This window comes from Lysinibacillus sp. BSL11, from assembly GCF_052928325.1.
The window spans coordinates 173015-229664 of sequence record NZ_JAVGCX010000002.1 but is presented as its reverse complement, the minus strand read 5'-3'; the positions used below and the strand labels follow the sequence as shown (position 1 = coordinate 229664).

The 56650-nt window shown below is 36.7% G+C and carries 63 protein-coding genes and 1 riboswitch (1 of these 64 only partly in view); of the genes, 32 read left to right on the top strand and 31 right to left on the bottom strand.

Translation table 11 applies throughout. The annotated features are described in order from the left end of the window. The first annotated feature begins 29 nt into the window (after positions 1–29). The 3 genes from RCJ95_RS03815 to RCJ95_RS03805 all read left to right on the top strand — a co-directional run bounded on the left by RCJ95_RS03815 (position 30) and on the right by RCJ95_RS03805 (position 2342). Positions 30–224 (top strand): hypothetical protein, encoded by a 195-nt coding sequence (locus RCJ95_RS03815; protein ID WP_257521374.1) that lies wholly within the window; start codon positions 30–32, stop codon positions 222–224. A gap of 583 nt (positions 225–807) precedes the next feature. Continuing rightward, complete coding sequence (locus tag RCJ95_RS03810; protein WP_221680485.1) at positions 808–1671, top strand: AraC family transcriptional regulator; 864 nt, start codon at positions 808–810, stop codon at positions 1669–1671. A gap of 167 nt (positions 1672–1838) precedes the next feature. Then, positions 1839–2342, top strand: a complete 504-nt coding sequence (locus RCJ95_RS03805) for a pyridoxamine 5'-phosphate oxidase family protein (RefSeq protein ID WP_320939713.1) — start codon at positions 1839–1841, stop codon at positions 2340–2342. A gap of 50 nt (positions 2343–2392) precedes the next feature. Here RCJ95_RS03805 and RCJ95_RS03800 read toward each other — a convergent pair whose 3' ends face one another. Then, positions 2393–2899, bottom strand: a complete 507-nt coding sequence (locus RCJ95_RS03800; protein ID WP_446721912.1) for a GNAT family N-acetyltransferase — start codon at positions 2897–2899, stop codon at positions 2393–2395. A gap of 132 nt (positions 2900–3031) precedes the next feature. Here RCJ95_RS03800 and RCJ95_RS03795 point away from each other — a divergent pair, with 132 nt between their 5' ends. Further along, a complete protein-coding gene (locus RCJ95_RS03795; RefSeq protein WP_446721911.1) occupies positions 3032–3802 on the top strand; it encodes a GNAT family N-acetyltransferase in 771 nt (256 codons plus the stop codon). 40 nt (positions 3803–3842) lie between these two features. Here the strand turns inward: RCJ95_RS03795 and RCJ95_RS03790 are convergent, their stop codons facing one another. Beyond that, entirely contained in the window at positions 3843–4106 is a 264-nt protein-coding gene (locus tag RCJ95_RS03790; protein ID WP_446721910.1) for a phospholipase A2 family protein, read from the bottom strand. Between the two features lie 182 nt (positions 4107–4288). On the opposite strand from RCJ95_RS03790, the gene RCJ95_RS03785 reads away from it, so the two are divergent. The 3 genes from RCJ95_RS03785 to RCJ95_RS03775 all read left to right on the top strand — a co-directional run bounded on the left by RCJ95_RS03785 (position 4289) and on the right by RCJ95_RS03775 (position 7393). Next, positions 4289–5338 carry a DUF418 domain-containing protein gene (locus tag RCJ95_RS03785; protein ID WP_446721909.1) on the top strand — a complete coding sequence of 350 codons (1050 nt, stop codon included), beginning with the start codon at positions 4289–4291 and terminating at the stop codon, positions 5336–5338. A gap of 136 nt (positions 5339–5474) precedes the next feature. Then, entirely contained in the window at positions 5475–6116 is a 642-nt protein-coding gene (locus tag RCJ95_RS03780) for a hypothetical protein (RefSeq protein WP_446721908.1), read from the top strand. Positions 6117–6139: 23 nt separating this feature from the next. After that, entirely contained in the window at positions 6140–7393 is a 1254-nt protein-coding gene (locus tag RCJ95_RS03775; RefSeq protein ID WP_221680490.1) for a glutathionylspermidine synthase family protein, read from the top strand. Positions 7394–7986: 593 nt separating this feature from the next. Here the strand turns inward: RCJ95_RS03775 and RCJ95_RS03770 are convergent. Beyond that, complete coding sequence (locus tag RCJ95_RS03770; RefSeq protein WP_221680491.1) at positions 7987–8460, bottom strand: YbaK/EbsC family protein; 474 nt, start codon at positions 8458–8460, stop codon at positions 7987–7989. 251 nt (positions 8461–8711) lie between these two features. Between RCJ95_RS03770 and RCJ95_RS03765 the strand changes: the two genes are divergently transcribed. The 3 genes from RCJ95_RS03765 (at position 8712) to RCJ95_RS03755 (ending at position 10763) form a co-directional block, all read left to right on the top strand. After that, positions 8712–9854: a PstS family phosphate ABC transporter substrate-binding protein gene (locus tag RCJ95_RS03765; RefSeq protein WP_446721907.1), complete on the top strand. Its 1143-nt coding sequence runs from the start codon at positions 8712–8714 to the stop codon at positions 9852–9854. Positions 9855–9884: 30 nt separating this feature from the next. Continuing rightward, positions 9885–9981, top strand: a riboswitch (guanidine-I (ykkC/yxkD leader). A 126-nt stretch (positions 9982–10107) separates the two neighbouring features. Next, positions 10108–10449, top strand: a complete 342-nt coding sequence (locus RCJ95_RS03760) for a DMT family transporter (protein WP_221680493.1) — start codon at positions 10108–10110, stop codon at positions 10447–10449. Then, the gene (locus RCJ95_RS03755; protein WP_221680494.1) at positions 10449–10763 is read left to right on the top strand and encodes a DMT family transporter; all 315 of its coding nucleotides are present in this window, start codon (positions 10449–10451) and stop codon (positions 10761–10763) included. Before RCJ95_RS03760 ends, RCJ95_RS03755 begins: the two co-directional genes overlap by 1 nt. A 42-nt stretch (positions 10764–10805) precedes the next feature. Here the strand turns inward: RCJ95_RS03755 and RCJ95_RS03750 are convergent, their stop codons facing one another. From RCJ95_RS03750 to RCJ95_RS03735, 4 genes are all read right to left on the bottom strand, one after another. After that, on the bottom strand, positions 10806–11690 hold the full coding sequence (locus tag RCJ95_RS03750; RefSeq protein ID WP_048391254.1) for a glycine betaine ABC transporter substrate-binding protein: 885 nt from the start codon (positions 11688–11690) through the stop codon (positions 10806–10808). Positions 11691–11773: 83 nt separating this feature from the next. Further along, entirely contained in the window at positions 11774–12628 is an 855-nt protein-coding gene (locus tag RCJ95_RS03745) for an ABC transporter permease (protein WP_016991840.1), read from the bottom strand. Next, on the bottom strand, positions 12621–13820 hold the full coding sequence (locus tag RCJ95_RS03740; protein ID WP_221680496.1) for a quaternary amine ABC transporter ATP-binding protein: 1200 nt from the start codon (positions 13818–13820) through the stop codon (positions 12621–12623). The genes RCJ95_RS03745 and RCJ95_RS03740 overlap by 8 nt, the downstream gene beginning before the upstream one ends. Before the next feature lie 158 nt (positions 13821–13978). After that, complete coding sequence (locus RCJ95_RS03735) at positions 13979–14614, bottom strand: TrkA C-terminal domain-containing protein (protein WP_004232302.1); 636 nt, start codon at positions 14612–14614, stop codon at positions 13979–13981. Positions 14615–14883: 269 nt separating this feature from the next. Here RCJ95_RS03735 and RCJ95_RS03730 point away from each other — a divergent pair, with 269 nt between their 5' ends. Genes RCJ95_RS03730 through RCJ95_RS03715 form a run of 4 tightly spaced genes read left to right on the top strand, consistent with a single transcriptional unit; the run spans position 14884 to position 18405 of the window. Next, positions 14884–15615 carry a GTP cyclohydrolase II gene (locus RCJ95_RS03730; protein WP_221680497.1) on the top strand — a complete coding sequence of 244 codons (732 nt, stop codon included), beginning with the start codon at positions 14884–14886 and terminating at the stop codon, positions 15613–15615. A gap of 15 nt (positions 15616–15630) precedes the next feature. Further along, on the top strand, positions 15631–16743 hold the full coding sequence (ribD, locus tag RCJ95_RS03725; protein WP_221680873.1) for a bifunctional diaminohydroxyphosphoribosylaminopyrimidine deaminase/5-amino-6-(5-phosphoribosylamino)uracil reductase RibD: 1113 nt from the start codon (positions 15631–15633) through the stop codon (positions 16741–16743). Continuing rightward, complete coding sequence (locus RCJ95_RS03720; protein WP_221680498.1) at positions 16740–17825, top strand: FAD-dependent monooxygenase; 1086 nt, start codon at positions 16740–16742, stop codon at positions 17823–17825. The genes ribD and RCJ95_RS03720 overlap by 4 nt, the downstream gene beginning before the upstream one ends. Before the next feature lie 16 nt (positions 17826–17841). Continuing rightward, positions 17842–18405 carry a 5' nucleotidase, NT5C type gene (locus RCJ95_RS03715; protein WP_312128584.1) on the top strand — a complete coding sequence of 188 codons (564 nt, stop codon included), beginning with the start codon at positions 17842–17844 and terminating at the stop codon, positions 18403–18405. A gap of 42 nt (positions 18406–18447) precedes the next feature. Here RCJ95_RS03715 and solA read toward each other — a convergent pair whose 3' ends face one another. The 4 genes from solA to RCJ95_RS03695 all read right to left on the bottom strand — a co-directional run bounded on the left by solA (position 18448) and on the right by RCJ95_RS03695 (position 23545). Further along, on the bottom strand, positions 18448–19563 hold the full coding sequence (gene solA, locus RCJ95_RS03710) for an N-methyl-L-tryptophan oxidase (RefSeq protein ID WP_446721906.1): 1116 nt from the start codon (positions 19561–19563) through the stop codon (positions 18448–18450). 127 nt (positions 19564–19690) lie between these two features. Beyond that, positions 19691–21040: a uracil-xanthine permease family protein gene (locus tag RCJ95_RS03705; RefSeq protein ID WP_221680501.1), complete on the bottom strand. Its 1350-nt coding sequence runs from the start codon at positions 21038–21040 to the stop codon at positions 19691–19693. A gap of 51 nt (positions 21041–21091) precedes the next feature. Next, entirely contained in the window at positions 21092–22459 is a 1368-nt protein-coding gene (gene guaD / locus RCJ95_RS03700; RefSeq protein ID WP_221680502.1) for a guanine deaminase, read from the bottom strand. 195 nt (positions 22460–22654) lie between these two features. Further along, on the bottom strand, positions 22655–23545 hold the full coding sequence (locus RCJ95_RS03695) for a LysR family transcriptional regulator (protein WP_221680503.1): 891 nt from the start codon (positions 23543–23545) through the stop codon (positions 22655–22657). A gap of 117 nt (positions 23546–23662) precedes the next feature. Here RCJ95_RS03695 and RCJ95_RS03690 point away from each other — a divergent pair, with 117 nt between their 5' ends. The 3 genes from RCJ95_RS03690 (at position 23663) to RCJ95_RS03680 (ending at position 26302) form a co-directional block, all read left to right on the top strand. Continuing rightward, positions 23663–24847 carry a YbfB/YjiJ family MFS transporter gene (locus tag RCJ95_RS03690; RefSeq protein ID WP_221680504.1) on the top strand — a complete coding sequence of 395 codons (1185 nt, stop codon included), beginning with the start codon at positions 23663–23665 and terminating at the stop codon, positions 24845–24847. 185 nt (positions 24848–25032) lie between these two features. After that, positions 25033–25773, top strand: a complete 741-nt coding sequence (locus RCJ95_RS03685) for a class I SAM-dependent methyltransferase (RefSeq protein ID WP_446721905.1) — start codon at positions 25033–25035, stop codon at positions 25771–25773. Positions 25774–25786: 13 nt separating this feature from the next. Further along, on the top strand, positions 25787–26302 hold the full coding sequence (locus tag RCJ95_RS03680; RefSeq protein WP_221680506.1) for a DUF6886 family protein: 516 nt from the start codon (positions 25787–25789) through the stop codon (positions 26300–26302). 48 nt (positions 26303–26350) lie between these two features. On the opposite strand, the gene RCJ95_RS03675 is transcribed toward RCJ95_RS03680, so the two are convergent. Together RCJ95_RS03675 and RCJ95_RS03670 are read right to left on the bottom strand one after the other, a co-directional pair. Next, a complete protein-coding gene (locus RCJ95_RS03675) occupies positions 26351–26836 on the bottom strand; it encodes an NUDIX hydrolase (RefSeq protein ID WP_313149930.1) in 486 nt (161 codons plus the stop codon). A gap of 16 nt (positions 26837–26852) precedes the next feature. Beyond that, the gene (locus tag RCJ95_RS03670; protein ID WP_221680508.1) at positions 26853–27398 is read right to left on the bottom strand and encodes a GrpB family protein; all 546 of its coding nucleotides are present in this window, start codon (positions 27396–27398) and stop codon (positions 26853–26855) included. An 84-nt stretch (positions 27399–27482) separates the two neighbouring features. Between RCJ95_RS03670 and RCJ95_RS03665 the strand changes: the two genes are divergently transcribed. Continuing rightward, the gene (locus tag RCJ95_RS03665; protein ID WP_274772169.1) at positions 27483–27932 is read left to right on the top strand and encodes a DUF523 domain-containing protein; all 450 of its coding nucleotides are present in this window, start codon (positions 27483–27485) and stop codon (positions 27930–27932) included. 39 nt (positions 27933–27971) lie between these two features. Here RCJ95_RS03665 and RCJ95_RS03660 read toward each other — a convergent pair whose 3' ends face one another. Next, positions 27972–30356 (bottom strand): ABC transporter permease, encoded by a 2385-nt coding sequence (locus RCJ95_RS03660; protein ID WP_274772170.1) that lies wholly within the window; start codon positions 30354–30356, stop codon positions 27972–27974. A gap of 3 nt (positions 30357–30359) precedes the next feature. After that, on the bottom strand, positions 30360–31118 hold the full coding sequence (locus RCJ95_RS03655; RefSeq protein WP_221680511.1) for an ABC transporter ATP-binding protein: 759 nt from the start codon (positions 31116–31118) through the stop codon (positions 30360–30362). Between the two features lie 158 nt (positions 31119–31276). Between RCJ95_RS03655 and RCJ95_RS03650 the strand changes: the two genes are divergently transcribed. Beyond that, positions 31277–32035, top strand: coding sequence for a DUF4184 family protein (locus RCJ95_RS03650; protein WP_274772172.1), 759 nt, complete (start codon positions 31277–31279; stop codon positions 32033–32035). Between the two features lie 13 nt (positions 32036–32048). On the opposite strand, the gene RCJ95_RS03645 is transcribed toward RCJ95_RS03650, so the two are convergent. The 6 genes from RCJ95_RS03645 to RCJ95_RS03620 all read right to left on the bottom strand — a co-directional run bounded on the left by RCJ95_RS03645 (position 32049) and on the right by RCJ95_RS03620 (position 37740). Further along, complete coding sequence (locus RCJ95_RS03645; protein WP_274772174.1) at positions 32049–33488, bottom strand: sensor histidine kinase; 1440 nt, start codon at positions 33486–33488, stop codon at positions 32049–32051. A 9-nt stretch (positions 33489–33497) separates the two neighbouring features. Then, positions 33498–34217: a response regulator transcription factor gene (locus RCJ95_RS03640; protein ID WP_257521396.1), complete on the bottom strand. Its 720-nt coding sequence runs from the start codon at positions 34215–34217 to the stop codon at positions 33498–33500. Positions 34218–34249: 32 nt separating this feature from the next. Continuing rightward, positions 34250–34948, bottom strand: coding sequence for an ABC transporter permease (locus tag RCJ95_RS03635; protein WP_221680515.1), 699 nt, complete (start codon positions 34946–34948; stop codon positions 34250–34252). An 18-nt stretch (positions 34949–34966) separates the two neighbouring features. Continuing rightward, positions 34967–35839: an ABC transporter ATP-binding protein gene (locus tag RCJ95_RS03630; protein WP_221680516.1), complete on the bottom strand. Its 873-nt coding sequence runs from the start codon at positions 35837–35839 to the stop codon at positions 34967–34969. Between the two features lie 159 nt (positions 35840–35998). Further along, a complete protein-coding gene (locus RCJ95_RS03625) occupies positions 35999–37015 on the bottom strand; it encodes an ABC transporter permease (protein ID WP_221680517.1) in 1017 nt (338 codons plus the stop codon). After that, positions 37012–37740 carry an ABC transporter ATP-binding protein gene (locus RCJ95_RS03620; RefSeq protein ID WP_221680518.1) on the bottom strand — a complete coding sequence of 243 codons (729 nt, stop codon included), beginning with the start codon at positions 37738–37740 and terminating at the stop codon, positions 37012–37014. The genes RCJ95_RS03625 and RCJ95_RS03620 overlap by 4 nt, the downstream gene beginning before the upstream one ends. 116 nt (positions 37741–37856) lie before the next feature. Between RCJ95_RS03620 and RCJ95_RS03615 the strand changes: the two genes are divergently transcribed. Further along, positions 37857–38453, top strand: coding sequence for a TetR/AcrR family transcriptional regulator (locus RCJ95_RS03615; protein ID WP_221680519.1), 597 nt, complete (start codon positions 37857–37859; stop codon positions 38451–38453). A 40-nt stretch (positions 38454–38493) separates the two neighbouring features. Here the strand turns inward: RCJ95_RS03615 and RCJ95_RS03610 are convergent, their stop codons facing one another. The 5 genes from RCJ95_RS03610 to RCJ95_RS03590 all read right to left on the bottom strand — a co-directional run bounded on the left by RCJ95_RS03610 (position 38494) and on the right by RCJ95_RS03590 (position 41868). Then, on the bottom strand, positions 38494–39291 hold the full coding sequence (locus RCJ95_RS03610; RefSeq protein ID WP_221680520.1) for an ABC transporter permease subunit: 798 nt from the start codon (positions 39289–39291) through the stop codon (positions 38494–38496). Continuing rightward, the gene (locus RCJ95_RS03605) at positions 39288–39794 is read right to left on the bottom strand and encodes an AAA family ATPase (protein ID WP_446721904.1); all 507 of its coding nucleotides are present in this window, start codon (positions 39792–39794) and stop codon (positions 39288–39290) included. Before RCJ95_RS03605 ends, RCJ95_RS03610 begins: the two co-directional genes overlap by 4 nt. Next, on the bottom strand, positions 39779–40174 hold the full coding sequence (locus RCJ95_RS03600) for an ATP-binding cassette domain-containing protein (RefSeq protein WP_446721939.1): 396 nt from the start codon (positions 40172–40174) through the stop codon (positions 39779–39781). The genes RCJ95_RS03605 and RCJ95_RS03600 overlap by 16 nt, the downstream gene beginning before the upstream one ends. 21 nt (positions 40175–40195) lie before the next feature. Further along, a complete protein-coding gene (locus tag RCJ95_RS03595) occupies positions 40196–40831 on the bottom strand; it encodes a TetR/AcrR family transcriptional regulator (RefSeq protein ID WP_221680522.1) in 636 nt (211 codons plus the stop codon). Between the two features lie 137 nt (positions 40832–40968). Beyond that, positions 40969–41868: a hypothetical protein gene (locus tag RCJ95_RS03590; RefSeq protein WP_257521399.1), complete on the bottom strand. Its 900-nt coding sequence runs from the start codon at positions 41866–41868 to the stop codon at positions 40969–40971. Between the two features lie 284 nt (positions 41869–42152). On the opposite strand from RCJ95_RS03590, the gene RCJ95_RS03585 reads away from it, so the two are divergent. From RCJ95_RS03585 to RCJ95_RS03565, 5 genes are all read left to right on the top strand, one after another. Continuing rightward, entirely contained in the window at positions 42153–42530 is a 378-nt protein-coding gene (locus RCJ95_RS03585; protein ID WP_255600962.1) for a hypothetical protein, read from the top strand. A 510-nt stretch (positions 42531–43040) separates the two neighbouring features. Next, positions 43041–43613: a class I SAM-dependent methyltransferase gene (locus RCJ95_RS03580; protein WP_221680524.1), complete on the top strand. Its 573-nt coding sequence runs from the start codon at positions 43041–43043 to the stop codon at positions 43611–43613. After that, on the top strand, positions 43613–44200 hold the full coding sequence (locus tag RCJ95_RS03575) for a DedA family protein (RefSeq protein ID WP_221680525.1): 588 nt from the start codon (positions 43613–43615) through the stop codon (positions 44198–44200). The genes RCJ95_RS03580 and RCJ95_RS03575 overlap by 1 nt, the downstream gene beginning before the upstream one ends. 53 nt (positions 44201–44253) lie before the next feature. Beyond that, entirely contained in the window at positions 44254–44955 is a 702-nt protein-coding gene (locus tag RCJ95_RS03570; RefSeq protein ID WP_221680526.1) for a response regulator transcription factor, read from the top strand. Then, positions 44939–46450: a HAMP domain-containing sensor histidine kinase gene (locus tag RCJ95_RS03565; RefSeq protein WP_221680527.1), complete on the top strand. Its 1512-nt coding sequence runs from the start codon at positions 44939–44941 to the stop codon at positions 46448–46450. Before RCJ95_RS03570 ends, RCJ95_RS03565 begins: the two co-directional genes overlap by 17 nt. A 4-nt stretch (positions 46451–46454) precedes the next feature. Here RCJ95_RS03565 and RCJ95_RS03560 read toward each other — a convergent pair whose 3' ends face one another. Continuing rightward, positions 46455–46760, bottom strand: coding sequence for a hypothetical protein (locus RCJ95_RS03560; protein ID WP_221680528.1), 306 nt, complete (start codon positions 46758–46760; stop codon positions 46455–46457). A 280-nt stretch (positions 46761–47040) separates the two neighbouring features. On the opposite strand from RCJ95_RS03560, the gene RCJ95_RS03555 reads away from it, so the two are divergent. After that, on the top strand, positions 47041–48642 hold the full coding sequence (locus tag RCJ95_RS03555) for a Na/Pi cotransporter family protein (RefSeq protein ID WP_221680874.1): 1602 nt from the start codon (positions 47041–47043) through the stop codon (positions 48640–48642). Between the two features lie 106 nt (positions 48643–48748). Here RCJ95_RS03555 and RCJ95_RS03550 read toward each other — a convergent pair whose 3' ends face one another. Next, positions 48749–49627 carry a LysR family transcriptional regulator gene (locus tag RCJ95_RS03550; RefSeq protein WP_274772188.1) on the bottom strand — a complete coding sequence of 293 codons (879 nt, stop codon included), beginning with the start codon at positions 49625–49627 and terminating at the stop codon, positions 48749–48751. 100 nt (positions 49628–49727) lie between these two features. Here RCJ95_RS03550 and RCJ95_RS03545 point away from each other — a divergent pair, with 100 nt between their 5' ends. After that, positions 49728–50891, top strand: a complete 1164-nt coding sequence (locus RCJ95_RS03545) for a YbfB/YjiJ family MFS transporter (RefSeq protein WP_274772190.1) — start codon at positions 49728–49730, stop codon at positions 50889–50891. Between the two features lie 41 nt (positions 50892–50932). Here RCJ95_RS03545 and RCJ95_RS03540 read toward each other — a convergent pair whose 3' ends face one another. Next, positions 50933–51793, bottom strand: coding sequence for a YitT family protein (locus RCJ95_RS03540; RefSeq protein WP_004232402.1), 861 nt, complete (start codon positions 51791–51793; stop codon positions 50933–50935). Positions 51794–51825: 32 nt separating this feature from the next. Continuing rightward, the gene (locus tag RCJ95_RS03535; RefSeq protein ID WP_446721903.1) at positions 51826–52365 is read right to left on the bottom strand and encodes a helix-turn-helix domain-containing protein; all 540 of its coding nucleotides are present in this window, start codon (positions 52363–52365) and stop codon (positions 51826–51828) included. A 183-nt stretch (positions 52366–52548) separates the two neighbouring features. Here RCJ95_RS03535 and RCJ95_RS03530 point away from each other — a divergent pair, with 183 nt between their 5' ends. Genes RCJ95_RS03530 through RCJ95_RS03515 form a run of 4 tightly spaced genes read left to right on the top strand, consistent with a single transcriptional unit; the run spans position 52549 to position 54892 of the window. Beyond that, positions 52549–52800, top strand: a complete 252-nt coding sequence (locus tag RCJ95_RS03530) for a PLD nuclease N-terminal domain-containing protein (RefSeq protein WP_004232404.1) — start codon at positions 52549–52551, stop codon at positions 52798–52800. Further along, positions 52784–53686: an ATP-binding cassette domain-containing protein gene (locus RCJ95_RS03525; protein WP_446721902.1), complete on the top strand. Its 903-nt coding sequence runs from the start codon at positions 52784–52786 to the stop codon at positions 53684–53686. The genes RCJ95_RS03530 and RCJ95_RS03525 overlap by 17 nt, the downstream gene beginning before the upstream one ends. 6 nt (positions 53687–53692) lie before the next feature. Then, complete coding sequence (locus tag RCJ95_RS03520) at positions 53693–54472, top strand: ABC transporter permease (protein ID WP_446721901.1); 780 nt, start codon at positions 53693–53695, stop codon at positions 54470–54472. A 21-nt stretch (positions 54473–54493) separates the two neighbouring features. Beyond that, positions 54494–54892 carry a GntR family transcriptional regulator gene (locus RCJ95_RS03515; RefSeq protein ID WP_221680535.1) on the top strand — a complete coding sequence of 133 codons (399 nt, stop codon included), beginning with the start codon at positions 54494–54496 and terminating at the stop codon, positions 54890–54892. Positions 54893–54928: 36 nt separating this feature from the next. On the opposite strand, the gene RCJ95_RS03510 is transcribed toward RCJ95_RS03515, so the two are convergent. Then, on the bottom strand, positions 54929–56326 hold the full coding sequence (locus RCJ95_RS03510) for a hypothetical protein (RefSeq protein ID WP_221680536.1): 1398 nt from the start codon (positions 56324–56326) through the stop codon (positions 54929–54931). 279 nt (positions 56327–56605) lie between these two features. On the opposite strand from RCJ95_RS03510, the gene RCJ95_RS03505 reads away from it, so the two are divergent. Next, positions 56606–56650, top strand: the start of a protein-coding gene (locus RCJ95_RS03505) for a GntR family transcriptional regulator (protein WP_048391171.1). Its footprint extends 594 nt past the window's final position; the window shows 45 of its 639 coding nt (coding positions 1–45); its start codon is at positions 56606–56608; the stop codon falls past the right edge of the window.

Sequence of the window (56650 nt, the reverse complement as noted above, 5' to 3'; positions counted from 1 at the left end):
TCTATCATAAGATTAAAGGAGTGTGGACAATGACACAGATAACTCAAGTTGTGACAATTCAAAACAATGATATTGTGCAATTTGAACTTGATATTAACCGAGCTTTAGTAGATTTAAAAAGCTTTTTCATACTTGATATCAAATACAATACGCTCTTTATTGGAGAGCAGACGGTCATCCATTCCGCTTTAATAATTTATCAGCAAAACAATTACACCATTTAACAAGAGGGGTCATGTCGATGAGACGTGACTTTTTTTAATAAAAAATATACTCGATTGTTTGGAAAGGTTAATGGCAATCGGGTTTCCTCCTCCCTTTGATTTCCATGCAATGTCATAAATTAATTCATCTGGATCTTGGATTATTATTTCCCCCCAACAAGGACAGTTTCAAAGTCATGAACATCCACAACTTCATAATTTCTTTAATAATCTTTATGAGATAGCCTGTTTCTTTATAAATCCTCCTGAATGTAGCGTGCCTCAAAGTGTCTACAGCCTCTTACCACCTGATGGATCAGCCCATGTTTTTTTTCCTCCAAAACAATTAATAATTGATTGTCTTTCGTTCAAGCAAATAGCAGCAGATCTTGCCATTTTACCAAGAAAAAACCTCCATTTCATTTCTGTTTATACTAAACTTAACTATAAAATATGCATTCTATAGCCTACAATATTTTTTATGTTGGTTAAGCAAAGGAGAGATACTAACAATACGGTTAGATCTTAACCTGTCCGAAGTTAGCATAAAAAGACAGGTTATATAGCAATATCTATTTTAATATGGAATCAAGGAGTGAGAGCAATGAGTTGGATTGAGTCGATACAAAAGGCCATTAATTATATGGAGGAACATTTATTAGAAGATATTACGATTGAACAGATTGCGCAGGAGGTTAATTCATCTGTCTTTCATTTTCAACGAACATTTGCCATTTTGACAGATATGTCTATTGCAGATTATCTGCGGCGAAGAAGATTAACATTAGCTGCACAAGAATTGCTGGGTACTGAACAAAAAATAATCGATCTCGCCTACAAATACGGCTATGAAACTCCTGAAGCCTTTACTAAAGCGTTTCGAAAACAGCACCATGTTACGCCTAGTGAAGCAAGAAAGAAGCAAGGACCATTACAATCATATAATCGCCTGGTCATACAGGTAAGCTTGAAGGGAGCAGAACCAATGAAATATAAAATTATTGAAAAAGACAAGTTTCAAATTGTGGGTGTAAAAAGAACATACAACTGTCAAAATGGGGAGAACACAACGGAAATACCTCTATTTTGGCAAGAGGTAAACCAAAGTGGCTTTGATCACCAGCTATACCAATTAAATAATGGCACGGTTAATGGCGTATTAGGTGTTTGTGTACCAAATACTGAACAGGGAAAAAAGGGCTTCATTGATTATTGGATTGCTACTGATCATGTAGGAGAAGTAGGAGAAGATCTCTTAACAATGGAAGTACCTGCATCCAAATGGGTTATCTTTGAAGTACATGGACCTATGCCTGATGCAATGCAAAATACGTGGAAACAAATTTATTCAGAGTGGTTTCCATCCAACCCATATGAACCAGCAGGAACAGCGGAGTTGGAGGTTTATCCTGAAGAGGATGCTTATAGCCCTGATTCGTATTCAGAAATTTGGATTCCAATTAAATAACAAGAAAGCCAAGGATGCTATACTAGTGCATCCTTGGCTTTTATTATTCTACTGAAAAATTTACCCTTTTTTTAGTTTTGTTAAAGATGTAAAATATATATATGTTTGGAATAAACGGTTTAACGACGTTTATTAATCGGTACATATTTTCATGAGGGGGTTAAGAAATGATGAGAGGTACGATTCAAAACAAACGTGTGGAAATTTCACAAGAGGACGCACAGCAATACTTAAAGTTGGGAAAAGTGGCGCATGTTGCAACAGTTGATGAGGAAGGTTTTCCTTATGTTATTCCGTTTGTCTATGTATATGAAGGGGAGGACAAACTATACTTGCATATTGGTAATCTTCGAGAAAGTCACTTTTGGTCAAATATCAAACATAATCCTAAAATTTGTATAGAAGTTTGCGAAATGGGTGATCTACATCCCGGCAAAAAATATGCCTGTCAATCCGCACTAGTTTATCAAAGTGTGGTGCTGTTTGGGCATATTGTAAGGGTTGAAGAGGAATCTAAAAAAGAATGGTTCTTTGATGCGTTACTGGAGAAGTATGGCAATCCTGAATGGACATTTGAAAGAGAAGGCTATCCGATTATGCCAAAAATTGAACTATTTGAAGTACAAATAGAAAAGCTGACAGGGAAAATTAATCACGGCATGTATCATTAATTAAAAAGGCTAAGTATTGGTTGAATTCTACCATGCTTAGCCTTTTCTTATTACGATTTTGTTAAAGTGTAAAGTTGTAGAGTATCTTCAGTATTGTGCTTCTCTTGGTAAATGAAGTTCAATTTTTTTAAAACCTTGATTGAATTGATATTGGCAGCCTCAACTTCTGCCACAATTGTTTCCATTTTTAAGTGCTTAAAGGCATAATCAATTAAAGCAGTTATAGCTTCTGTTGCATAGCCTTTTCCCCAATATTCCTTGCTCAAATCATAGCCAATCTCTGTTAGAGCATTGTCATAATCAAACATATTAAAGCCACATGAGCCAATGATATGTTCGGATGCCTTTTCAAAAATAGAGAAGCGGATTGCCTTGTGTTGCTTAGCTAATTGTTCCAGAAGTTCAATCATTTCCAAGGCCTGCTCTTCTTGTGTAAACTGGGCAATATTCATATACTTAGTTACATCAGGATCAGACCAAATGGGAAATAAGCTTTTAGCATCAGCTTTCTCCATTTTTCGTAACTGCAATCTTTCCGTGTCGATATTTTCAATCAATACTTTTACCTCCAAAATTATGTTGATGTTGGATGAAAAATATTGCTATCTGTGCATAATTCAGTCCCTTCATATAATTTAAGTTTATTATAATAGAAATGATACATACTGCAAAATACTGGAGGAAATAGCATGATAAAAGTCTCGGAAGAGCAATATCCTATTATTAAACAATTTATTTCAAGAGCCCCGACATTTGTTTATAGTATACTAGATCGAATGATAGAAGGAGCTGTCTATTCCGATACAGCTGCTTTTCGAACATTATTATTCCACACGAAATCAGGTATATACTATGTATATGGCGATGAAAGTAAGACTTCGATTGATCATCAGCTTGCCTATGGCTTTCAACAGGCTATAGAACAACAGAAACGGTTTACCTTATTTTCTTATTCTGAACAGTGGAATACTAAAATCGAACAATTGTTAAATAATCAGCTGAGAAAGCTAGAACGCTATACATTTACATTTGATGAGAATATTTATAATCATCGTGAGAAGCGTGGGGCACGTGATTACGAAGTTAAATCCATTACTGAACCCTTGATTAAAAATTCACAGGAATTTGATCAGATATATTATGAGGAATATTGGGATTCTACCTCTAATTTCCTCAAAAATGGCTTTGGCTTTTGTTTCGTACATAAAGAACAAATCATTAGCGAAGCCGTCTCTATATTTAAATCAAATGAGTATGCAGAAATTGATATTATGACAGATTCAAATTTTAGAGGACAAGGATTAGCAAGTAACATTGCAGAAACATTTATAGACCATTGTCTTGTCAACCAGCTAAAGCCTTGTTGGGATTGTGATATTTCGAATACAGGATCCATTCACCTAGGCACAAAACTTGGTTTTAAGAGTCCACAAAAATATGCTATCTATATGAAAAGCTAGCCCACGCGGTTATTAAAAACATCGTGAGCTTTATCTGCTTTTAAAAGAAACGATTGCGTAATTCAAAAACTCGATAGAACAGTCTAGCTTCTCTAGCCATTTTATTTGGAGCGTTCATATGGGGACGGAGGCATTGTTGAAACAATTCATCACAGTATTTTGTGCTACCGTGGCGTTCATAGCATTCATCATGCAGTTTACAGCAAGCATCCACTGCATTTGTAGGGGTGCCTGATCCTGAGCAGCCAGGGCCACAGTATCGGTAGCCAGGATAACAAAAACCGAGCTTGCGATTTCTATTCATCTCCTAAACCTCTCTTTTCGATGTTTTTACTATAAAATATGTAATATTTCATCGTAGAAGAGGATAAAAAACTATAAGACTATTCTTTTTGATTTGTAAGGTTCCTGTAAGCTTAAAAATAATTAGTTGTAAGGATGGGGAGTTATGCTAGCTATAGCATAAAAGATAAGGAGTTTTTCAGCATGAAGCCATCCGTTACACAAAAAGAACGAATCATTTCCTTAGATATTATACGAGGATTAGCGTTATTTGGTATTTTATTTATTAATGTAGGTGCCTATCAGCTCATAATAGAGGGTGCACCAATGCCTGATATGAGTGGAATCAATGGGGTTATTGATTCACTTATTAATATTTTTATAGAAAAGAAATTTTTCTCAATCTTTTCATTCCTATTTGGGGTTGGTTTTTATATTTTTGCTACACGTGCAGAAGCGCGAGGCGATAGACCGAGAATGCGCTTTGCAAGACGCTTATTGGCTTTATTGGTTATAGGTATTATTCATATTTTTATTTTTTGGGGCTCTATCCTAGCCATTTACGCAGTGATTGGTTTTTTATTGCTACCATTTTACTCTGCGAAGGTTTCAACCATTTCTAAATGGTTGTTTACGATTATCACACTGCATATTCTGGCATTATTAGGACAAATGTATATGCCGTCTAATGCGGTTTCGTCAGCTATATTTGGCTTTTTAGGCAATGATGCCGTAGCCATCTTTATTATGTTTTTAAGTGGATTTTTAGTAGCAAAAGCTGATTGGATTGGGCACATTGGAGCGCATAGTCAAAAAATAAAACGGCTGCTTTACAGTACTTTCCCATTCTTTATTGGATTTTCATTATGGATTTGGTTTGCCTCACAAGCAGATGATCAACAGCTTCAATCTATCATTGGCTTAGGGGTTGTTCCAACAACCTATTTTTATCTAAGTTGTTTGTTTATTCTATTAGAACATAAAACAATAGCAAAGCTACTTCAGCCAATTGGACGTGTAGGGCAAATGGCCTTTACAAATTACTTAGCGCAAAGCTTTATTGGAACAGCCATCATTTCATTAATGGGGCTAGAAGTAGTTTCACCATCAGAAATTGTAGTGATAGCGAGTATTACGTTTATCATTCAAATAATTTTTAGCGTGATTTGGTTTAAGTTCTTTACAATAGGGCCATTTGAAAAATTATGGCGATATATGACTTATGGAAAAAAAGTCGTGTCAAAACAATCATAAAACACTGTAAATCCCAAACAATCCTACTGTTTGGGATTTTTTCTGCTAAAATAAATTGTATGTTTTTGTAAAAAATGAAACCTAAAATGGTAGATATTCGTAAACTAGGTACAAGAAATAAAGGAGCGTTTATAATATGGCAAAGCAAATAAAAAAATATATGGCTGTGACAACGGCATCTTTGATGGCTGTACAGCTAGCAGCATGTGGAAATAGTGAAACTCAGACAGCAGAAGAATACCCTTTAACTACTTCTAATCAGGTAACTGAAGATCAAAACCAAGCAATTACAGGTGATGAAATAGAAAGTGTTTACAATAGTGAAATGGCTGATGCCTGTGATGAATGGCAAGAGGGTGATGATGGTTCCTTTGAATGTATCGATGAAAATTCACCTTACTATGCACAGCATTTCTTTAATGGTTTGATGTATGCAACGGCTGGAGCCATGATAGGAAGTGCGATATATAAAAGTCGTAATTTAAAAAATGGTACAGATCGAGATGAGCAAAGCAATGGTGGCGGCTCAGCAGTGCCACGATCGTCATCAAACGCTAAGGATGAAAGTAAACCAACAAATGGTATAACAAACAGTACGCAAAATAAGGCTAGCTCAACTTCAAGTGGATCAAATTCTTATTCGAGTGGACAACGCTCCTATTCGACGGATAGTTCATCAAAGAGTTCCAATTCCTACTCCAATAGCTCTTCCTCAAGCACAGGGAAATCGGGCTTTGGTTCTGGTGGGGCATCTCGTGGCGGCTCGTCCTCCTCGTAAGGTTTGGATAGGGAGTGAAGAACATGATGAATCACACACAGCAACGACAAGCATTTTACTCAAAATTCCCTGACTTCTTTCCTGACTTTGAGGATTTAGAGTATGCATTATATGATGTTTTAGAATTGCCAAAGCAACAAATTGATCAACTTCATTATGCAACACAAATACTTTGGCGCATCTTTTTAAAAGTCGGGAAACAATTTAAACATTTATCGGTCGATCAGCTCTTAGCCTTAGGTATTCGACCGGAAATGATCCCATATATTCAGTTAGATTATTTACAGCAGCAATCAATTCTGGCACGCTTTGATTTTATTTGTACAGAGGAGGGCTACATTAAATGTTTAGAGCTAAATGGAGAAACACCTTTTCTTGTACAAGAAACCTTCAAGATGAATGACGCATTATGTCAGCATTTTGGCTATAAAAATCCTAATGATGTAACAGCCTTACAAAAAGCATTGTCGGGCGCCCTTTTTGCTGCCATCCAATACTTACATAATGTCAAAAAGCCAAAGATTGTCATCACAGGAAAAACAGCGAAAGAGGACTACGAAGAGTATTGCCAGGTACAGTTTATCAAGTCCTGTATTCCTTTTGCCATTGAGTATGTGCCCATTCAAGAACTTATCATCTTTTCTAGTGACACGTCTGAGGTAGCACAAGGTCTTTATACACCTACAATGGAGAAAATTGATATTTTATTTAGACCCGCACACCCTGTAGAGTTTTTAATAGATGATGTGGCAGCGGATGGTGATCGCATTGGATTGCATCTTTTAGAGCTTGTCAAAAAACGACAGCTGGCAATTATTAATCCACCTGCTGCCTATGTATTACAATCGAAAATCTTATTATGGTTAATATGGGAGCGGAGAAATGATCCATTGCTCTTTACTTCAGAGGAACGAGCAGCTATTTTGCAATATATGCTTCCTACATACCTTACAGCAGAACCATTTATTCGAGATGATGTACCTTATGTCAAGAAGCCTGTTTATTCACGTGAGGGAAATACAGTAGAAATTTACGCAGGAAGTGGGCGGAGAGTAAATGCTTCCACATCCAAGCACTATGTTGATAATTTGTTTATTTATCAACAATATGTGGAGATGCCTAGCATAACAGTGCAGTTAAAAGAAGGATATCACGCTAAGAAGTGGCTAATTGGCTCATTTGTTGCTGATAATCGAGCATGTGGTTTAAGTTGTCGGGTAGGCAATCAAATTACAGAATGGGATTCACATTGGTTAGCCGTTGGTTACAAGGAATAGCAAATCTATCGTGCTGAAAAACAAAACCACCCATAAAATTTTTTTAGAAGGTGAAAATGGATTGCCGTTGCAGGCTACTTGCTTTCCTGTGGGCGAGCGCCGAACCGCTTCCTTCGCTCCGCTCCGTGCAGGGTTTCGCCTGACTCGCTATCCCACGGGAGTCAAGTAGCCTTCCACTCCAACCTACAAAAATGTTATCTTTTTAGCAAAGGTTTTCAAATAAAGTGAAGGTGTTCACTTCTTGTCACTCATCACTTCTCCACATTGAAAATAAGAGCTTATCCCCTCTCTATGAATACAGATAATGGGCGATTTTATTACTATGCTACTATTAAAAAAGTAAAGACACTTTGCAGAATGGTTGATTGGAGAGGAGCCAGCGTCACTCCTAGGAGATTTAGCGTCACTGATGAGTCCCTGGAGCAAACGTAAGTGAGAGAAGCGGCTCATTGGAACGCCCCCTGGAAAGGACGCTGGCAGAACGGAAATCAACCCTTACCTTGCCAAAAGGTATTATTTCTCCTAGCGATATTATCTTTTTTCAACAACATGAATTGGCGAGACTTTTAAAAGTCTCGCCAATCGTTTGGTCCTTATTCATTCCAGCCTTTACAGACATTAATCCATTCTTTATAGGGAGCATATGTTTCAAGTTCTGAAATGGTTACCTCAATGGCTGAATTACTACTACCGCACGCTGGAAATACTGTAGTAAAACGTTTTAAAGATTCGTCTAAATAAATGGCTACGCCCTCGTTCACACCAAAAGGACATACACCTCCGACATCATGACCAATCATCGTCTCTACATCATCTTTGGATAACATCTTTGCCTTCGTACCAAATACGGCTTTATATTTTGCATTATCGATCTTAGCATCACCCGCAGCCACAATTAAGATCGCTCCATCGTTTACAAGAAAAGATAAAGATTTTGCTATGCGCTCTGGCTCGCAGCCAAGCGCCTGTGCTGCTAATTCAACTGTTGCGGAGCTTTCTTCTAATTCTTGTATTTTGTGTTCTACATGCCATTGTGCTAAATGGCGACGTACTTTTTCAATTGCCATATGTACATCCTCCTACTTATATCAATTATGCCTTAGCATAGTTGTCGAGATTTTTTGAGATTATTCGAAAAGCTTCCTTTTCTATAAAGAGCGTTTTCTATATTTGATATACCACATTCGTACAAAAAGCATTCATTAAAATCAAGACAAAATTAATTTTACCATAATTTTCAGAATATATAGTTGTGAATGCTTTAGCTTTCGGGTACCATTGGTGTAAGGAGTGTAAAATTACACTATGGAGGTTTTGTATGCTTAAGTTTATACAAATAGTATCGATACTATTTGGTTTATCCGTTGTGACATTAATGGTTGCATTCATTATCACATTAAGTGGTGGGCTACATTTAATTAATTTGGTCTTTACTATACCCGTTTGTTTATTTGTCTGGATTGTTTGTAGCATGTTTAAATGGACCAACACAAAAAAACGAAGGGGCTTGCTATTTGGTGTCATGGGAATCGCCCTGTTGATTGCAGCCATTAAACCGATTCAACATTATTATAAAATGAGTATTCCCACTGTTGATACGGAAATTGATGTAACAGTCTATCAGCCATTTGTCCCTGGCAATGAAATAGTGAAAAATAAAGCTTCCTTACAATTGACAGAGTCATTACCACGACTAGATGGTGCAACAGCCATGTACCCTTTATATGCGGCTTTTGTGGAGGCTACTTATCCCAAAGGTGAATATCCTCCATATAATAGTAGAGTTCAAGTAAGTCGTACACCAGAGGCCTATCAAAATTTAATAGCTGGAGATGTTGATTTGATCTTTGTGGCAGCCCCGTCCACCTCACAAGAATGGCAAGCAGAAAAGGAAGGACTTACATTTGATATGACGCCAATTGGTCGAGAGGCATTTGTCTTTTTTGTGCATCGTAAAAATAAAATCGATAATTTAACACTTGAGCAGGTCAAAAAAATATATGCTGGAGAAATAACTAATTGGCGTGAAGTAGGTGGGGAGGATGAGTCCATTCGTGCTTTCCAACGCCCAGCGGATAGTGGAAGCCAAACGACACTAGAAAAACTGATGGGCAATACGCCTATCATGGAGGCACCCACTGAAGATGTTGCATCAGGAATGGGCGGAATCATTCGTGAAGTGTCGCAATATCGAAATTATAAAAATGCCTTGGGCTTTACGTTTCGATATTATTCTACAGAGATGGTTGGTAACAAAAAGATCAAATTACTATCTATTGATGGAGTAGCACCAACAAAAGAAAATATTCAAAATGGTACATATCCTTTAATGTCTGAATTTTATGCCATCACAGCAGGAACAGAAAATCAAAATGTACAGAAACTGATTGATTGGATACTTTCTGAGGAAGGGCAGGCAATGGTAGAAAAGGTCGGCTATGTACCAGTGGAAAATCATTGAATAGTTTGCTATACTAAGAGTAATAATCGAATAAAAGTTTTCTAGGGTTCCGTAGCGCTTGCTAGTCTGGTCCGAGAGAAAACCACAAATTGATTTTGTGACACGGAAGGATAAAAGCCTGGGAGATACTGTTTAAAGACAGTTTCTTCAGGCTTTTTTTGTTTGGCTAAAATCAAGTCATTTGGCGAATGCTGAAAAAGTAGTTGGACCATCCAATTAGTCGGCCGTGTCTTATAAAATGGAGGGATTTATGATGAATAAACAATGGATCAGCGTCATTATAGCGGCTTGCTTTGAAGTTGGCTGGGTCATTGGGTTAAAGCATGCAACAAGTGTACTAGAATGGATTGGTACAGCAATTGCCATTTTTATTAGTTTTTATTTGCTTATTAAAGCAGGTGAGCATCTACCAGTTGGGACCGTCTATGCAATCTTTGTCGGATTAGGGACAGCTGGTACTGTATGTGCGGATAGCTTGCTATTTGGAGAGCCGTGGAAATTAGCAAAAATCCTATGTATTGTTGTGTTACTTGCAGGAGTTGTAGGCTTAAAGCTAGTAACAGGAGAGCCTAAGGAACAAGAGGTGAGTGAATAATGGCATGGATGGCATTAGTTGTTGCAGGGTTATGTGAGATGTTGGGCGTATATATGATTAGTAAATATAATAAGACGAAGAGTATGAAAAATTTAGGACTGTTGATTGGTGCATTCACCTTAAGTTTTGCAGGCCTTGCCTATGCGATGGGAACATTACCAATGGGTACTGCCTATGCGATCTGGACAGGGATTGGTGCAGCTGGAGGAGCACTGCTAGGTATGCTGTTTTTTAATGAATCTAAGGATTGGCGACGCATCGTTTGTATTGTCCTTGTATTAGGAGCAGCAATAATGTTGAAATTGCTATCATAATTAAACAGGCACTCCTGCATAAAAGGAGTGCCTGTTTTTATATTATTTTTTTACATCTTTTGTCCATTCGGCCACTTTATCTGGATTAGCATCAACCCATTCTTTTGCAGCGTCTTTTGGATCTTTACCATCCATTACTTCTAACATAACACTTTCTAAATCTTCTGCTGTCCAGTGGAAGTTATCGAGTACCGAATATACATCTGGTAAATCTTCTTTTAAGCCTTTACGTACGAATGTATTTATCGTTTCTTCTCCACCATAAACACCTTTTGGATCTTCTAAGTATTTAAGATCATATTTGGCAAATTTCCAGTGTGGTGACCAGCCTGTGACAATAATCTCTTCCTTATCTTTCAGCGCTTTGGATAATGCAGTTGTCATCGCACCAGAAGAAGAAGTAATAAAGTTCCAGTCTGCTAAATTATCATATTCTTCTAATGCTTTTTCGGTAGCAGCAGTAATGCCCGCACCTGGCTCAATACCAGTGATTGTATGATCTGCTTCATTAGATAAATCTTCAATAGAATTGACATCCATATAGCTTGGTACAACTAAACCGATTTTTGCACCAGCAAGGTTTTCACCTAGCTCATCTAAATCAGCTTTATATTTTTCATATTGTGAAGCATGTGTATGTGGTAGCCAAGCAGCAACCATTCCATCAGCCTCTCCTTTGGAGACAGCCTCCCACATGATCGCATTATCCAAAGGAGTTAATGTTACATCATAACCTAAATCTTCGAGTACCTGCCCAACAACATTCGTTGAGGCAATTTCTGTATCCCACTCAACATAGGCTAGGTTTACCTCCTTAGAATCACTGTTTTTTCCAGAACTTGAGCCTGAGTCGCCTCCACTACATGCAGCAAGCATGAAGCCTAGACCTAGAGCCATTCCTAACTTTGATAGTGTTTTCAGTTTCATCGAATCTCCCTTTCTCTTCATCATTTTGTATCAAACTGCCGACATCCATCGGAGGATGGATGGTAGCAAGAAAGATGACATTTCTATAATGCTTTCTTTTTATTGAAGCTTTGTGTTAAACGGTCAATAATGATCGCGAAAATAACTAAACCTAAACCTGCAACGAAGCCATTCCCAACTTGGGTACGTTGTAGGGCTGTTAATACTTCACGTCCTAGACCAGGAGCTCCGATCATAGAGGCAATAACTACCATAGAAAGTGACAGCATAACGGTTTGGTTAATCCCTGCCATAATGGTTGATTTAGCAAGTGGGATTTCTACTTTAAATAATTTTTGGCTAGCTGTACTACCATAGGAGTCTGCAGCTTCCACTAATTCTTTTGGTACTTGACGAATACCGAGGTTTGTCATACGTACAGTAGGGGGTAAAGCAAAGATAACGGATGCAAAGACTCCAGGTACGATACCAATGCCAAAAAAGGCGACAGCCGGAATTAAATAGACAAAGCCAGGCATTGTTTGCATGAAATCTAGTATTGGTTTAATAATGTTTTCAGCTACCGTTGATTTTGACATTAAGATACCTAGTGGAATACCGATGATGATGGATATAATACTGGAAAAGATCACAAGCGTGGTTGTTTCCATAAGATGAGTCCATAATCCTTGGTTATAAATAAACAACAAGCCTATTAATGAGAATGCAGCAAGCCCTAACTTTTTGCCTGAAACGAAGAAGGCAAATATCACGACAAGAAGTATAAGAATAATGGCTGGGATACTAATTAATAAATCAGTGACCTGATTCATGAGTAGTTTTCCGAATTGCTGAATAGAGTTAAAGAACGCTGAAAAATTACTCGTCAACCAGTCCATAGCTGATTCTACCCACGGAGCTAGTGGTAATGTTGGAATATTATCTAAAAAGTTATTCATGTGCTTCGGCCTCCTCATCGCTAGTTGACAGTGCTTGGATGACAACGCCCCTAATTAGTACACCAAGCAAGCGACCATCTTTCACAACGGCAATAGGAGTAGGAGAATTATAAATCATCCCTAAAATATCCTGTAGTAGCATATCTGGTGGAACGGTTAACACTTCTGATTGCACAATAGAATGGACGGTTTGCTCTTGTTTCTTTGCTGCAGCCAGTGCATCGTCAGCAGTAATATAGCCTTTTAGATGTCTATTTTTATCAACAGCCATTAATAAACTAACAGCCTCTTGACGCATCCGCTTTAGTGCCACTTTAGGGCCATCTAGGTCTGTATTGACATAAACGGGCCGTACCATGACATTTTCAGCTGTCAATACTTTAGAACGATCCACATCTTCCACGAATGTTTTAACATAATCATTTGCTGGGTTGGTTAATATTTCTTCTCCCGTACCAATCTGAATGATAGAGCCATCCTTCATAATGGCAATGCGATCCCCGATGCGTAATGCTTCATTTAAATCATGTGTGATAAATAAAATTGTTTTTTTCAATGTTTGTTGTAGATCGAGTAGCTCATCTTGCATTTCCTTGCGAATCAATGGATCAAGGGCTGAAAATGCTTCATCCATTAGTAATATTTCAGGATCATTAGCAAGGGCTCGTGCTAAACCAACACGCTGTTGCATACCACCTGATAACTGATTTGGATACTGGTCTTTATAAGCGAGTAATCCGGCATTTTCTAAAGCCTGTTCAGCTTTTGCTTGCCGTTCTTCTTTTGGAATACCTCGAATTTCAAGGCCATATTCGGTATTTTGAAGTAATGTACGATGGGGGAATAAACCGAAGTTTTGGAAAACCATGCTCATTTTGTTTCTTCTTACAGACCGTAGACTTTCTTTTCCCATGGTAGAAATATTTTCTCCATCGATATATATATTTCCGCTCGTTGGTTCAATTAGGCGGTTTAAAAGCCGTATAAGCGTGGATTTGCCACTTCCTGACAATCCCATAATAACGAAGATTTCTCCTTCGTTGACAGTAAAGCTTGCATCGTATACACCAACAGTTGCACCTGTTTCTTTTAAGATATCAGTCTTACTTTTTTGTTGCTTAACGAGTTCTAGTGCTTGGGGAATATGTTTGCCAAACACTTTTGATACGTGTTCTATTTTAATTTTTTCCATAGAAGCACTCCTTTCGTAGATTATTACTATGTGAGGATAATGATACCCAAAAATAAACAAGTAACAACCTTACTGTAGCAAAGGGTTGTTACTTTTGTCAAATCGACAAATAAGAAAAAATCCGCTTAAACGCTGTTATATCAGCGCTTAAACGGATTTTAATTTGGGTATAAAAAGCTTTGAACTCTAGCGAAACTTTCATCATTTCCAACAAAATAAATAATGTCCCCTTCTTCAAATGAGACATAAGGACCGGGGGATAGTAATAATTCATTGCCACGTCGAATACCTACGATCGTACTAGAAGTATTTTGCCAAAAATTTAAAGCTTGTACAGTTTGATGAATGCATGGACTATCAGCTGTCATTTCTAATTGATAAGGAATGAACGGATTGACTGATCGGTAATGCTCTGTGCGGCTAATTAGTTGCTTTGCCTTGTCTTGTAAATTAATCAATTCATGATGTTGCTTTTGAATACTTGTCAAAAGCTCATTTTGTATTTCATGAATCGATTGTACATCATGAAACTGTCTGACGAAATGAGCCGCTTTTTCATACGATTTTATAATTACACCACTACCTTTTGAAGCTTCAACAATTTCTAAGTCTTGCAAAACGGCAATAGCTCTTCTTGCAGTCTCAGCGGAAACATTATATTGACTGGCAAGAGAGGATCTTGCATATATTTTATCGCCAATGCTGTATTTTCTTTCAACAATCTTGGAGGCGAGATCAATGGCTATTTGTTGATATTTTGGTTGCTTTAGTTGAACATTTTTTTCTAAGTTCATGTTAAACTTCCTTTCGTCATTACATTACCACAGCTTATTATAGACTAGCCTGCACAGAAAAAATAGCATCTCCATAAGCTAGTAGTATATGATGAAAAAGTAATAATAAAATTCTCATCTCTAATAATTATAATGAAAGAGTAATAGCTGTTGATTGACACTTTTTAGTTATTATTATAAACTAAGTTACGTTATGTAAGTGATGTGAAAATACATGTGCTCAGTTGGTGAATTTAGCCAACTGTTTCTATAGAAGGTTGGAGATTAATATGACAATTACGACTAAAGTGATGGACTTAGTGAAAGATAAAATGACATTAGTAAAGCATACAAATACAGAGAATATTTGCCTAGTTGGGCCAGTGAAATTACCTGTAAAACAAGGTGATTTTTCTGCAACTTTTCAATGGTATAACTGGCTTAAAATTGATGCGGATTTAACTAAAGAAGAAATCATTGATGGATTAGCCGCTGCCAATTTAGCATTTTTACAACAATCCTCTGTGCTTGTATATGGTGATTTTACCCATTCAGAAGGTGCTTTAATCCGAATGCATAGTATTTGTCACACAGGCGACATATTTGGCAGCCAGCGTTGTGATTGTGGATACCAGTTGCATGAATCTATGAAAATGATAGTTGAGCATGGCTGTGGAGCTATATTTTATTTAGCTGATCATGAAGGTCGTGGTATTGGACTATTCTCTAAATCTCTGGCTTATTTATTGCAAGAGGAAGGGCTCGATACAGTTGAAGCAAACCATGCACTTGGCTTTCCAGATGATACACGATCCTATGACGAAGCACTTGCGGTATTAGCTACACTGCGTACCAAACCAGTAACACTCATTACAAATAATCCGAAGAAATTGGCTGCATTACAGGCTCGTGGCATGGCTGCGGAAGGGCATGTTCCTTTATGGGGCGGTTTGACAGAGACGAATCGTTTTTATTTAGAAACGAAAGTTGAAAAATCTGGACATATGCGTGAAAAGCAATAGGTGGAGGTTGCGATGATGATGAATGTAGATGAAAAGTATATGCAACTGGCTTTGGATTTAGCAGCTAGTGCTAAAGGAAATACGAACCCTAATCCACTTGTTGGAGCTGTAATCGTGAAGAACGGTGTGATTGTAGGCACAGGTTTACACAGAAAAGCAGGGGAACCACATGCTGAAGTGCATGCTTTTCGAATGGCTGGAGAGCATGCAATGGGTGCTACATTATATGTAACATTAGAGCCTTGTTCACATTATGGTAAGACACCACCTTGTGCCAATTTAGTGAAGGAATCTGGTGTCAGTCGAGTGGTAGTTGCTATGCAAGATCCAAATCCAGCTGTAGCAGGTCGTGGTATTCAATTGCTACAAGATGCAGGAATAGTGGTCGAAGTAGGGGTTTTAGAGCAACAAGCGCGCCGTTTAAATGAGCGTTTTATTCACAATATGCTTAAGCACCGTCCTTTTGTTATTTCAAAATTTGCTATGACTTTAGATGGGAAAATTGCTACGCATACAGGACATTCAAAATGGGTAACTGGAGAGGCTGCACGTGAGGATGTTCACAATATTCGTCATGAAGTAGATGGAATTTTAGTTGGCGTGGGTACAGTCGTTGCTGATAATCCTTCTTTAACAACAAGACTAAAAGAAGGATATGGAAAAAATCCAACACGTATTATTATGGATAGTTCTCTACGTACACCTGACAATGCAAATGTCTTAAATACAGAGGATGCACCAACGATTCTTGTTTGTAGTGACGACGTAAGCCAAGAAAAGATTCATTTATTTACAGAAAAAGGTGTTACAGTTTTACCTGTACAAAAAAATGAATATGGACTACAGATTGATGAGATGCTTGAAAAACTTTATATTCACGGTATAACAGATATTTTGCTAGAAGGTGGAAGTAAAATAAATGCTTCCTTTTTACAGCAGGGTGCAATCGATAAATATGTAGTATATATAGCACCTAAAGTTTTGGGTGGAAATCTATCGTTAACGCCGTTTGCTGGCTATAATCCCTCTCTCATGGATGAGGCATGGAATGTTGAGTTTGCTTCATTTGATAAAATAGGCGAGGATTTGCGTATTATTGCTTATCCAGAGCAGGGTGAAGAAAAGTGAACTATCAAGCAGATGTCTGTATAGTAGGGGCAGGGCCTGCTGGTGCATTGTTATCCTACCTACTTGCTAAAAAAGGGCTGTCAGTGATTTTATTAGAGCAAAATGTAGCACTTGGTCAGGCATTTCGTGGCGAGCATTTAAATGAGGAGGGGGAGGCTGTTTTAAAAAGCCACCATCTTTTCGAAGCAGTCGAGGCACTCGGTATATTACGAATGGAGAAGCTCGAGTATTATGCTGGTGGCAGAGCATTTAAAACAATTCTTCCAGATGAAGCAATAGGACATTTAGGCATTCATGTACCACAGGCAAATTTATTAAAAGGAATTTTACAAAAAGCACAGCTGTTCCCTAACTTTACATGCCTGCTACATACAAAGGTTACAAAGCTGATTGCGGATGCTACAGGTCATTATAGAGGCGTTATGGCGATAAAAAGCGGAGACCCTATAAAAATCGATAGTCAGTTAATTATCGGTGCGGATGGTCGTTATTCTACTATTCGTAAGCAAGCACATATTGATGTTCAGAAACAGAAGCATGGCTTTGATTTACTGTGGGCTAAAATCCCTGCACCAGCTGATTGGGAACCATCTATAAAAATGGCACTCATCGATGATAAGCAGCTGTCATTGTTTACACAAGTTGGTGGTTATCTTCAAATAGGCTGGAATATTGAGCAAGGTAGTTTCCCTCAGCTTCGAAAACTAGCATTTACACCCTTTATCCAGCAGCTTGTGGAGGCATTTCCAGCATTAACGAAGACAGTACAGGAACAGATAACTTCCTGGCAGGATTTTGTTTTGCTTGATGTCTTTAGTAGCCATTGTAATAGTTGGGGGACAAAGGGCCTTGTCTTGCTAGGGGACGCCGTTCACACAATGACACCAACAGGCGCTTTTGGGCTGAATAGTGCACTAAAAGATGCAGATTGTCTTGCATCCTTGCTAAATAAAGATACACTAGCACAATTTAACGTACAATATTTTCAACAAATGCGTGAGCAAGCCATTGAGGAAGTATTAGCAAAACAAATTGAAAAAGAGCAGACATTTGCTTCTAACTTTATAAACAAGGCTTCGTGAAAGGACGAACAACTAGATGAAGTTTGGCTTTGATATAGATGACACATTAATTGATTTACGAGCACATGCCTTTTCGCTTTATAATAAAAAGCTTGGCAAAAATGTTTCCTTTGAAACCTTTCAAGCGATACAACGAGTAGAAATTCATGAACCATTTGGATTAACGGATGAGGAAGGTTCAGCCATGTGGAATAGCGCATTGGAAGAAATCTATTTTACGGACTGTCCATCTTTTGATGGTGCATTAAAAGCCCTCCAAGCTTTAGCAGAGCAGGGACATGACATTTACTATATTACATCTCGTCCACAACAATATTGTGCGCAAACAAAAGCTTGGATGGAAGCACAGGGCTTTCCAATAACAGACGGTCATTTTTTCTGTGGCATGCAAGATGCAGAAAAAGTAGCCATTATAAAAGAGCTTGCTTTAGATATTTATGTAGATGATAAACCAGCAGTACTTGAGACACTTCATGATGTGACAACTAAGGTAATCTTAAAGAATCAATCTTACAACCAGCATGTAAATCTTCCACGTTTATATGATTGGCAACAGTTTCAAACAATGTTAACAAAATAAAGGATTGGTGCAACGTCTAACCGTTGTACCAATCCTTTTTTGCTAAAATCGACTAAGTTTAAAGGGAGATAAATCTTGTTTACTTTTGCCTTCTACAATTAAATCTGCAAGAGCTTCCCCAACGGCACTACTAAATTTAAAACCATGACCAGAAAAACCTGCAGCAATCACAATATTCTGATGTTCAGGTAAAAAGTCGATAATGAAATCTTCATCTGGTGTCATCGAATACTTACATGTTTTTCCGTATTTAAGCGTTCCATGCTGAGGCATAAACTGATCAATGAAGTTTTGTAAGTCAACAGTATCAGACGCATCAAACGGACATAGAGGGTCGTTTGGATTAACCACATCACCACCATCGTGTCGTCCAAGTTTTAACCCCGCTCCTTCAATACTTGGAAAACCGTAGTAGGTTGAATCGGCAAATTCAAAGCAATAGGCTGGAAAAACTTCATCACGATACAGCTGCTCATCTGCCTCAAACCATGCAAAGGTTTTCCGCGTTGGTGTAACGGGTATGCTCACGTCCACTGTTTGTAGTAGCTCTGTTGCCCATGCACCCGCCGTTACTATTAATTGCTTTGCTTTATAGCTATTATGTACTGTTTGTACCTGTACAATATCACTAGCTTGGATAGCCAATACTTTTTCATTTGTTCGGAGGCTTGCACCCGCCTCTAAGGCTAATTTTTTATAGGCTTGGATACATGCTTCAACACGAAGGACACCAGCAGTTGGTTCAAAGCAAGCAACTAAATTTTTTGGTAAGAATAACCCTGGCCATTTGTTCATCGCCTCAGCAGGTGAATAGTGTTCAAGTGCTAAATTATAGAGCGCAGCACTAGCCTTCACATTTTGAATAAAGGCACATGTTGGCGCTCCAATATTAACTACACCAGTTTGTAAAAATAAGCTTTCATTTGCTAATGACTCTAGCTCTTGCCAAAGCTCGCCAGCTCTTTTTACAAAAGGTACATAGCTAGCTCCTTCACCATAAGCAAAGCGAATGATTCTTGTATCCCCATGATGACTACCTTCTTCATGTGGTGGAGTAAAGGCATCTAGCATAAGTACATTTTTCCCTTCCTTTGCTAAATAGTAACCAGCCGCCATCCCCATGGAGCCAGCACCAACTATTATGACATCATAGTCCATTCTAATCCCTACTTTTTTGCTCTAGTATAACAGATTTTTAGAAAAGGAAACAGAAATTTTAGAAAATAAATAGACACAGCACCTGCAATCCGAATGGACTAAAGATGCTGTGTGTTGTAGATAGCTACTATTTTGAACTTGGTAAAATTTTATTAAGGAAAATCGCTACGAGCGCAGCGGTTGCAATAGGCGAACCAAATAAATACTGCACAGTTGTAGGTAAGGAATACAGGAAATCATCAGGCAATAATGTCAATGCTAACGTTAAAATAACAGGAATCGCGATGACATACATTTCCTTTTCACCAATATGTTCATTTTTCATGACCTGTAAACCACTAATGGCAATGATGCCGCAGACGATCACAAATACACCACCGATAACAGCTGAAGGAATTGCTGAGATGAGTGCTGCTAGTTTACCAGAGAAGCCGAAAACGATAAACCAAATACCTGCAGCTATAAAGACACGACGGCTCGCAATCCCAGTAATAGAGATAACACCCGCATTTGTTGAGTAACCAGTAACAGGAGTGGAACCAAATAAAGAAGCAATAAAGCAGCCAATTCCTTCACCAATAACACCACGATTAATTTGTTTATTTGTCAAAGGTTGGTCGATGACATTGCTAATAGCAAACCATGTTCCTGTTGTTTCTGCCATTAAGACAATATATATAATGACCATTGTGATAATAGCAGAAAAATTAAAGCTAAAACTAAAATCTGCAAATGGAATTTGTGGCATGCTAAACCATTTGGCTTGCGATACAGGAGATAAATCTAAAACACCCATGATATTTGCTGCAATACTACCAGCAATTAAGGCAATGATGACAGAAGCAATTCGGAATAGACGTCCTTTTTGATGGAAGACTGTGCCTAACATGACACAAATAATTAACACGAATGCTGTGATCAGCGCTAAATAAATGTTTTGATTTATGGATGCACCTGCTCCATTAAAAATATTATCACTTAAACCAACAGGCATTAAGGACAGTCCTACTACAAAGATAATCGTTCCACCAACAATTGGTGGAATAAATGTTTGGACAATTTTATTGAAGATTCCTGTATAACCTAAAATAATAACCAAAATGGCTCCAATTAAACTAGCACCTAGCACAGTACTCCAGCCTAAATCACCACTACCACTTGCTGCATAGATCCCAACAATGGCTCCAAGTGGAACATAAGATGGACCTTGTGCCATCGGTAATTTCATACAAAAATGTGTTTGCACAATTGTCGCGATCCCAGCAGCAATAAAGGTTGATTGAATCAATGCGCTTGCCTGACCAGTTTGTAGACCGATTAGCATGGCAATTAAAAAAGGCACCACATAAACATCCATCGCCATAACATGCTGTAAACCGAGAAGAGCAGACTGACCGAGCGAAATTTTTTCATCTGGTAATACGGTTAATTGTGTTTGTTTTGTTTGATTAGTTAGTTTTCTATGTTGTGTTTCCACGATGTTGTACACCTCAAAATGATAGATTTTTATTATAGATTAAGAGAATGATTAGCCTCTCGTATGAACTTTATTTCCTTGCACCCATACCTCGCGGATATTTTCTGGGCGTACAAGATACATGATTTTTTGGAATATATCGTGTAAATCTTCATTTTGATCAAAAATCGGAAGCCTAGCAGTAGGAATTTTTGTATCGATAATTTGTACATCCCATGTATAGTTTTCCTGTAAACGGCCAATTGGAAGACTTAAGCTTTCTCCACCACCAGCTGTCGCAAGATAGAAGGCCTCATTTATTGTAATGCGTGAATTTGGGACACCACGCTTTTCGGCGGAAATGGATGTATCTACACCATCCTCTAGCATTCTCGATGACATAACAGCTTGTCTTGCATTATCAAAAAGACTTGGTGAAAATCCGCCTGAAACATCTGAACCTAGTCCAATATCAACGCCCATTGCATGAAAGCGGGCGATTGGAATCACGCTGTTAGCAAAATAGGCATTAGAGATTGGACAATGGCCTATGGCAGTGCCAGTTTCAGCAAATAATCTGGCATCTTCATCGCTTAAGAAATTACAATGAGCCATGACAGATTTATCACCTAACAAACCAAAGTCATGTAAGGCAACGGCATCATTTTTGTTGAGTCGTTCTTTGACGTAGCTGTGCTCCCAGTCACTTTCACTACAGTGTGATTGAATATGTGTATCGTATTTCGCAGCTAATTCACCCAAACCCTTTAAGGCACCGTCTGTACAGCTTGGAATAAAGCGAGGAGTGACAACAGGATAAACACCCTGTTTAGTCGTTTTGGCTAAATTTTTTACAGCTAAAATAAATTCCTCCGTATCCTCTAATGCGGTTTTTGTGTTTTCATCTCGATAAAAATCTGGATTCTGTTCAGGATCGTCCATGACTACTTTTCCGACTAATCCTCGCTGACCCTTTTCAGCACAGATTTTCGCTAAAAGTACACTGGCCTCCTTATGAACTGTCGCGAAATATAATGATGTAGTTGTACCATTGGCAAGTAGTGTGCTTACTAAATCCTCATAAACTTCTTGAGCAAATGCTAAATCGGAGAATTTTGATTCGATAGGGAAAGTATATGTGTTTAACCAATCGTAAAGGGGAATGTCTAAAGCTGTCCCAGATTGTGCCCATTGAGGTGCATGTACATGCAAATCGACAAATCCTGGTAGGAAATATTGCCCTTCAGCTAATGCGTGGAAGTTATTTTGATCTTGATATGTAATTAATAGTTGTTGGTAATCAGCTTGTTCAGGAGCGACAGTTTTAACAATCATGCCGTCAGCATTAATGAAAAATAAATAATCCTTTAAAATGTGAACGTCAGTAGCAGATTTACTAGTAAAAGCTGTTCCTTTGAAAATATGCGTATATTCAGACATAAAAACCACCTTAATGTTCGTTTATTGATAATAACACGGATTATTATAGGCTATAAAAACTATTAAGTCTACAAAAAAAACGAATATTAGCATGGTGGCTAAAGAAATAAACGCACCTTTTTAACTACATTTTTACAGCTTTGACAAGTGTTGATAGATAACAAAAGAAGGCACCTTTTTGAGAGTGCCTTCTTACTACATGATGGATTCATTGATGATGTGAAGAAAGTTATTAAAGGATGTGGAGTGATGCAATTCATTTTTTCTTGTACAAAGGTAGATCGGTCGTTGGATATCAATGTCCTTAATAAAAACGCGGGCAACTTGCTGCTGTAATATAAAGCTAGAAGCTGCTATGGATGGTGCTAGCATCGTACCAAAACCTGCTGCAATGGCATGTATGGATTCATTAATCCCGTCTAGCTGTAAACCTACTTTCGGTGGAGGAATTTTATGCACTTTACATAGGGCATTTAAGTATTCTTTTGTGGAACTACCATCCTCCCTTGTGACGAAGGGCTGCTGCATAAGTTCTGCAAGGGATACTGTTTGACCTGCCAGATGATGATTGTACGGCACAATAAACCAATAATCCAAATTCATTAGAAATTGATAATTAATATCAGCATGATGTCCATCTTCTTTGACGATAAAAGCTAAATCAGCTTTATAATGAAGTAAATCCTCAATCACTTGCTGGGAATTGGCGGTCTTTAAATGAATATGTGTGGCTGGATAAACTTGTTTAAATTGAGCTAACCACTTAGGTAGTAAAAAATGGGAGGGAACATGTGTCGAGGCAATTTGCAATTCTTCATTGCCTGTATTTTTAAGCTGTTCAACTTTATTTTCAATATCAGTTTCTAGATCAAATAAGCGCTGTGCTTGTTTGTATAAAAAAGTACCATTTTGTGTTAGCGAAATGCCCCTACCTTTGGCTTCTAACAATGTCAAACCTAGTTCTTTCTCTAAATTTCGAATTTGAATGGTTACAGCAGGCTGACTAATCATAAGTGTCTGTGCCGCTTTGGAAACACTATTGTGTTCAGCCACCTTTGTAAATAAACGTAGAGCATGTAAATTCATGTCGTTACACCTTTCATAAATTTTTTTTATGCTTTTATATACATTATATATTAGATTTATTAATTTGCGCTCTGTATCCTTTTAATTACAGTAGAATAATATGGGAGGGGGTTCATCATGAATCGACAACATATAGGGATTGTCTTTGGAGGAATTTTATTATTGGTTGTTGCAATGGGGATTAGTCGATTTGCCTTCACACCGATTCTACCCTTTATGCGTCATGATGTAGGATTTTCATTGGAAGTGGCTGGGTTTTTAGCTTCAAGCAATTATATTGGTTATTTCATTGGCGCATTATGGGCAGGGTTCATTTATCGTCAACGTAAAAATGTTTTAATGGCAAGTGTTGTTACCAATGTCCTATCTGTTATATTAATGGGCTTAATAGAAGTGTATAGTGTCTGGCTAGTTCTGCGTTTAATTGCTGGCATTACAGGGGGCCTTATTTTTGTGTTAACATCGAGTATTATTATGGATTACTTGGCGAAGCATTCATTATCACGATGGTCTGGCTATGTATTTAGTGGCATAGGCTTAGGGATTGCTATTTCAGGTTTATGTGTACCTGCTATAGAAGCAAAATTTGCTTGGCAGGGTGCATGGTCGGGCTTAGGAATTTTATCAGCGATTTTTTTATTTATCACCTCTTATTTATGGAGAAGTTTAGTGGTGCAGGACAGCACAAAAGTTACGAAATCTCTTGATACAAAAATGACAAAGGGTTTTATGCCATGGCTGATTTTATCCTATGGCTTAGAGGGGTTAGGCTATATTATTACAGGTACTTTTTTAGTCGATATTATTCATAATATTCCTTCTCTTCAAGCTTACTCTTCCTATAGCTGGGTCATTGTGGGGCTAGCGGCTATTCCATCTGCTCCTGTTTGGACGGTCTTATTAGAGAAGTTTTCAGCTATAAAAATTTTGTTTGTGGCGTACATACTGCAGGTGGTTGGTATCCTGCTACCTGTTTTTGCGCAAACGGTATGGAGCGTTTTACTAGCATCGTTTTTATTCGGTCTAACCTTTGTAGGAATTGTCACGCTAACTACTTCCTATGCAAGACAGCTTTTCCCGACAAAGAGCGGATTGGTTGTTTCCTTATTAACAACCTTTTATGCTTTTGGACAAATTATTGGACCGATCATCGCAGGAAAACTGGTTGAAGTTTATAGTAGCTATAAAGCAGCACTTGTATTTGCTGGTGTCATTGTGTTTCTTGCATTGCTCGTTATGGTAATTGGTAGATGGCTAACTGTAAAAAAAGAAGCTGTTGCTGAACATACAATTTCTATATAACGCATAAAAGCCAGAAATCCTATTTGGATTTCTGGCTTTATCATTTACTTAAAGAAGCCGTGCCTCTATCTACATGATATTAAAAAATAAAATAAAAGTCTATATATTTTTTTCTTTATATGGAAAAATAGACAAGTGCACAAAGAACGTAACGTTACGATTTTACTTTGAAATGGGGACTTTATATGAACACAGAACAAGCCATTCAACGCTGGAATCGATATGCGGAAAGGTATACAGCTAACTACGATGAGCAGGGTGACATACATCGTGTCGTACTGTTAAATCCCACTATCTTTTCTTTGCTAGGAGAGGTAGATGGAAAGCATCTATTAGATGCAGGATGTGGAGAAGGCTATTTAAGCAGATTGCTGGGAAAGAAGGGTGCAAGAGTAACAGCTGTTGATTTTTCACAAAAAATGCTAGATATTGCTATGCGAAGAACACCACAGCAGGAAGCTATTCAATTTTTACACGGGAATTGTGAAAATCTATCATTTTTAGCAGATGAACAATTTGATGGTATTGTTTCAAATATGGTTCTCCAAGATTTAGAGGATTATCAGGGTGCTCTATGTGAGATGTATCGATTATTAAAACCTAATTGCACTTTTATTTTTTCAATTTTACACCCATGCTTTGTGACACCAAATAGTGGATGGATAAGACATGAGCAGCTAGATCAACAGTATTGGAAAGTCCAACGTTATTTTTATGAAGGGGAGTATCACCAGCTAGATGCTGACCCACCGATCGTTCTATACCATCGAACATTAACAAGCTATGTGCAAGCAATTAGGCAAGCTGGATTTACTATTGAGGCTATTGTAGAGCCCAAGCCATCACAAGACATGCTAGAGAAGTATCCTCAATTTGTGGAAGATTTGCATTGTGCAGATTTTATTGTTTTTAAATTAAGGAAATAAAGGAGAAATAGCCATGCGTTTATTTCACGTCAGTGAAGACCCTACTATTATGATTTTTCATCCTCGACTGCCTGAGCGACCAGATTTAGATGCCACAAAATGGCTAGTATGGGCAATCAACGAAAGATGCTTGCCAAACTATTTAACGCCAAGAGATTGTCCGCGTGTCTGCTTTCATGCAGGAGACCAAACAACAGAGCAGGACAGGCAGCACTATCTACCTCAAGCTTCACATGTAGTAGTTATAGAAAACAAGTGGTTGGAAGTATTGAAGACTACAAGTCTTTACCTATATGAGTTTGATAGTAATGGATTCACTTTACAGGATGATATTGCAGGCTATTATACGAGTGAAATAACACAAATGCCCTTCAATGTCTCTGAGATCAACGATATAACGAAAGCATTAAGAGAACGGAATGTTGAATTGCGAATCGTAGATAGCTTATGGGAAATACATGATGAAATCCAAAATACAAGCTTAAATTGGTCGATGTGCAGAATGCGCTTTGCACAACCGAGATTCTAAAATCAAGCCTCGTTATGCACCTATTGCATGGACGAGGCTTATTTTTTATTAGACAGTAGATGTTTGTTCAATTGGTGCTGAAGAGATATTGACTAATTTCTTGTCTTGATAGGTAAAAATATAATCATAGTTAGTTGTTTCATTGAGCATCGTAGGTAAATAATATTTTAAGTCCGCAATCCCTACATTTTCAGGGTGGAAAATCCAAGTAAGCTCCTTCCAATCAAGAATGCCCTCAGCAACCTTTATCGGTGTTACATATGGAAAAGATTCAGGTAGTTCCGCTATAAATGCATACATACAGCCATAATTAACAACGCCATCTGTCCAGGTTATTTTACCCTTATAGGTAATATCCTCAACCGTAATGCCTGTTTCTTCTTTAATTTCTCGTAAGGCACCAGCTAATGGTGTTTCATTCTGTTCAATTTTGCCACCTACACCATTCCATGCTCCCATCCATTGTGGCTTGTCTCTATTTAGTAAAAGGATATCATCACCCTTCTTCAGAAAACAAATTGTAAATTCAGCCAAGTTTGTTCCTCCTTTTTTAGTTATCTGAATTGGCAGGAGACCAGCCAGTCTGCTGACTCCAATGATTTGCTTGTTTTAAAATTTCCCATATAATCGATTCTTTAGATTTTGTATAGTGTTGACGATTAAGTTTGTATTTCTTAGCCAATTCATATTTTACCTGCTCATAGCGATGACAGTAATCTGGATGACAGCGCAAAAAATCTCGAAATAATAAGGCTAGCTGCTCTGCCCAACTCCCAGCTTGTCGAACATGAATATGTACTCGTTTATCTCCTGAAGCCTCTCGAAAATAGCGTTTAGACTTGTCTGGATTTTCTACTCGATAGCTAAAACCTAGAGATTCTAATGGAGCTTTAAATGCTGCCAATGGTGTAAACGATGCGACGGATATTTGTATATCAATTACAGGTTTTGCTGCTAAGCCGGTTACAGCGGTTGAGCCAATATGATCAATTCTCAGCGCTATGTTTCCTAAGGCCTCCCGCAATTGACAGCCTATGCTCTGAAATTCCTTAGCCCATTCATCTGTATAAGGTAAAATCAAAATAGGATCAGGCATTTTATCTCCTCCCTTAGTCCTCATAAAATTATTGTAGCACGCGTGTTATAGTGGAATAAAGATAGTAGAGGGAGTGAGAAAACGATGATTTTAATAAGTGCTTGCTTAGCAGGTTTAAATGTTCGTTATAATGGCACAAACAGTCTAGATGAAAAAATACAAAAGCTTGTGTTAGAAAATAAAGCTGTCACGGTTTGTCCAGAGCTGATGGGAGGTTTTTCAACGCCCCGTGAGCCCGCTGAAATTGTGGGAGGCAATGGACAAGATGTACTTGATGGCAACGCAACAGTGGTTGAAAGTTCTGGACAAGATGTCACAGATTTATATCTGAAGGGAGCCTATGCAACCTTACAAAAAGCGCTTGAGGTGGGAGCAACTCATGTCATTTTAAAGGAATATAGCCCATCCTGTGGCAGTGCAAAGATTTATAATGGTAAGTTTAATGGAACAAAACGAGCTGGTGAAGGAGTAACTACGGCTTTGCTGCGAAGAAACAATATTATCGTGCTATCTGAAGAGAATTTTTTGGAATGATTAAAGATGAGGCCCCTAAACTAGTAGGGGCCAAAATATTTATTCAACAATTAATATGCGAGGCGACGTTTTAGCAATTACTTTGGTCGAAATCCAGCCGCCCAAAATGGCAGCTATCACACTTACAAAGCTTATACCGATACTTGTTGGCCAGTTGATAACAAGCGGTAGTTCGAGTAAGCCATAATCTAAAATAATCGACTGAAGTGCAAGAGGAATTAATTTTATCCCGATAAAGATTCCTACTAATGCACCTATTATGGATAGAATTAAAATACCTATTGTAATCGACCATCTAATATTTGTAGAGCTCATTCCAATGGATTTATAAATGCCATACGTGCTACTTTCTTTTCTAACATTAATTCGCGATACACTAAAAATAATAATGCAGGTTACGATGATAAATAAAATACCAACGATTGAAAGGGGAATGACTAAAACGGCCACGACTTCTTTAAAGACGGCATCTAATAATAGCTGTTGTGTGACAGCTGATACAGAACTTTTAAAGTGCGTATTTAAATCCTCAACGAATGGCGTAGCGACTGTTTCATCTAAAAGATTAATCATACTTACCTCTGAAGTAGTATAGGTAGTGTTATAAACTTTAATAACCTCTGCTGTAATTCTTGCTGAATTCGACATGTTCGCTATAGATTGATAGATTCCGGTCACAATAAGAAAATGCGGTTTCCCCTCAAGATAAACTTCTACAATATCGCCTATATTTTTATTTAAAGCGCGAGCGACATTGAGTCCAATCGCGATTTCGTTCTTACTGATTGGATTACGGCCAGACATTGTTTTATAGCCAGCAGCATCAAAACTACCCTCGATTACATTGACATTAATATTTAATGGAGGATGGCTGTCATTAGGAAGTACGCCTGTGAATTGATCAAGCCATGCATGATCCTTAACCAGTTCATCAGCCTTTAAAAAATCTTCAAAATGTCGTTTTGAGAAGGTTTCTTTATTAGATACTGTTACTACTACATGTGAGTCATCATATCCCCATGAAGGAGATGTTTCCTTGATGGAAATAAAACTATTTAATATGACTACACTAAAGACTAGTATGGCAGATGTAATGGAAGTAAGTGCAATGACAAGGATAGAACTTTTTATGTTTTTTGTGATACTTTTAAGACCAATTTGAAGTTGAATCGGTAGACTACTTAATCGAAATAATCTATTCGAGCTGTTTCTGCGCCGATTCATTTTACTATTTGCACTTTCTGACATCCCATATTTGATGGCTTGAACAGGCTCTACATTTCGAGCCTTGTGTGAGTAGAAATAGGCAGTGAGTAGCACAATGCCAAATAAGATGAGAGCAATCACCATATTGAGTAGAGTATCTTGATGTATGGTTAAATGATTTCCTGCCTTCATATAGGATAAGGAGCTTTCTATAATTATTCTGGAAAGGAATTTACTAATGATGATGCCAGGAATAATCGCGACAGCAGATAACAATCCGAATTGCAATACATAAGTGATACTTATCTCTCGAGAAGAAAGACCCAAAGATTTTATAATACCTATTGTTCTGTAATTCGTTAAAATGGCATCGGAAATGCTAAAGCCAATAACAAACAAGGAAACCAAAAGCATAGCTATACCAAAGGCGATCATAATAAAGCCAATGAATTTATTAATAATCAAATAAAAAGAAGCCATTTCTTCATATTCCATTTTAGATTCAAGATAAGGTCCCTGCAGATATTTTTCAAAATCAGCCCAATAATTGGTGTTTTGCTGATAGTCATTAAAGCGTAATGCCATCATGTACTGATCAGAACCTGTTATGGTTGCTAAATGCTGTTGATAGTCAGTATTGTTCATCCAGATACGGGCATTTGTTGTAAAAGGGCCTCCATATGGCATATCAACCACAATACCTGACACTGTTAAATTAAACGTGCTCTCACCTGTATGAAATTCAATTGCATCACCGAGCGAAATGGTAGCGCTTGATGCCAATGATGTGGGAATCCAAATCGTACCCTCAGGAGGAGAGAGTTGCTTTTCACCCTCAGAAAATAGTAATTGATCAATTATAAACGGTGTATTTGGCGTATTCATCATAAATAAATAGATATTGGATATTTCTTTCCCATTGAGGGTAAATCTAGATAAATTTCTATAGGGTATGAGACTGGAGGTAGTCACGCCTGGTTGCCCCTGCCACCAATCGTTTACAGCGATCGGGTTATGAATATTGTTACCCATTGTTAAAATTTGATGGGCACCATTTGAATCATGATGAGCCTTTTCAAAAATATTGTTTGTATTGGTCAGTATAGTGACAGAAGTCGCCAGTAAAAGTGTTGATAGAAAAATAAGGACAACCATTAGTCCATTTTGTATTTTCCGTTTTCTTATATAGGAAGAGCAAAGGGTAATAATCGCGTACATTTTTTACTCCTTCCCGGCAACATAAGAAAAGATAATGTGTTCCCGTTCTTGTATGTTGGTATGATCATATTTTTCAAAGTTTAAGATCCCATCTATCTTTCCATCCTGAATGATGATTAGGCGATTCGCACGACAAGCTGCCTTCATATCATGTGTAATCATGACAATGGATTGCCCATTTCTATTTAAATTCGTTAAGGTATCTAATACTGCTACACCTTGATCAAAATTTAAACTGCCAGTAGGTTCATCTGCAAATAACACTTCAGGATTGTTGACCAATGCTCTAGCAATGGCAGCTCTTTGTTGCTGTCCACCTGATGTTTGAGAGGGTAATCGATTTCTTTGCTTTTCAAGTCCCATTAAACTTAGTAGTTGCTCCGCTTTTTGTATGACTTCCTTTTTATTTTTTTTCGCGATGTATCCAGGAAGAGCAATATTTTCTAGTAGCGTCATATCTGGAATGAGATTGCTACTTTGATAGATATAGCCAACCTTCTGTGAACGAAAGGTAGCTAACTTTCGTTCAGAAAAGGTATCAAGTTTTTCTCCTTGAAAATAAACTTCACCTGCTGTAAGGGCATCAAGCCCACTTAAAAGATAAAGAAGCGTTGATTTACCAGAACCAGAATTCCCCATAATAACGGTGAAATCCCCTTTATAAATGTCCACATTCATATTCTTAATAGCATGGAATTGTTCGCTGCCTGTTGAATAGGTTTTACATAAATTTTGGGCTCGAATCAGTATCTCTTTTTCCAAGATAAGGCCTCCTTGACTCATTTTCTTTAGTGTAATATGTAATTATTAGTAAGCCCTTATGAAATTATTAATAAATTCTTACAGAAGAGTAACCTTTCTTAATAGTAAACGTTATAATATGCGATTTAATAGATGTAATAAATAAGGAGGTTAGAGATATGCCCTTAACATTTGCTCATCCAGCGGCAGTCTTACCTTTTTCTCGAAAAAGTAAATATATCCGTTTTTCTGCATTGGTTTTAGGAAGTATGGCTCCAGATTTTGAATATTTTTTAAGAGGTCGGCCGATAGGGGAGATTGGTCATACCTTTGCAGGGTTCTTTTTATTCAATCTTCCGCTCGTTCTTTTAATCTACTTGATTTATCAAAGGTTTATCCAACAGCCAATCATGAGCCATTTACCACAGTTTTTACAAGATACAGAAAGCCATCAAATTGCAGGAAATAACATATGGAAAATCTTTGTTTTTGGCTATTCTGCATTGCTGGGCATGTTAACACATGTCATATGGGATTCATTTACACATCAAAATGGGCTTATGGTGACAAAACTCCGAGTTCTTACTCAAACATATACTTTCTTTGGCTATCAAATACCGATTTATAAATTTCTACAACACGGGAGTACATTGCTAGGAATTGTGCTAATCTTTGGATATGTATATTACAGAGCAACTTTAAGCAAAGATAAAAAAACACCAGCTATATCTTCACGGAAAAAAATCATCTTTTGGAGTTTACTAGCTGTTTTAACGCTCGGATATGTATGTCTATGGCAGCTTATTAACGGCATTTCTTTAAGAAATTATGGAGTATGGGTTGTCCGTATTATCGATTCATTCTTTGGTAGTATACTTACCCTTTCTTTCTTTTTAGCATATAAGAAAAGAACGTTGAAAGAAAAAAAGACTTCCTAAAACGGGAGTCTTTTTACGAGATTGGAAGTATAAGTGTAAAGGTAGTGCCTTCATCAGGTTTACTATGAAATGAAATGGACCCATGGTGCGCTTCCATAATATGCTGACAAATGGATAGGCCAAGTCCTGCTCCTTCATTTTTAATGACTGATTCACTTCCAGGTTGCCGACCTCTAAAGTAACGTTCAAAAATAAAAGGCATATCTTCGGGAAGCATCCCATTTCCAGTATCTATTACTTGGATATAGAGTGATTGATTTTTGATATAGGTAGTAATGGTGATGGTATCTTCATGAGAAGAATGCTTTAACGCATTGGTAATAAGATTGGAGATCACCTGCTCTAGTCGATCCGCATCTACTAGAATAAGGACATTAGGAATCCTAGTAGGTCTTATAAAATGAATATTGGTTGTTTGGACATAATATTGAATTGGTTTCAAAATGTTTGTAAGAACGTCTTGGCTATATTGTTCTTTTAAATGGATCGGGATATGACCAAGCTCCTTTAAGGTATGAATAAATAAATCATCAACTAGCCTCGACATCTTATCCGTATTAGACTGCATGATTTGAATATAGGCCATAAGCGAATCTTCATCTCGACAAATCCCCTCTGAAATAGCGTCTAAATATGCTTTGATGGTGGTTAAGGGAGTTCTCACTTCATGAGATATATTAGATATGAGTTTCTTTTGAGTTTGCTCTTGTTCATTGTGCTGGATGGCTAACTGTTTAATCTCTAATCGCATTTGATCAAATACTGCATACAATTCACCAATCTCATCAATTTTCGAGTGGATGGTAATTTGTTCGTAATTTCCTTTTACAATTTCCTCTGTGTTGTCCTTCAGCTCATGTAAAGGCTTTAAAATATCTTGATGAACTTTCCTTACTATGAATAGGGCAAGGCAAATAATCAAAAGACTCAAGAAGCTAATAAAGACTAATAAAAGAATTGAGCTGGAATTCGTCTGTTTTAAAGGAAAGAGAATGTCTTTGTTCAGGGAAAAAATAGCATTACCTATTTGTTCATTGTTTTCTCCATTCATAATCGGAAAGGCTATATTAATCTTTCCAAGCTCTTGTTGTGAGGTAAATAAATCATAATGTATATCATGTTTAATATGAATAGTTGAAACATCATTTTTAATTGAAGTGTAACTTACTGTTCCATCTAGTTGAACTACTGTAATATCAATATTCTTGTCATCACTCATTTGTTGTAGCGTGCTACGTATAGCCGAATCTAATGCTAAATTTGGAAAATGATCTTCTATGTACAATAATAATGGATTTACTGATAAACGAATTTGATTAATAACATATCTATCTTGTGATTCTTTTTGAGAAGGCTCTGTTGCAAAGAATAGTGAAAGGACAACGATAAACAATAGTACAACACAGATTAATAGGGCCCATATCCACTTACTCATCCAATTTTTTAGGTACATTTGATTCTCCTATGAGTGATTGGCTGTACTGAATTTATATCCGACTCCCCAAACTGTTTGAAGATAAACAGGATGAGAAGGGCTGACTTCAATTTTTTCTCTAAGCCTTCTAATATAAACCGTAATTGTATTTTCATCTCCATAGGTCTCATAACCCCAAACGGCATCAAGTAACTGACCTTTAGAGAAAACTTGATTTCTATTTTTAGCTAGGAAAAATAGCAGTTCAAACTCTTTTGCTGACAGTGGTATTGGCTTGCTATCACGTAAAAAAATATATTCCTGTTTATTTATGACCATATTATCTATGTGAATGACATCTACTCCCATTTGACCACCATTATGCTGAAGCCATCTATCCTGTCTTCGTAAATGAGCGTTTATTCTCGCGACAAGTTCACTTAAAGAGAATGGTTTTGTCATATAATCATCTGCTCCAAAACCTAAACCCAGTACTTTATCTGTCTCACTTCCTCTAGCACTTAAAATAAGAATGGCAACATTGCTATTTTCACGGATTTTACGACATATTTCAATGCCATCACAATCTGGTAGAGAAAGATCAAGGATAATGAAATCAGGTTTAGATTCTTGCAAATAATGGATTGCTTCATGACCTGTTCGAACAATATGAGAATCGAACTGATGAACACTTAAGTAGTCCCTTATAATATTAGCTATATCATTTTCGTCTTCAACAATTAGTACTGTGATGTTCCTGTTGCTCATACATACTATCTCTCCTTAGTAAGATGTCTAAATCATTTTCTTCGGTTGACTAGGAAAAAAAACAAAACAATGATAAGGAATGCATAAATTATAATCCATGTGTATTGCCAATAAAAAACATTGGGTATCACTTCAATTTGATCGCCCACACTCATCATTTCTAATGAAAAATGAAGAGGAGGCAGTAACCAAAGAAGTCCAGTTAGAATAGAATCTTTTAAAGTAGCGATAACGACAGAAATAATAAGGATGCCTATTACACCCCACCATGTATTTCTTCTATTTTTCACGAGTTCCCTAGTAAATAAAGCAGTGAGTGCAATGGCAAGTAACGATAAACTAAAATGAGACAAGAAACCAAGTAAAATATGTAATAGTTTAGGCTTCTCAAAAAATGCCTCTATTAGGATTGGATAGATGACAGAAACACAGCTTAGGCTAAAGGCAAGCAGCCCACAAATTATGAATATCCCTAAATTGTAGTCTAATGTTTTTTTCGTATGAAGGGTAGTAATCATTTTTTGTCCTTCATCTTCAGCATGAAATAATGTAACAGTAAACCAGCCCATTAAAAAAAAGAGCACAAGAGATGTAAATGAATAACTATCTAATATTGGATTAGGGACAAAAGTATAATTAACGATAAGACATAGAATGAAGATTGTAAAAGGTGGAACGTATTGATAGGTTCTTAAATAATTTATCAATTGATAACGTACTAAACTGCTCATCTTTTTCGATTCCTCCTTTCAAAAATGAGAAGAGAATTGTTCTTTTTTGTAGTGGACAGTAGCTAAATATTTAATTGAAGCATTTTGTTGTAATAATTTCAGTAAAATTTGATCTGAATCCTTTGCTGGAACAATCGTCACTATTTCATAATGTCCATTCACTAAAAGTTGTTGTTGTTGAATCTCTATCGAAGGTATGATTTCATCGAGTAATGATAGGCTAGCAATCTCAAAAATTAATCGATGCGTTGGATTGCGATCGAAATCCTCTATCTGAAAGATCGTATTCTCTTGAATAAGTAAAACGGAGTCTACAAGGTTTTCGAGTAATTTGGTTTCATGACAGGTTAAGAGGATACTGAGTCCTTTGCTTCTTACTCTAGCTAAGATTTGTTCGAAATCATTTTGTGCCTTGACATCAAGTCCTGACAATGGTTCATCCATTATCAGTAGATCAGTTTCTTCTAGCATCGCCTGCATAATCATCACCTTTTGCTTCATCCCTTTAGAGAAATGGACAATCCTTGTATCTTTTTCCTCTTTTAGTTGAAACATCTCAAGTAATTCTTCTATCTTCTGCAAAAGCTGCTTTTTAGCCATACCTCGTATACAGCCCATGTGATAAAGATATTCTTGAGGCGTAAATAAAATATGAGTAGGAGTTATTTCTGGTACATAGCCAACTTTTAATGATGTTTTAAGCTTCACAATAGAACCACTGTCTGGTTTAATGAATGCTGCAATAATTTTGAGTAAAGTGCTTTTTCCAGAACCATTTTTCCCTACTAGAGCAATGATTTGATTGGACGCAATTGAAAACGATACATTCTCTAAAATTTTTTTCCCATTGTATTGTTTACAGATGTTTTGTACTTCCAAAATAGTAGTCATCTTCACACACCTTTATTTTTGGATAATTCTTCTCCATAAAATAATTATAATGAAAATCGACCATTCACTTCAATTAAATTGGTTATATTTCCTGTTTTTAGTTATTTCAATTACATAAAAAAGCTCTGCCTTTCAAATAGCAGAACTTTTAAGGATTGATTACAACGAACGATATTTTTTTAAACTGATAATATTTAATGTAATGAAAACAATGGCAAAACAAGTAAGAATGCTGAGATTCACTATAATATCAGGAAGTGAATAACCTTTATACATCACACCATTCAATGCGTCCGCAGCATAGTATAGAGGCATGATACGCCCAATATTTTGAAGCCATTCCGCCATACTATCCAGCGGGAAAATACCCGAAAAGAACACTTGAGGAACAATAACAAGCGGAATAAATTGCATCATTTGAAATTCTGAAGCGGCAAAGCTAGATAGCAACGCACCTAAGGATAACGATACAAGAGCGACCATCATATTGATGAGTAGGACAAGCCAGATGGAGCCTACATGAACAATATCGAGCACATAAATACCAAACAGGACGATAATAATTGTTTGCAGGAACGCAAATAAACCATAGCCAACCATATAGCCTGCTACAATTTCTGAGCGTTTAATCGGTGTCGCTAGTAAACGCTCCAATGTTCCAGAAGTACGCTCCTTTAATAAGGCAATGCCAGTAATTAAAAAAACAAAGAAAAAAACAAAGAAGCCAATGAGCATAGGACTAAATATATCAAAAATAGCCGTATCCTGATCTCCATAAACATAGTCCGTTTTCATACTACCTATAGAGGCTTGTGTAGGCTGTAAGATTTGAGCAAGTTGCATCGTTAAAGCCTTTGCACGAGAAGGATCATCATTTAATAAAGTTAACTTACTAGTATTTTGCTCTACAGCTAGCCAACCACTATACTCTTTATCTTGTAGCTGTTTTTTTGAAAAACCATTGTCCACGATAATGGTAAGATCAGCCTCTTTTAATTTGTCGATTAATGGGGCGGGCGCATTAGAGACAACAAGTGTGACGGAAACCTCGTTACTATTAAAAATAAAATACATTAAGGACAAGACAAGAAGTGGAGCTAAAAATAATAGAGCAAGTGTCCGTCTATCTCTTTTCATTTGTTGGATGATTCTTGTGATGATAGCACCTATTCTCATTGAACGTCACCTCCAGCTTTTACAAACACCTCATCAAAGTCTTTTGCTTGATAATGATCTTTTAACTCCTGTGGGGTACCCTGTGCAATAATATGCCCACTTCTCAGCATGGCCAATTGATCACATCTTTCCGCTTCATCCATCGCATGTGTCGTCACTAAAATGGTTTTTTGTTCTTGATCTTTTAAACGAATAAGTTCTTGCCAAATTTCCTTTTTTAAGACAGGATCTATCCCCACCGTTGGTTCATCCAAAATGAGTAATTTAGGATTTTGAATAAGGGCAATAGCAAGAGATAATCGACGTTTCATTCCTCCCGAATAATTTTCCACTTTTAGTCGTAAGTCATCTGTTAAACGAACGAGGCTTGCCGCATAGGCTACTCTTTCTATTCGTTCCGCCTTTGCTAAGGAATAAAGCTTTGCAAAAAAATGTAGATTTTCTTCCCCAGTTAAATCTGTATAAAGTGCATCTGATTGTGCCATATAGCCAATGTCATTTAATAATTGTCTATGAGGAACATTCAAATCTAACACTTGAATAGTACCACCATCAGGTTTCAGCATTCCCATAATCATTTTGATTAGTGTTGTTTTCCCACAGCCTGACGGACCGAGTAAGCCCATTAACTGTCCTCTAGGAACATCCAAAGATAGGGGAGCAATAACTTGCTTATGTTGAAATCGTTTTTCGAGAGATTGAATAGAGATTGCCTGGTTGCCCATATAGTCCTCACTCCTTCACTGAACACAATGTTGATTTGATAAAAATTTTACGGTAGCATGTGAGCAAATACAATCAACAGTTTGCCAGCAAGTGTTAAGTAAATGGAGGGAATTATGTGTCTGTACATGAAAAAATGAATTTTGAAACGAAGCAAGCCATTAAAAATGCTTTTATACAACAAGTAGAGGAGGTAGGCTTTGAGCGTGTGACTGTAAAGAATTTAGCGTTAGTAGCTGAAATTAATCGTGGCACGTTTTACTTACATTATTCAGATAAATATGATGTGATGGAGGACTTGCAGCAAGAGCTATTAATGGAGTTGGAGCGCTATGTCAAACATGTTCAGCCGTTGGATGCTTTTCAAACGCTAAAAATGGGGCAACTCTATCAGCCATTTATCAAGGTGATAACGTGTATAAAAGAGCATGCACCAGCTTTTCGTATGTTATTAGGAGAGCAGGGGAGTCCTAGCTTTACACAAAAGGTGAAAATGATCTTTGGGAGTCATATTTTGGACAGATTATCGCTTATACGCAAGGAAGCACAAGATCCCGAGTTTCAGCAATATATACAAGCCTTTATAGCATCCGCCATTTTAGGGGTCATTCAGCAGTGGTTGGACAAGGGGAACGAGAACTTAACGGTAGAAGAAATGGTCGCTCTACATTTTCGATTAATACGTTTTTTAGGAAATGTAGTAGGTACTATTTAATAGAAAACCGCTACAGTATTGGAACTGTAGCGATTAGAAATTAGAGATGTAAATCTCGCTTTACAAAAAAACGAATGGCTAGACTATAGCAAAGCAAACCAATAAGTAAAAGTGTACCTAGCATCCACCAGCAAGAGCTATTTTGTTGGATTAATTGAACGGAATCGAACAATGAATAGATTGTAATGTATTGTAATTTGTCTAGTGAACCACCCATATTGCTCAGTGCCTCAATCAGATAAAAGACAATGGGAATGCCAGCACTATAGGCATAAGATGTTCTTAAATCTTTGCTGCTGCAAGACATAAGAAAGCAGAATCCACTAATGGCAAAGTGCAATAAAAATAGCCCGAAATTTAACAGCAGTAGAGCCGTTATGTCCAGCTCATTAGGGAATAATATTTCCGCAAAGACAATCATGACCAACGTAGTAACAGCAAGAAGTGTAAAAAGACTAATGATCAAAAATAGTGCTTGTGTAAAGACAATTTTAAAACGTGTATTCGGTGTAGCGATTAAATATGCCATCGAACCATTATCAATATAGCCCATGATGAGCTTATTGGCTAACATGATAGAAAATACCATAGGAAGAATCATTAATAAAAATCCATATAAATAGGTGGAGAGAAATTCTATCAAGGTATCGCCAATACTGGTCATACCAAAGGCTGCCATCATCTCAGGCATTGTTTCTGTTAATTTTTTTAGCGTATCCGTCATTTCTGGGTTATACATATAAATCACACTGACAATATATAGCATTAGTACACCTATAATAATGGTGAATAGTTTAAGAGAGGCTAATAACTCATGCTTGAATAAGGTAAAATTCATGATTGAGCACCTCCACTTTCGTAATAATGCATAAAAATATCTTCAAGTGATTGGGAAATAACGTCTAAGTCTATAATTTTATAATTAGATAGCGTATGGAGAAATTCTTGAAGGTCTCCCATTATAGTAATCATCACTTTTGTAGAAGAGATTCGTTCAAGTACATATTCCTCATCAAGGAAGCGAGTGAGCTCTTGCTCATCTTGAAACTCAAGCATGTATTTTTTAGATTTACGTTTCTTTAAATCTGTAATGGTTTCAGTCGCCACGATTTTACCTGCATTAATAATCGCTACACGATCACAAGTTTTCTCTACTTCTTCAATCATATGGGAGGACATAAAAATGGTTGTTCCTTTGTTCTTTTCAGCTAAAATGAATTCAATAAATTTTGTTTGCATGAGCGGGTCTAAACCACTAGTAGGTTCATCTAGAATGACAATTTCGGGATGATGCATGAAGGCACAAACTAAGCCAACCTTCTGCTTCATACCTTTCGACATTTTTTTATGAGCCCAGAAGCATCTAATTCAAAGAAATGCATTAATTCCTCGGCATGCGTGTAATCATTCATACCTCTTAACTTAGCAATAAAGTGAATAAATTGCTTACCCGTCATTTTATCAATAAACGCAATTTCTCCAGGTAAATAGCCAACAAATTGTTGAATGGTTGCAGATGCTTCCCGACAATTTAAACCGTTAATGAAACAAGAGCCCTCAGTTGGCTGTAAAAAACCCATTAAATGGCGAATGGTTGTGGATTTTCCTGCCCCATTTGGTCCTAAAAAACCGAACACTTCACCCTTTGGGATTTGTAGATGAACATTTTGTATACTATAAAAATCGCCAAACTTTTTAGTTAAATGGTTTACTTCAATCATGGACACGACACACACCCCATTTTATTGATACAATAATGTTTTCAAAAATAGAAAATATTCACTAGCCTCCTCCATGCATTGCTCAATTAATTCGTTAAAGAGCTCTTGATTATCTGCATGCGCTTTTAATCTTTCCTCATAACGATGACTGATGCCATCTGTTACCCATTGAATGGTATCAATTGCCTTTTTTATTTCCAAATTTTCTCGGAATAAACTCGTATCAATTCCTTCAAATGCAGTTGCATAAGCATTTTTTTGAAAAGCGGCATTGTAATGATTTAGTTCATCTCGTACCTCAGAGCTTGTTTCAGCATAGGCCTTTTTCAAAAAATCAAACAGCGCATGATATTGCTTCATAAGATCAATTTTAATTTTCATGATCTGTTCATAACGCTTAAAAATATCAGGCTCTGCTAAATCAATTTGGCGATTAAGTGCCTCGGAGAATATAGTAGTTGTATAGTCATATAAGAAAAGATATAAATTTTTTTTACTACCAAAATAGTGATATAAAATGCCCTTTGAAATATTAGCATTGCTCACAATTTTGTTTGTTGAAGCGGTAGCATAGTTATTGAGTGAAAATTCCCTTAAGGCAGCATTAATAATTGCTTGGCGCTTTTCTTCGGTTAAATTCATAAAAGCTTGATACAATTTTTTACTCCTTTCCATGCTATTTTATGCCATTATATAGAAATTGACTACTATGGTCAATGTGATTTGGAAAAATAAAAAAGAACATGATTGTGACCATTTCCAATAGTCTCACTCATGCTCTCCATTGCTCTAGTTTACTTATCATAATAATCGTTCAATGCAATTTCTAAACGTTCTTCTAAATGCTTTGAAATATAGCTTAGAACGAATTGCTCTTTGTCCATTTCAATTTGTGCGGACTTAAAAAATTTGGTGAAAAAACCGACTTTATTATTTTGGGAATATTGCTGTAATGCTTCTGTTCGTAATGTAGAAACGATTTCATTTTCTATATGACGCTCTCTAATCTTTTGTACAATGTCTTTCACGCTATTTTCTTGCAGCTCGGTAATTTGCTTTTGAAGATGTTCATTTTCCTGCTTTAGTTCCAACGTTTCTTTTTGAATTTCTTCCACTTGAAGGGCAGAATCGGTCGAAAAACGTTGAATGTTTTTGTCAAGAAAGTCCTGATTAATGTTAACTTGTAACGTCCCTTGCTCTTCATTCGGCAAAATCTGAAAAAGACCTGTTTGAATCATCTGCTGTAGGACGTTTCCAAGCAAATCAATTTTATGTGATAAATCCTCAGAATCCATGGTTGTTGCGGTAATTTGGTGTTTCAGCAGCTGTCCGTTATCATCAATACCTAGCAATAATTTAATCCCCCTGACACGATACTCATCCTTCAATAATAAAATCATGCGCAATCTCAATATAGCAGGTAGGTTTAAACGAATATTACTATTTGTATTGGGCGAAGCATTGTCAAAAATATACTGTTCAAACGGCTTTAAATAGTAGCGAAGCATGGCGTCTGTAATATCAAACCAGCCCGCGACTTCTGCAATTGTATAGTGTTTCGATTCATCGATCTCTGCTAAATACCCATCATTATAGAGGTTTTCCTCTAAAGGTGTATGTTGCAGTGCAACATACAATGGGTCATCTTGCACAATTTCAAGTACCATTTCTTTTGCATCATTTACCTTAAGCATCCTTACACACCCCACTTTATTTTTCCCATGACTAATGGTCTCTATATAGGTTTCTATTCGATTGGCAGCAATTGTATGCCTATTTTATGTAGGAAATTGTCATTAGAACGAAGTACCTTTTAATCTTTTATGAACCTTAAGGGAAATTGTACTGATGTTCAGGAGGAAGTTAATGCAGAAGAATTACCGTCCTATACATTTTATTTTTTATAGATAAAAGATTATTTTTAGGGTAAAATTACACTTTAATAATCATATTATATTTTTATCAAGGTGTAGCTGAAATGAAAAGATTTATTCAACGTATTTTGTCGCTATTTCCATTTCCGTTTTTATTTCATTTTTATGAGTATAATAGCCACCTCTCAAATCAAGAGGCTAGCTTCTTATTTCCATTATTTCTTTTTTTCATCATTGGAGTTGGCATAGTATCTAGAAATGATCATCTACCTTTGTTCATTGTCCTAAATTTTTTAATGACTGCTTTGTCTTTAATGTTAGGCCATTTTTTTATAGATGATGATGGAAGTTGGTTTAAGCCTTTTGGAAGAGATGTAGCCATTATCTTTGTTTCATTCTTTTATGTTTTAGGGCAATTAATTATAAGAGGGATTAATAACGGAATCATGGGAAATAAAGTAAATGATGAAAATAACAATTAGTTATATAAGAAAGGATCATGTCTTTATACTGCTGTTAAGAAAAGAGGATACACCTAAAAATGAAGATTATATTGTGTTTAATCATCTTGTGAGCAGAAGAGCACGAAGAACAAGCTATGAAAGGGCCAACAGTTTTTAAAAATGTTGAATCTGTGATCCAGATGTTTCATTATAGGCTTTGCTGTCGTTGGTATTGAATGTGCACCTTCATTCCATTCTTTAATAGAGCGTCAATATGCGTATATTCATGATTTTGGTGTGAGTTCAATACTAATGAAATGGAATTTTATGAGCGAAAAATGAAGATGAATATAGAAATTAAGCAATTAAGTCACTCATGAATAAAAGTGAGCGACTTTTTTTGTTTTCACCATAGGGTATCGTGTTAATCTACTAACTAAATAATGTCAATTATTAAGAAAAAGTTAAGAATTCTCCTTGCAAATCTTTAAGAAAGTCTCTTTATAGTTAAAACCATCAATAAAGAACGCAAAGCGAGGAGACAACGAAATGCAGCTTATCACCTTCCTTACTGAATTTATAAAGCATCCAAAAACAATAGGCGCCATATCACCTAGTTCTAAGAAATTAGCGCATAAAATGGTGCAACCTATTTGCTTTGAAACGGCTCAATGCATTATAGAGCTTGGCCCAGGGATGGGGGCCTTTACAAAGGAGCTTGTGAAAAGAAAAAAGCCAGCTACATGGCTTGTTCTCATTGAACATAATGCGATTTTTTGTGAGAAACTGCGTAGGCAATTTGCTCATGTAGCTAATGTTGTAGTGATCCATGGTTCAGCAGAAAATTTGAAGCAATATTTGACGGACTTAAATATCGAAAATATAGATTATGTTATTTCTGGACTGCCATTTACATCGTTAAAGGCGGAAGTATCGTGTTGCATTTTAAGAAATGTGAGGGATTGTTTGTATAATGGAAAATTCATTACTTTCCAATATTCACTTGTGAAAAAATCATTTTTTCAAACCTATTTTCAGGATATTTCACATGAGAAAGTATGGATCAATATGCCACCAGCGTATGTATTGAGCTGTAGGTTAGGAAATACGAGGGTCAGCTAATGGAGCTACAGGATCTTTTATTATTTATAGAACAATATGGCTATTTTGCTTTGTTTTTTAGTTTATGGCTAGGGATCATAGGCATGCCGCTACCAGATGAAATGATTGTCATGAGTGGTGGTTTTCTATCTTCGCTAGGAAAATTGGTCATATGGAAATCTTTTTTACTTACTTATTTAGGCGTTGTTTCAGGGCTTTCTCTAGGATTTATACTTGGAAAACTGTTTGGTCATCGTGTACTCGATAAACTTGTGAAAAAGAAAAAGGCAAAGTACTTATCTAAATCAAAAGAATTGTTAGATCAATATGGACGTTTTGCATTAGTCCTGAGTTACTTTATTCCAATTGTTCGACATATTCTCCCTTACTTGGTGGGAATGAATAATATGCCTTTTAAAACATATGCCTTATTTTCCTATACAACAGGCTTTGTTTGGACATTGATTTATTTTACACTAGGTTTATTGTTCGGCAGTCAAATTGAATATATTTCTGTTATTGCTACGAAATATGGTATTTACTTTGGGTTATTCATCGTGACTGTTAGCTGTATTTATTATTTTTATATACGGAAATTTAAAAAATAGCTAAAATGGAGGAACATTATGAATGGAAAATATTTGATTAATGGTGGGATTAGATGAGTAATGAAACAATTTTAATTGTAGATGATGAAAAAGAGATAAGAAATCTGATTTCAATTTATTTGAAAAATGAGGGGTTTCAGGTGTTAGAGGCATGTGATGGAGAAGAGGGTTTACAGTTAGTAAAGAAGCATAAAGTACATTTAATTGTATTGGATTTAATGATGCCTAAAGTAGATGGCATTAAAATGTGTATGAAGGTAAGAGAAGTAGCAGAAATGCCTATTATTATGCTAACTGCCAAATCTCAAGATATGGATAAGATTGGTGGTTTAACAATAGGTGCTGATGATTATGTGACGAAGCCCTTTAATCCGTTAGAGCTGATTGCCCGCATTAAATCACAGCTTCGTCGCTATCTGAAAATGAGTGGCTTACATAGCAGCTATAAAGAGGAGCTGGAAGTTGGTGATTTACGTATCAATACGGCGACACATGAAGTTTTTGTTAACAATGAAAGAGTAAAGCTGACACCTAGGGAATTTGCTATTTTGGAATTGCTTGTTAGTAATCCTGGCATTGTCATGAGTGCAGAGCAAATCTATGAAAAAGTTTGGAAAGAGGAAGCATTTCAATCGGAAAATACTGTAATGGTACATATTCGAAAAATTCGAGAGCGAATTGAGACAAATCCAAGGAATCCACAATATATTAAAACCGTATGGGGAGTAGGGTATAAAGTTGAAAAAGTTCTTTAGGCTTTTAAAGATCCCAAGGTTTCTGAAGCATATTGGTGCGAAAATAAAAAATAATATTCAACGTAGCATTCGTATTCAACTATTTACAACGTTTTTATTATGTGCACTCGGCAGTTTTTTAGTGGCACGTGCAATAGTGCCATTTTTTGAGAATATCAATGAGACAGTGATTGTGGATTATAGTGGTAGTATGAAGTTGATGTATTATCATGCGCAGGATACAGCAGCAATGGCAACTCAAGAAAATAGTGTTAAAGCATTAAGAGAATTGATCGATCAAGAAAATGGAAAAATAGAAAATGAGGATAATGCATTAAAAATAGTCGTCACAGATGAGACAGGGAAGATCTTATATAAAACAAAGCAGGTGAAGGAGCAACAAATCGATTTGCACGAAGAGATAAGGCATGTCATGGACTTTACAATGAATCAACCTTTTGAAAATGCCTATCATGTGATCGAAACGTCTCGTGAGGAGTTTACAACATTAGTGCCACTAACTTTACAAGATAAAAATTATTATTTCTTTGTTAGTGGGCTTCCACAAGGAGAAGCCATCACAAGTACGAATGAAGGCCCCATACCTTTTTTCATTGGTGTTATGTTGTTTATCGTATCATTTTTCTCTATAACAAAACGCAAAATGAATCAAATTGAGGCATTAGCGGAGGGGGTTATGGAAATCGCAAAAGGAAATTTAGCCTTTCGTATTGAGAAAAAAGGCCAGGATGAAATTGCTTTACTCACGGATAATGTTAATCAAATGGCAGAAGAAATTATGACAAGTATCGAGATGGAGAGGAAAATTGAACAACAAAAAAACGAGCTCATTACAAATGTTTCACATGACCTTAGAACACCTCTTACCTCAATCATGGGTTATTTGCGTTTATTAAGAGAGGAGAAGTATGAGACGAAAGAGCAATATGACGAATATTTGAAAATAGCCTTTTCTAAATCCGAGCAATTAAAAAATTTAATAGACGATTTATTTGAGTATACTAAGCTCACGAATGATAAAAATACTTTAATGCGACAACAGGTTTGTATAAATGAGCTACTCGAACAACTAATGGAGGAATTAGTACCAATAGCAGAGGAGAAACAACGTATTTTTATAAAAAATTTTCCAGAGAAACGAATTTTTGCTGCCCTGGATTCGGAAAAAATTGTACGAGTATTTGATAATCTACTCATCAATGCCATCAATTATAGTACAGCTGAAGGGAAAATTATGGTTTCCCTTGATGGACAAGCAAACCATGTGCGTATTTGTGTAGCGAACCAAAGTGATGCCTTTACATCTGTGGAGCTTGCTAGTTTATTTGAGAGATTTTATAAAAAAGATCAATCGAGAACAAATGTAACCGAGGGCTCAGGGCTTGGATTAGCGATTGCGAAGAGCATAGTGGAGCTTCACGGAGGAACGATTCACGCAAAATACAAAAACGAGACACTGTACTTTATTATCACATTGCCATTAGCAGCTTCATAACTGACTACAATGGAAGAATAGTAATGGCATGTTGTATTTGTTTATGTTGTGAAAGCATATCTTGTAGGGTTGCTAGGGTAGCTGTGTTTCTGATTAATAATTGGATTTCTGTCTGCTTGTATTGTCGTTGAAAGTCCAGAATATAATCTGCAATAATATGTAAATTATATTGATTTTTAATCTCTACCTCGACGAAAAATGGCAGTGTTAAATCTGGTAGCTTAATACTACCGCCACGTCGAATCCAAATTGCTTCCTGCACATAGTAGCGGATAGGTAATTGGCGGTTACTAGCGATAAAAATATCCATAAAAAACTCCCTTCAGTGTCTAATTACAGCCTAATGGAAATGCATACAGTCGTCAAAAGAAAACATGTGAAAATCTGATTGAAGATTTTTTCATGTTTTTTTTGTTTGTTTTTTTGTTGAATTTGATTTGAATATGTCCGTTTTTTGGACTAATTGTAAAGGGAGTGTAAATATTAATTTAATCCATTGTAAATGATATGTACAGCTAGCTTAAAACTATTAATAATAAAGTCTGACAACAAGGAAAGGGTTGAATAGATTGGCTATCAATGTACAGGAGATGATTTTCCAATTTCTTGGAGGGTTAGGCTTATTTCTTTTCGCTATTAAATTTATGGGAGATGGCTTGCAGAAGGCTGCAGGTGATCGACTAAGAGATATTTTAGATAAATTTACAACAAACCCATTAATGGGTGTACTAGTTGGTATTGTAGTTACAGTTCTCATACAATCAAGTTCAGGTACGACTGTTATTACCGTTGGACTAGTGAGCGCAGGACTTATGAAACTGCGCCAAGCAATTGGCGTGATTATGGGTGCTAATATTGGGACAACCATTACAGCATTTATTATAGGAATAGATGTAGGTGCTTACGCATATCCAATTATGGCAGTGGGCGCAATATGTTTATTTTTCTTTAAGAAAAGTTTCATTCAAAATATGGGGCAAGTATTATTTGGCTTTGCAGGTTTATTTATTGGTTTAGAGCTGATGAGTGGTGGAATGAAGCCGCTTAGAGATTGGCAACCATTTTTAGATTTAACTGTACAAATGTCTGATGTGCCGATTTTAGGCGTATTAGTAGGAACGATATTCACTCTGGTTGTTCAATCTTCCTCGGCTACAGTAGGGATTTTACAAGGGCTTTATGCTGAAGATTTGATAACATTACATGGGGCATTACCTGTCTTGTTTGGAGATAATATTGGCACAACGATCACAGCCATCCTAGCAGCTTTAGGTGCTTCCATTGCAGCAAAACGAGCAGCTGCCACACATTTACTATTTAATGTAGTGGGTACAATTATCTTTATGCTCATATTAGGATTATTTACGAACTATGTGGAATGGATTGCAGGGGTGCTCAATTTAGAGCCGAAAATGCAAATAGCCTTTGCACATGGAACGTTTAATGTCCTCAATACAATCATTCAATTACCATTCATAGGTGTTTGGGCTTATGTCGTAACGAAACTAATTCCGGGCGAAGATTCAATCATTGAATACAAACCAAAATTTTTGGATAAAAATTTAATTATCAAATCACCGTCAGTGGCATTAGGTCAAGCAAAAATGGAAGTAGTACGCATGGGCGAGTATAGTATTCAAGGTCTAGAAGAAACATTAAAGATTTTGAAAACGGATGATGCTAAGTTAATAGGTAAGGTCAACCAATTGGAGGAAGCCATTAATAATTTAGATCGCAAATCAACGGAATATTTAGTGGAGTTATCAAAACAATCTTTATCAACCCATGATTCCCAAGTGCACCATGCATTATTTGAAAATATTCGTGATATCGAACGAATTGGTGATCATGTAGAAAATATAATTGAGCTTCTACAATACAAGGATAGTAATCGCGTTCGTTTAAGTGAACAAGCGATGCAGGAGTTAGAGGATATGTTTGTTTTTACATTAGAAACTGTGAAAATGTCTATTGAATCACTTGATAAGCGTGATCTTTCCTTAGCACAGCAAGTGATAGAAAAAGAAAATGAAATTGATAATATGGAGAGACGTTTACGTAAATTGCATATTAAGCGATTAAATGAAGGAGTTTGCTCAGGTTCAGCAGGTATTGTATTTGCGGATATTGTGAGTAATTTAGAAAGAATCGGTGATCATGCTTCTAACATAGCGGAAACCGTTATTGCTTAATATAAAGCTGTTCAGAGGAGATAATCTGCTGAACAGCTTTTTTTTTCGGGGAAGGATAGAATTATTAAACTGACGGATAGAATTTCAAAACTAACGGATAGAACCCTCAAACTGTCGGATAGTTATAAGCTTCTATGGCTTCTAAAAAATACATTAGGATGGGGGATTGTACTTCGTCTTTACGATAAATAAACCATGTAGGAATATGTGCTTGCTTGTTCTTTATCTTGTGCAAAGTTAATGCTTGTGTTGCCATGTGTTTTTCTGCAATGGCACGTGGTAGTAAGGTAATACCTAACCCAGCAGTAACACAGCCAATAATACCGTCAAGCGTACCAAGCTCCATTCGATTTTGTGGTCGAACTCCTTCTTCATGTAACCAATGTTCCAAGATGGCTCGATAGGAACAGCCATGGCGGAATGTAATCACGGAGCTTCCCTCTAAATCCTGTAGATGTTTAATAAGCTTATGCTTGTTAGAAGTGAGAATAACAAGCTCTTCACAGACAAACTCTTTCATCATTATATTTTCTTTATAAACAGGCCCGGTAACAAATGCGCCATCTAGTTCATAGTTTTCAACCCGTTCAATATTGTGCTGAGAAGGGCTTGTTAATATGGTGATATCCACTTGTTCATGTGCTTGATGAAATGTGCTTAACAGAGTTGGTAAATGTAATGCAGCAGTTGTTTCCATCGAACCAATTCGTAAAACGCCTCGTTGTTCCTCCGTATCATGTATGATCTCAAAGGTTTTTTCATAGAGATGAAGCATTTTTAGGACTAACTCGTAGAATTGTTCTCCTTTTGGTGTTAGCCGTATCCCTCGATGTCCACGATAAAAAAAGGTTGTTTCGTAGAGTGCCTCAAGACTTTGTATTTTCATAGAGATGTTGGATTGCGTGTAATTAAGTGCCGTGGCAGCTTTAGAAAAGCTACCTGTTTGGACGACTGTTCGAAAAATCGTTAAATCATTAATATTCATATGCCCTCCAGCTATCAATTTTATTGATACTTATTATAAAGAATTGGATCTATTTTTGATACCTAGATATTCGATATAGTGAAATAGAAGGAGTGATGATATGCACAAGCAAACAGTACGATATTTAATCGGGGGCATTTTTGCTTTAGTAATCGCTATGGGGATCGGCCGTTTTTCGTATACGGTTATTTTACCTTATATGCAAGAAGCTTTTGAATTTAGCCGAGCAACAGCAGGTTACTTAGCAACGAGTAATTACTTAGGCTATTTGGTTGGAGCCTGGGTGGCAGGCCGTTTACCAATAGGGAATAAACGAATCCTCTTTTTGCAAATTACCCTTGTTATCAGCGTTTTAACAACAGCCTTCATGGGCTTTACAAATGCAATCATCATTTGGTATTTATTACGATTTATCTCGGGGGTTGTGAGTGCTTTTATTTTTGTTGTTATAACAAGCCTAATACTAGACCAGTTAGCTAGCAGTAGTCATATGCATCTATCGGGGCTGTTCTATAGTGGGGTGGGAGTAGGGATTGCATTAAGTGCGGTGATTGTTTCACCAATCCAAGCAGTTTTCCATTGGAATGGAACTTGGATCGTATTAGCTTTATTTAGTATTGTATTGTTTGTCTTGATTGTGCTATTCATCAAGCCTATTACACCAAGTAAACAACTAGTGGAAAGCCAGATAATTTCACAGAAAACGCCTCCTCAGTCTTGGATGAAATGGTTAATCATCGCTTATAGCTTAGAGGGACTTGGCTATATTGTCACAGGTACATTTATTGTATCAATTGCACAGGAGTCGACAAGCTTTCATGGAGATGCAGCCTTTGTATGGTTTGTTGTGGGTGTTGCAGCAATTCCCTCATGTATCGTCTGGTCTAAGCTAGCACAGCGTTATGGCTATGTGAAAATTTTGCTCATCTCTATGCTACTGCAAGCGATAGGTATTATTTTACCTGCGTTAGCTACAAATTCGATGACCCTTTATGCTAGTGCCTTTATTTTCGGGGCAACCTTTATGGGAATTACAACTGTTTGTACAACATTAGCGAGGAAACTTGCACCAGTTAATAGTCATCAAATGATAGGCTATTTAACCGCTGGCTATGCGCTCGGACAAATGATTGGTCCATCCATTGCAGGAACACTTGCAAGCTACACAAATAGCTATCAGTACGCCTTAGTTGGGGCTTCCTTAGTTGTAATGCTGGGAGGATTATGTTTAATAGGTGGCATAAAATATGATAGAAGCACCTAAAAAAAGTAAGTAAGGTATGTTGCGCCTTACTTACTTTGAAATTAATGGATATCTCGTTTCTTAAAGTTACCACCACGAACTTCTGATACATCAGAAATGACAACAAAAGCGCCTTCGTCGATGTCTTTAATAATCGAAACTAATTTATTTTCTTCCATACGGTTAATGACACAGTTTAAGATTTCTGTTGGTTCATTGGAGAAACCACCACGTCCATGTGTATAGGTAACACCACGGCCTAAGCGGGCTTGAATAGCGTCTCCAATCTCCTCGGATTTTCCACTAACCACACGAACTTCTTTTGATTTTTCTAAACCAACTTGGATTATATCGATAACATTTTTGGCAATATAGTAAGTTAACGCTGAGTAAAGAGCACTCTCTAAGCCAAAGATAAAGCTTGCCCCTATGAAAATAAAGGCATTGATAAATAATATAATATCGCCGACTGAAAATGGAATCTTACGTGACAATAGTACAGCTAAAACCTCTGAGCCATCTAAAGCGCCACCATTTCGTAGGACAATCCCAATCCCCACACCAAGAAGCATACCACCAGATAAAACAATTAGGAGGGGATCATTTGGGCCTAAAATGGTTTTGACGTCATGTAAAAGCACTGTAGAAATCGATAAAGCTGCAATACCAGCACTACTCATTAAGGCAAAGGTTTTTCCGACTTGCTTGTAGCCAATATAAATGAACGGAATATTTAAGACAAAGAGCAGTACGCCTAATGGGATACCAAAGAGGTGCGCGCCCATAATACTAAGACCTGTTACACCGCCATCAATGACAGCATTCGGAATTAACACGGCCTCTAGTCCGTAAGCGGCTATAACTGCCCCAATAATGATCATAATTAATTTTCGTATATTTTCTAGTGACTTTCCTTTTTTCATAAATCTTCTCCATTTCTTTACGTCAATAGTACCTAAGGTTTTGGAATAATATTTAAAGCAATTGTTTTAGTTTCAAAACCTTTATTTGACTCGGTCATATTATAGTATTTAGTTAATAAATCGTTTAATTCAATTTCAAAGTTTTTGAATTGATCGTCCGTTAACGTTAGGTCGATTAAAGAAAAAGTTGCTAAATCTATTGTGCTTTCTTTTTCATCAAGTGAATGTAAATAATTTTGATATTGAGATAGTAAAGCCAATTGATAGTAGGAAATATAATTTAATTTTTGCTTGGTTGTGAGTTGCGTCCAATCCTCCTTACTAAGTTTTGCTGCTCCTTCATTTAATGCATAAAACTTCTCTGTAACAGAACGAACTTTTCGCTCTTTCACAATTTTTATAATATTTTCATCGACTAAAATTTGGATGTGACGATATAGAGTGGCTTGTGGTACATCTTTAATGACAGAAATCATCTCCAATGTGCTTAAACCCTCTTCTTTATTGTGCATCAGAGTTTGTAAAATTTTCATTCTCACAGGGTGCATTAATACCTCTGCTTTATTTCGCATAAACCGATCCTCCTACCAGAAAATGAGATAGTATCAAGGGAAGCATTCAAATGTTATCAATTTGAGAACATTATCAAAAAATATACTATAGCGTTTTTTTAAAGATGTACAGTAAAAAGGTAATGAAATTTTTTCATTCTTTTGTTATCATTATTGATAATGATAATGAAAGGGGTTATAAAAATGAAATTACACTATGGTTTTGAAGACTTAAATCAAATTGATTGGGCAAGCATACTACCAATCCTTTTACCATTTGTACTCGTAGGTTTTTTACTTATCACTGTTGCACTCATAGATTTATATAAACATAGAGATAGCAGAGAAAACATACTTATGTGGGCAATTATTATTTTGTTCTTTAATACAATTGGTTCTGTTCTATATTTCGTGATAGGTAGAAAGGATGTCAATAAACGTGCGCTTAGAAATTAATAATATAACGAAAAAATTTAAACAGAAAACGGCAGTAAGTAGTTTTTCAATGGTTATTGATTCGAATGAATGTGTAGGGCTTATTGGACCAAACGGGGCAGGGAAATCCACATTAATTCAGATCATTGCTGATATTCTTTATGCAGATGAAGGGGACATTGTACTTGATGGACAAAAAATTTCAAAGATGAAAAATCATATTGGTTATTTACCACAGTATCCTAATTTCTTCTCGTGGATGACAGCATCAGAAACTTTAGCCTTTATGGGGACACTTTCGGGTATTTCGAAAAATCAATTACAAAAAGATATCCCAATTCTTCTGGAAAAGGTAGGCTTAGGGAAAGAAGCACATGCTCATGTTGGAACATTTTCAGGAGGTATGAAACAGCGTCTTGGTATCGCACAAGCTTTATTACACAAGCCAGCTTTCATCATTATGGATGAACCCGTATCAGCCCTAGATCCAATCGGTAGACGTGAAGTGCTGAATCTATTAAAAGATATAAAAAAAGAAACGACCATACTACTTTCAACACATATTTTAGGCGATGCGGAAGAAGTTTGTGAGCGCTTTGTGGTCATTAAAAATGGTTACAAAATAGAAGATGCAACAAAATTGGAGTTACTTAATCGCTATCAAGATTTAGCTATCTTTTTAGCGGTTCAAAATAAAGATGTAAAATGGCTAACAACGATTGAAAATTTACCTTATGTAAAGAAAGTCGAAAATTGTGGGGATGGTTTTAAAGTATATGTCAATCACTTTGAAGCAGACGCCCATCGATTGCTACAGTACGGATTGGATTCAAATGTACTATTTACAAAGTTTGATCTTGATCTTCAAGAAAGCTTAGAAGAAATATTTTTAGAATTGGTGGTGTAATTTAAAGTGAATACGTTTATCGCACTAAGTAAAAAAGAAATGAATCAAATGACAAAGGAATTTAAAGTCGTTTGGCTACCAATCGTTTATATTCTCCTAGGTTTAACTCAGCCGATCATGATGTATTTCTTGCCTGCTATTTTACAATCAATGGGTGGTATAGAAGGGATTATAATTGATCCATCAATGGCAAAGCCAGGGGGAGAAGAAGTGCTTGCTTCAACCCTTAATTCGCAATTTGATCAATTAGGTATAATCATACTTGTTATTGCAACGATGGGAATTATTCAAGGAGAAAAAGCCAATGGGATGATGGCATTCATTTTAACAAGGCCAGTATCTATCACATCCTACTTAAACAGTAAACTGCTTACTCATTATGTTTTAGCTGTTCTATGTATTACGCTTGGCTATGCAATGTCCCTTGGCTATACATCTTATTTATTTACCTCTGTACCTATAACGCGCGCATTGATAGCTTTAGCATTTTATTGTATTTGGCTGTTGTTTGTCATTACATTTGTTGCCATGATGAGTACATTTTTTAATAGTACTCCATTTATTGCTTTAATCAGTATTGGGGTCTTATTTATTTGTCGTTTTTGTGCTGGCTTACATCCATTCTTAGATGTCATAAATCCAGCTAGTAATAGTTTGTATGCTACAACGATAATAATGACAGGTGACATAGAAATATGGTATAGCTTTCATATTGTTGTCACACTATTACTTGTCCTATTCATGATGGCTATCATGCATCATTTTATTGCCAAAAAGAAATTTTAATATGGAGGAAATCCTCGACAAATGAATGTAAAAGTAAATCGAAGAAGCAAAATTCCATATTATCAACAGCTCGCACAGCAGCTGCTTTTATCTATAGCGACTGGAAATTTAAAAAAGGGGGACCATTTGCCTTCTATTCGCCAGCTAGCGGCACAAACAAACCTCAATCTGCATACAGTTCATAAAAGCTACAAAGAGCTTCAAAAAAAGGGAATCATCACCATTAAACCTCATTCTAGAGCATTTGTTATCGTAGATCCTAATAAAGCAACGACTATTTCATTTCACCAAATAGCTATGAATGTGGAGCAATTATTGTTAGAGGCTTATATTTTAGGCATGAAAAAATCTCAACTAAAAGAAATGTTTTATGACATTTTACAAAAGTATTATACGGAGAGTGAAAGAGATGGCTACTGATAATCTAGTGACCATCTCTTTTACAATTTTATCAAATTAAATCAAAAACACAGCAACTATCGTTGTCACAATCAGACCAATGACTACAGGAATTAAATTTCGTCTTGCTAGCTCAAATGGGCTGACATTACAAATAGCAGCTGCTGGGATTAATGCCCAAGGAATCAATGCACCGCCGCCTACCCATATAGCTGTGATTTGTCCTAAAGCAGTTAAAGTGGCTGTTCCCCCACCAATGGCATTCCCGAATAGACTACCAACCGAACCTGCTAAAGAAATTCCTGAAAAGCCAGAACCATCTAATCCAGTAATAGCGCCAACAACTGCTAGCGTGACAACAGCAATTTCCTTTGTTAACGGAACTATTGCTGCAAGACCGACACCAAGATCATTGACAATACCGTGTGAAGTTGCGGGGAGGTGGTCGCCGAGAATTTGTGTAAAGCCAGCATCTCCAAGATAGAAGAAAGCAGCAATTGGTATTACGGGTCCGAAGACTTTAAAGCCGAATTGAAATCCTTGAATCAAATAACTTGTTGTCTTTTCTAATCCCGCTGATTTATGAGCAACCATACTAAGCAACAATAAAATAAAAACAGAGGTTCCCCCGATTAAAGCCGTTGCATCGCCGCCCGTTAAATTGAATACTGACATAGCGATAACGTCTAAGATAAAAGCAATAGGAATAAGGACGGCGAAGAATCGCTTTTGCCCAATTGACAGTAAGTTTTCCGCAGTCTCTTGTTCACCATTCTCCTCTTCATTGTTGCCAGTATTTAAAAGTAGCGTTCCTCGTTTCATATCACGTCGTAAAAAAATATAAGCAACAATTGTCGTTACAACGCCCATTGTGATCACAAGCGGAATACTGGCTGAAACAACATCTCCAACAGGGATACCAGCAGCATCAGCCGTTAATTTTGGAGCCCCTTGAATGACAAAATCACTCGATAACGCAATACCATGACCAAATAAGTTCATCGCCATGGCAACCCCCAGTGCTGGGAGACCCGCCCGAATGGCAACAGGCAAGAGCACTGCTCCTAATAGCGCTACGGCAGGTGATGGCCAGAAAAACCAAGAAATAAACATCATTAATAGTCCAATCGTCCAATAAGCGAGTGCGGGTGTTTTAATGATCTTTGTGAAAGGGGCCACCATAACCTCATTAATACCTGAAGACATCATGACCCGGCTCATCGCCACAATAATCGAAATAATAAGAATCGTTGATAGCAGCTCAGTTATGGCATAAATAAAGCTGTTAAACACACCACTTATGGACGAGGTAAAATCACCAGTCGCAACAATCGCTAGCATAAAGATGCCTACTACACAAATGAGGGTGGTATCACGACGTTTAACCATAAATCCGATGATGAGCACAATAAAGACCACGTAAATCCAATGGAGAGCTGTGAATTCAATCCCCATACGTTTCCCCCTCAATATTCTGATTCTATAGAATATGAAGAGAAAAAAAGATGGTGATGATTTTAAAAAATTTAACTTGGGCGAAAGCGAAACAACAACCAAAAAGGTATTTTAAGTTACACCCAAAACAAGATATTTGAAAGAAATGAAGTTATAGATTAAAATACTTTTATAGATTATCGATAATCTATAATCCATAATATATAACGCTTTTAGCTAATCACCCTATACACTGAACTATGTTAAAATAAAAAGATATAAATTTATTGGAGTGGTTTAATGGGGTTTGATGAAAATTCAATTTCAAAAAAAACAATTTCTGAG

What these genes read in the sequence shown, in the direction of transcription:
- RCJ95_RS03815 (WP_257521374.1), top strand. Translation starts at nt 30, where the DNA reads ATGACACAGATAACTCAAGTTGTGACAATTCAAAACAATGATATTGTG.
- RCJ95_RS03810 (WP_221680485.1), top strand. Translation starts at nt 808, where the DNA reads ATGAGTTGGATTGAGTCGATACAAAAGGCCATTAATTATATGGAGGAA.
- RCJ95_RS03805 (WP_320939713.1), top strand. Translation starts at nt 1,839, where the DNA reads ATGATGAGAGGTACGATTCAAAACAAACGTGTGGAAATTTCACAAGAG.
- RCJ95_RS03795 (WP_446721911.1), top strand. Translation starts at nt 3,032, where the DNA reads ATGATAAAAGTCTCGGAAGAGCAATATCCTATTATTAAACAATTTATT.
- RCJ95_RS03790 (WP_446721910.1), bottom strand. Translation starts at nt 4,106, where the DNA reads ATGAATAGAAATCGCAAGCTCGGTTTTTGTTATCCTGGCTACCGATAC.
- RCJ95_RS03785 (WP_446721909.1), top strand. Translation starts at nt 4,289, where the DNA reads ATGAAGCCATCCGTTACACAAAAAGAACGAATCATTTCCTTAGATATT.
- RCJ95_RS03780 (WP_446721908.1), top strand. Translation starts at nt 5,475, where the DNA reads ATGGCAAAGCAAATAAAAAAATATATGGCTGTGACAACGGCATCTTTG.
- RCJ95_RS03775 (WP_221680490.1), top strand. Translation starts at nt 6,140, where the DNA reads ATGATGAATCACACACAGCAACGACAAGCATTTTACTCAAAATTCCCT.
- RCJ95_RS03770 (WP_221680491.1), bottom strand. Translation starts at nt 8,460, where the DNA reads ATGGCAATTGAAAAAGTACGTCGCCATTTAGCACAATGGCATGTAGAA.
- RCJ95_RS03765 (WP_446721907.1), top strand. Translation starts at nt 8,712, where the DNA reads ATGCTTAAGTTTATACAAATAGTATCGATACTATTTGGTTTATCCGTT.
- RCJ95_RS03760 (WP_221680493.1), top strand. Translation starts at nt 10,108, where the DNA reads ATGAATAAACAATGGATCAGCGTCATTATAGCGGCTTGCTTTGAAGTT.
- RCJ95_RS03755 (WP_221680494.1), top strand. Translation starts at nt 10,449, where the DNA reads ATGGCATGGATGGCATTAGTTGTTGCAGGGTTATGTGAGATGTTGGGC.
- RCJ95_RS03750 (WP_048391254.1), bottom strand. Translation starts at nt 11,690, where the DNA reads ATGAAACTGAAAACACTATCAAAGTTAGGAATGGCTCTAGGTCTAGGC.
- RCJ95_RS03745 (WP_016991840.1), bottom strand. Translation starts at nt 12,628, where the DNA reads ATGAATAACTTTTTAGATAATATTCCAACATTACCACTAGCTCCGTGG.
- RCJ95_RS03740 (WP_221680496.1), bottom strand. Translation starts at nt 13,820, where the DNA reads ATGGAAAAAATTAAAATAGAACACGTATCAAAAGTGTTTGGCAAACAT.
- RCJ95_RS03735 (WP_004232302.1), bottom strand. Translation starts at nt 14,614, where the DNA reads ATGAACTTAGAAAAAAATGTTCAACTAAAGCAACCAAAATATCAACAA.
- RCJ95_RS03730 (WP_221680497.1), top strand. Translation starts at nt 14,884, where the DNA reads ATGACAATTACGACTAAAGTGATGGACTTAGTGAAAGATAAAATGACA.
- ribD (WP_221680873.1), top strand. Translation starts at nt 15,631, where the DNA reads ATGATGAATGTAGATGAAAAGTATATGCAACTGGCTTTGGATTTAGCA.
- RCJ95_RS03715 (WP_312128584.1), top strand. Translation starts at nt 17,842, where the DNA reads ATGAAGTTTGGCTTTGATATAGATGACACATTAATTGATTTACGAGCA.
- solA (WP_446721906.1), bottom strand. Translation starts at nt 19,563, where the DNA reads ATGGACTATGATGTCATAATAGTTGGTGCTGGCTCCATGGGGATGGCG.
- guaD (WP_221680502.1), bottom strand. Translation starts at nt 22,459, where the DNA reads ATGTCTGAATATACGCATATTTTCAAAGGAACAGCTTTTACTAGTAAA.
- RCJ95_RS03695 (WP_221680503.1), bottom strand. Translation starts at nt 23,545, where the DNA reads ATGAATTTACATGCTCTACGTTTATTTACAAAGGTGGCTGAACACAAT.
- RCJ95_RS03690 (WP_221680504.1), top strand. Translation starts at nt 23,663, where the DNA reads ATGAATCGACAACATATAGGGATTGTCTTTGGAGGAATTTTATTATTG.
- RCJ95_RS03685 (WP_446721905.1), top strand. Translation starts at nt 25,033, where the DNA reads ATGAACACAGAACAAGCCATTCAACGCTGGAATCGATATGCGGAAAGG.
- RCJ95_RS03680 (WP_221680506.1), top strand. Translation starts at nt 25,787, where the DNA reads ATGCGTTTATTTCACGTCAGTGAAGACCCTACTATTATGATTTTTCAT.
- RCJ95_RS03670 (WP_221680508.1), bottom strand. Translation starts at nt 27,398, where the DNA reads ATGCCTGATCCTATTTTGATTTTACCTTATACAGATGAATGGGCTAAG.
- RCJ95_RS03665 (WP_274772169.1), top strand. Translation starts at nt 27,483, where the DNA reads ATGATTTTAATAAGTGCTTGCTTAGCAGGTTTAAATGTTCGTTATAAT.
- RCJ95_RS03660 (WP_274772170.1), bottom strand. Translation starts at nt 30,356, where the DNA reads ATGTACGCGATTATTACCCTTTGCTCTTCCTATATAAGAAAACGGAAA.
- RCJ95_RS03650 (WP_274772172.1), top strand. Translation starts at nt 31,277, where the DNA reads ATGCCCTTAACATTTGCTCATCCAGCGGCAGTCTTACCTTTTTCTCGA.
- RCJ95_RS03645 (WP_274772174.1), bottom strand. Translation starts at nt 33,488, where the DNA reads ATGTACCTAAAAAATTGGATGAGTAAGTGGATATGGGCCCTATTAATC.
- RCJ95_RS03640 (WP_257521396.1), bottom strand. Translation starts at nt 34,217, where the DNA reads ATGAGCAACAGGAACATCACAGTACTAATTGTTGAAGACGAAAATGAT.
- RCJ95_RS03635 (WP_221680515.1), bottom strand. Translation starts at nt 34,948, where the DNA reads ATGAGCAGTTTAGTACGTTATCAATTGATAAATTATTTAAGAACCTAT.
- RCJ95_RS03630 (WP_221680516.1), bottom strand. Translation starts at nt 35,839, where the DNA reads ATGACTACTATTTTGGAAGTACAAAACATCTGTAAACAATACAATGGG.
- RCJ95_RS03625 (WP_221680517.1), bottom strand. Translation starts at nt 37,015, where the DNA reads ATGAGAATAGGTGCTATCATCACAAGAATCATCCAACAAATGAAAAGA.
- RCJ95_RS03620 (WP_221680518.1), bottom strand. Translation starts at nt 37,740, where the DNA reads ATGGGCAACCAGGCAATCTCTATTCAATCTCTCGAAAAACGATTTCAA.
- RCJ95_RS03610 (WP_221680520.1), bottom strand. Translation starts at nt 39,291, where the DNA reads ATGAATTTTACCTTATTCAAGCATGAGTTATTAGCCTCTCTTAAACTA.
- RCJ95_RS03605 (WP_446721904.1), bottom strand. Translation starts at nt 39,794, where the DNA reads ATGTCGAAAGGTATGAAGCAGAAGGTTGGCTTAGTTTGTGCCTTCATG.
- RCJ95_RS03600 (WP_446721939.1), bottom strand. Translation starts at nt 40,174, where the DNA reads ATGATTGAAGTAAACCATTTAACTAAAAAGTTTGGCGATTTTTATAGT.
- RCJ95_RS03590 (WP_257521399.1), bottom strand. Translation starts at nt 41,868, where the DNA reads ATGCTTAAGGTAAATGATGCAAAAGAAATGGTACTTGAAATTGTGCAA.
- RCJ95_RS03585 (WP_255600962.1), top strand. Translation starts at nt 42,153, where the DNA reads ATGAAAAGATTTATTCAACGTATTTTGTCGCTATTTCCATTTCCGTTT.
- RCJ95_RS03580 (WP_221680524.1), top strand. Translation starts at nt 43,041, where the DNA reads ATGCAGCTTATCACCTTCCTTACTGAATTTATAAAGCATCCAAAAACA.
- RCJ95_RS03575 (WP_221680525.1), top strand. Translation starts at nt 43,613, where the DNA reads ATGGAGCTACAGGATCTTTTATTATTTATAGAACAATATGGCTATTTT.
- RCJ95_RS03570 (WP_221680526.1), top strand. Translation starts at nt 44,254, where the DNA reads ATGAGTAATGAAACAATTTTAATTGTAGATGATGAAAAAGAGATAAGA.
- RCJ95_RS03560 (WP_221680528.1), bottom strand. Translation starts at nt 46,760, where the DNA reads ATGGATATTTTTATCGCTAGTAACCGCCAATTACCTATCCGCTACTAT.
- RCJ95_RS03555 (WP_221680874.1), top strand. Translation starts at nt 47,041, where the DNA reads ATGATTTTCCAATTTCTTGGAGGGTTAGGCTTATTTCTTTTCGCTATT.
- RCJ95_RS03550 (WP_274772188.1), bottom strand. Translation starts at nt 49,627, where the DNA reads ATGAATATTAATGATTTAACGATTTTTCGAACAGTCGTCCAAACAGGT.
- RCJ95_RS03545 (WP_274772190.1), top strand. Translation starts at nt 49,728, where the DNA reads ATGCACAAGCAAACAGTACGATATTTAATCGGGGGCATTTTTGCTTTA.
- RCJ95_RS03540 (WP_004232402.1), bottom strand. Translation starts at nt 51,793, where the DNA reads ATGAAAAAAGGAAAGTCACTAGAAAATATACGAAAATTAATTATGATC.
- RCJ95_RS03535 (WP_446721903.1), bottom strand. Translation starts at nt 52,365, where the DNA reads ATGCGAAATAAAGCAGAGGTATTAATGCACCCTGTGAGAATGAAAATT.
- RCJ95_RS03530 (WP_004232404.1), top strand. Translation starts at nt 52,549, where the DNA reads ATGAAATTACACTATGGTTTTGAAGACTTAAATCAAATTGATTGGGCA.
- RCJ95_RS03515 (WP_221680535.1), top strand. Translation starts at nt 54,494, where the DNA reads ATGAATGTAAAAGTAAATCGAAGAAGCAAAATTCCATATTATCAACAG.
- RCJ95_RS03510 (WP_221680536.1), bottom strand. Translation starts at nt 56,326, where the DNA reads ATGGGGATTGAATTCACAGCTCTCCATTGGATTTACGTGGTCTTTATT.